The sequence below is a fragment of the Rhodospirillaceae bacterium genome (assembly GCA_028819475.1).
In the GTDB taxonomy this organism is placed as follows: domain Bacteria; phylum Pseudomonadota; class Alphaproteobacteria; order Bin65; family Bin65; genus Bin65.
Genome location: JAPPLJ010000067.1, coordinates 112,372 through 169,803, shown reverse-complemented (window position 1 = coordinate 169,803; position 57,432 = coordinate 112,372). Strand labels below are relative to the sequence as shown.

53 protein-coding genes and 1 tRNA gene (2 of these 54 cut by a window edge) are annotated in these 57,432 nt (G+C 64.6%); 27 read left to right on the top strand and 27 right to left on the bottom strand.

Annotation, left to right across the window (positions count from 1 at the left end):
• The 9 genes from topA to OXM58_20790 all read right to left on the bottom strand — a co-directional run.
• A protein-coding gene (gene topA, locus OXM58_20830; GenBank protein MDE0150810.1) for a type I DNA topoisomerase crosses the window boundary here: on the bottom strand, nt 1-1,754 show its 5' portion. Its footprint begins 895 nt before the window's first position; 1,754 of the gene's 2,649 nt are visible here — the first part of the coding sequence; it begins with the start codon at nt 1,752-1,754; its stop codon lies off the left edge, out of view.
• 105 nt (nt 1,755-1,859) lie between these two features.
• Nucleotides 1,860-2,978: a DNA-processing protein DprA gene (gene dprA, locus OXM58_20825; GenBank protein MDE0150809.1), complete on the bottom strand. Its 1,119-nt coding sequence runs from the start codon at nt 2,976-2,978 to the stop codon at nt 1,860-1,862.
• Nucleotides 2,979-3,093: 115 nt separating this feature from the next.
• Entirely contained in the window at nt 3,094-4,080 is a 987-nt protein-coding gene (locus OXM58_20820; GenBank protein ID MDE0150808.1) for an alcohol dehydrogenase catalytic domain-containing protein, read from the bottom strand.
• Entirely contained in the window at nt 4,077-4,844 is a 768-nt protein-coding gene (locus OXM58_20815) for an SDR family oxidoreductase (GenBank protein MDE0150807.1), read from the bottom strand. The genes OXM58_20820 and OXM58_20815 overlap by 4 nt, the downstream gene beginning before the upstream one ends.
• 4 nt (nt 4,845-4,848) lie before the next feature.
• Complete coding sequence (gene hisD / locus OXM58_20810) at nt 4,849-6,156, bottom strand: histidinol dehydrogenase (protein ID MDE0150806.1); 1,308 nt, start codon at nt 6,154-6,156, stop codon at nt 4,849-4,851.
• Between the two features lie 8 nt (nt 6,157-6,164).
• Entirely contained in the window at nt 6,165-7,496 is a 1,332-nt protein-coding gene (locus tag OXM58_20805; GenBank protein ID MDE0150805.1) for a TRAP transporter large permease, read from the bottom strand.
• A gap of 10 nt (nt 7,497-7,506) precedes the next feature.
• Complete coding sequence (locus OXM58_20800) at nt 7,507-8,013, bottom strand: TRAP transporter small permease (GenBank protein MDE0150804.1); 507 nt, start codon at nt 8,011-8,013, stop codon at nt 7,507-7,509.
• A gap of 106 nt (nt 8,014-8,119) precedes the next feature.
• On the bottom strand, nt 8,120-9,274 hold the full coding sequence (locus OXM58_20795) for a TRAP transporter substrate-binding protein (GenBank protein MDE0150803.1): 1,155 nt from the start codon (nt 9,272-9,274) through the stop codon (nt 8,120-8,122).
• A 26-nt stretch (nt 9,275-9,300) separates the two neighbouring features.
• On the bottom strand, nt 9,301-9,507 hold the full coding sequence (locus OXM58_20790) for a hypothetical protein (protein ID MDE0150802.1): 207 nt from the start codon (nt 9,505-9,507) through the stop codon (nt 9,301-9,303).
• Nucleotides 9,508-9,661: 154 nt separating this feature from the next.
• On the opposite strand from OXM58_20790, the gene OXM58_20785 reads away from it, so the two are divergent.
• The 3 genes from OXM58_20785 to OXM58_20775 all read left to right on the top strand — a co-directional run bounded on the left by OXM58_20785 (nt 9,662) and on the right by OXM58_20775 (nt 12,276).
• Complete coding sequence (locus OXM58_20785) at nt 9,662-10,675, top strand: LacI family DNA-binding transcriptional regulator (protein MDE0150801.1); 1,014 nt, start codon at nt 9,662-9,664, stop codon at nt 10,673-10,675.
• Nucleotides 10,676-10,807: 132 nt separating this feature from the next.
• The gene (locus tag OXM58_20780) at nt 10,808-11,089 is read left to right on the top strand and encodes a UxaA family hydrolase (GenBank protein ID MDE0150800.1); all 282 of its coding nucleotides are present in this window, start codon (nt 10,808-10,810) and stop codon (nt 11,087-11,089) included.
• 17 nt (nt 11,090-11,106) lie between these two features.
• Nucleotides 11,107-12,276: a UxaA family hydrolase gene (locus tag OXM58_20775; protein ID MDE0150799.1), complete on the top strand. Its 1,170-nt coding sequence runs from the start codon at nt 11,107-11,109 to the stop codon at nt 12,274-12,276.
• 204 nt (nt 12,277-12,480) lie between these two features.
• On the opposite strand, the gene plsY is transcribed toward OXM58_20775, so the two are convergent.
• The 5 genes from plsY to OXM58_20750 all read right to left on the bottom strand — a co-directional run bounded on the left by plsY (nt 12,481) and on the right by OXM58_20750 (nt 17,465).
• On the bottom strand, nt 12,481-13,131 hold the full coding sequence (plsY, locus tag OXM58_20770; protein ID MDE0150798.1) for a glycerol-3-phosphate 1-O-acyltransferase PlsY: 651 nt from the start codon (nt 13,129-13,131) through the stop codon (nt 12,481-12,483).
• A gap of 22 nt (nt 13,132-13,153) precedes the next feature.
• Nucleotides 13,154-14,467: a dihydroorotase gene (gene pyrC / locus OXM58_20765; GenBank protein MDE0150797.1), complete on the bottom strand. Its 1,314-nt coding sequence runs from the start codon at nt 14,465-14,467 to the stop codon at nt 13,154-13,156.
• On the bottom strand, nt 14,467-15,435 hold the full coding sequence (locus tag OXM58_20760) for an aspartate carbamoyltransferase catalytic subunit (GenBank protein ID MDE0150796.1): 969 nt from the start codon (nt 15,433-15,435) through the stop codon (nt 14,467-14,469). Before OXM58_20760 ends, pyrC begins: the two co-directional genes overlap by 1 nt.
• Before the next feature lie 75 nt (nt 15,436-15,510).
• Nucleotides 15,511-16,392: a DMT family transporter gene (locus OXM58_20755; protein ID MDE0150795.1), complete on the bottom strand. Its 882-nt coding sequence runs from the start codon at nt 16,390-16,392 to the stop codon at nt 15,511-15,513.
• A gap of 233 nt (nt 16,393-16,625) precedes the next feature.
• Entirely contained in the window at nt 16,626-17,465 is an 840-nt protein-coding gene (locus OXM58_20750; GenBank protein ID MDE0150794.1) for an alpha/beta hydrolase, read from the bottom strand.
• 688 nt (nt 17,466-18,153) lie between these two features.
• On the opposite strand from OXM58_20750, the gene OXM58_20745 reads away from it, so the two are divergent.
• The 4 genes from OXM58_20745 to crcB all read left to right on the top strand — a co-directional run bounded on the left by OXM58_20745 (nt 18,154) and on the right by crcB (nt 21,069).
• A complete protein-coding gene (locus tag OXM58_20745) occupies nt 18,154-19,392 on the top strand; it encodes an acetamidase/formamidase family protein (protein ID MDE0150793.1) in 1,239 nt (412 codons plus the stop codon).
• Between the two features lie 121 nt (nt 19,393-19,513).
• On the top strand, nt 19,514-20,026 hold the full coding sequence (locus tag OXM58_20740) for an AmiS/UreI family transporter (protein MDE0150792.1): 513 nt from the start codon (nt 19,514-19,516) through the stop codon (nt 20,024-20,026).
• 107 nt (nt 20,027-20,133) lie between these two features.
• Entirely contained in the window at nt 20,134-20,442 is a 309-nt protein-coding gene (locus OXM58_20735) for a zinc ribbon domain-containing protein (GenBank protein MDE0150791.1), read from the top strand.
• 231 nt (nt 20,443-20,673) lie between these two features.
• A complete protein-coding gene (crcB, locus tag OXM58_20730; GenBank protein MDE0150790.1) occupies nt 20,674-21,069 on the top strand; it encodes a fluoride efflux transporter CrcB in 396 nt (131 codons plus the stop codon).
• A gap of 12 nt (nt 21,070-21,081) precedes the next feature.
• On the opposite strand, the gene OXM58_20725 is transcribed toward crcB, so the two are convergent.
• Nucleotides 21,082-22,197: a DegT/DnrJ/EryC1/StrS family aminotransferase gene (locus OXM58_20725; GenBank protein MDE0150789.1), complete on the bottom strand. Its 1,116-nt coding sequence runs from the start codon at nt 22,195-22,197 to the stop codon at nt 21,082-21,084.
• 145 nt (nt 22,198-22,342) lie between these two features.
• The gene (gene hemA / locus OXM58_20720) at nt 22,343-23,554 is read right to left on the bottom strand and encodes a 5-aminolevulinate synthase (GenBank protein MDE0150788.1); all 1,212 of its coding nucleotides are present in this window, start codon (nt 23,552-23,554) and stop codon (nt 22,343-22,345) included.
• Between the two features lie 744 nt (nt 23,555-24,298).
• Between hemA and OXM58_20715 the strand changes: the two genes are divergently transcribed.
• Together OXM58_20715 and OXM58_20710 are read left to right on the top strand one after the other, a co-directional pair.
• Complete coding sequence (locus tag OXM58_20715) at nt 24,299-24,568, top strand: hypothetical protein (GenBank protein MDE0150787.1); 270 nt, start codon at nt 24,299-24,301, stop codon at nt 24,566-24,568.
• 867 nt (nt 24,569-25,435) lie between these two features.
• Complete coding sequence (locus tag OXM58_20710) at nt 25,436-26,377, top strand: AAA family ATPase (protein ID MDE0150786.1); 942 nt, start codon at nt 25,436-25,438, stop codon at nt 26,375-26,377.
• Between the two features lie 60 nt (nt 26,378-26,437).
• Here the strand turns inward: OXM58_20710 and OXM58_20705 are convergent, their stop codons facing one another.
• From OXM58_20705 to OXM58_20690, 4 genes are all read right to left on the bottom strand, one after another.
• Nucleotides 26,438-27,337, bottom strand: coding sequence for a VOC family protein (locus tag OXM58_20705; GenBank protein ID MDE0150785.1), 900 nt, complete (start codon nt 27,335-27,337; stop codon nt 26,438-26,440).
• Between the two features lie 67 nt (nt 27,338-27,404).
• The gene (locus OXM58_20700; GenBank protein ID MDE0150784.1) at nt 27,405-27,815 is read right to left on the bottom strand and encodes a Rid family hydrolase; all 411 of its coding nucleotides are present in this window, start codon (nt 27,813-27,815) and stop codon (nt 27,405-27,407) included.
• A 44-nt stretch (nt 27,816-27,859) separates the two neighbouring features.
• Nucleotides 27,860-28,930: an aromatic ring-hydroxylating dioxygenase subunit alpha gene (locus OXM58_20695; GenBank protein ID MDE0150783.1), complete on the bottom strand. Its 1,071-nt coding sequence runs from the start codon at nt 28,928-28,930 to the stop codon at nt 27,860-27,862.
• A gap of 21 nt (nt 28,931-28,951) precedes the next feature.
• The gene (locus OXM58_20690; GenBank protein ID MDE0150782.1) at nt 28,952-29,650 is read right to left on the bottom strand and encodes a hypothetical protein; all 699 of its coding nucleotides are present in this window, start codon (nt 29,648-29,650) and stop codon (nt 28,952-28,954) included.
• A 107-nt stretch (nt 29,651-29,757) separates the two neighbouring features.
• On the opposite strand from OXM58_20690, the gene OXM58_20685 reads away from it, so the two are divergent.
• Both OXM58_20685 and OXM58_20680 read left to right on the top strand, forming a co-directional pair.
• Complete coding sequence (locus tag OXM58_20685; GenBank protein ID MDE0150781.1) at nt 29,758-30,087, top strand: type II toxin-antitoxin system RelE/ParE family toxin; 330 nt, start codon at nt 29,758-29,760, stop codon at nt 30,085-30,087.
• Nucleotides 30,088-30,091: 4 nt separating this feature from the next.
• Nucleotides 30,092-30,418, top strand: coding sequence for a transcriptional regulator (locus OXM58_20680; protein ID MDE0150780.1), 327 nt, complete (start codon nt 30,092-30,094; stop codon nt 30,416-30,418).
• Between the two features lies 1 nt (nt 30,419).
• On the opposite strand, the gene OXM58_20675 is transcribed toward OXM58_20680, so the two are convergent.
• Nucleotides 30,420-32,759: a xanthine dehydrogenase family protein molybdopterin-binding subunit gene (locus tag OXM58_20675; GenBank protein MDE0150779.1), complete on the bottom strand. Its 2,340-nt coding sequence runs from the start codon at nt 32,757-32,759 to the stop codon at nt 30,420-30,422.
• 153 nt (nt 32,760-32,912) lie between these two features.
• Here OXM58_20675 and OXM58_20670 point away from each other — a divergent pair, with 153 nt between their 5' ends.
• From OXM58_20670 to OXM58_20655, 4 genes are all read left to right on the top strand, one after another.
• Entirely contained in the window at nt 32,913-34,289 is a 1,377-nt protein-coding gene (locus OXM58_20670) for a Rieske 2Fe-2S domain-containing protein (GenBank protein MDE0150778.1), read from the top strand.
• A 92-nt stretch (nt 34,290-34,381) separates the two neighbouring features.
• A complete protein-coding gene (locus tag OXM58_20665; protein MDE0150777.1) occupies nt 34,382-34,885 on the top strand; it encodes an aromatic-ring-hydroxylating dioxygenase subunit beta in 504 nt (167 codons plus the stop codon).
• 859 nt (nt 34,886-35,744) lie between these two features.
• Nucleotides 35,745-36,086, top strand: coding sequence for a helix-turn-helix domain-containing protein (locus OXM58_20660; GenBank protein MDE0150776.1), 342 nt, complete (start codon nt 35,745-35,747; stop codon nt 36,084-36,086).
• Between the two features lie 20 nt (nt 36,087-36,106).
• Entirely contained in the window at nt 36,107-36,679 is a 573-nt protein-coding gene (locus tag OXM58_20655) for an RES family NAD+ phosphorylase (protein ID MDE0150775.1), read from the top strand.
• A 206-nt stretch (nt 36,680-36,885) separates the two neighbouring features.
• Here OXM58_20655 and OXM58_20650 read toward each other — a convergent pair whose 3' ends face one another.
• From OXM58_20650 to OXM58_20640, 3 genes are all read right to left on the bottom strand, one after another.
• Nucleotides 36,886-38,583: an AIPR family protein gene (locus tag OXM58_20650; protein MDE0150774.1), complete on the bottom strand. Its 1,698-nt coding sequence runs from the start codon at nt 38,581-38,583 to the stop codon at nt 36,886-36,888.
• A 145-nt stretch (nt 38,584-38,728) separates the two neighbouring features.
• Nucleotides 38,729-40,138, bottom strand: coding sequence for a type I glutamate--ammonia ligase (gene glnA, locus OXM58_20645; GenBank protein MDE0150773.1), 1,410 nt, complete (start codon nt 40,136-40,138; stop codon nt 38,729-38,731).
• A gap of 81 nt (nt 40,139-40,219) precedes the next feature.
• Complete coding sequence (locus tag OXM58_20640; protein MDE0150772.1) at nt 40,220-40,558, bottom strand: P-II family nitrogen regulator; 339 nt, start codon at nt 40,556-40,558, stop codon at nt 40,220-40,222.
• Between the two features lie 415 nt (nt 40,559-40,973).
• On the opposite strand from OXM58_20640, the gene OXM58_20635 reads away from it, so the two are divergent.
• Complete coding sequence (locus OXM58_20635; GenBank protein ID MDE0150771.1) at nt 40,974-41,279, top strand: HigA family addiction module antitoxin; 306 nt, start codon at nt 40,974-40,976, stop codon at nt 41,277-41,279.
• Nucleotides 41,280-41,289: 10 nt separating this feature from the next.
• Here OXM58_20635 and OXM58_20630 read toward each other — a convergent pair whose 3' ends face one another.
• On the bottom strand, nt 41,290-42,465 hold the full coding sequence (locus OXM58_20630; GenBank protein ID MDE0150770.1) for a pyridoxal phosphate-dependent aminotransferase: 1,176 nt from the start codon (nt 42,463-42,465) through the stop codon (nt 41,290-41,292).
• A 102-nt stretch (nt 42,466-42,567) separates the two neighbouring features.
• Between OXM58_20630 and OXM58_20625 the strand changes: the two genes are divergently transcribed.
• From OXM58_20625 to OXM58_20610, 4 genes are all read left to right on the top strand, one after another.
• Nucleotides 42,568-43,281, top strand: a complete 714-nt coding sequence (locus OXM58_20625; protein ID MDE0150769.1) for a haloacid dehalogenase type II — start codon at nt 42,568-42,570, stop codon at nt 43,279-43,281.
• Between the two features lie 333 nt (nt 43,282-43,614).
• Complete coding sequence (locus OXM58_20620) at nt 43,615-44,775, top strand: aminotransferase (GenBank protein MDE0150768.1); 1,161 nt, start codon at nt 43,615-43,617, stop codon at nt 44,773-44,775.
• 91 nt (nt 44,776-44,866) lie between these two features.
• Entirely contained in the window at nt 44,867-45,484 is a 618-nt protein-coding gene (locus OXM58_20615; protein ID MDE0150767.1) for a hypothetical protein, read from the top strand.
• 146 nt (nt 45,485-45,630) lie between these two features.
• Nucleotides 45,631-45,707: transfer RNA gene (locus tag OXM58_20610), tRNA-His, on the top strand.
• 89 nt (nt 45,708-45,796) lie between these two features.
• On the opposite strand, the gene OXM58_20605 is transcribed toward OXM58_20610, so the two are convergent.
• Nucleotides 45,797-46,741 carry an ABC transporter substrate-binding protein gene (locus tag OXM58_20605; GenBank protein MDE0150766.1) on the bottom strand — a complete coding sequence of 315 codons (945 nt, stop codon included), beginning with the start codon at nt 46,739-46,741 and terminating at the stop codon, nt 45,797-45,799.
• A 351-nt stretch (nt 46,742-47,092) separates the two neighbouring features.
• On the opposite strand from OXM58_20605, the gene OXM58_20600 reads away from it, so the two are divergent.
• Genes OXM58_20600 through OXM58_20585 form a run of 4 tightly spaced genes read left to right on the top strand, consistent with a single transcriptional unit; the run spans nt 47,093 to nt 53,380 of the window.
• Entirely contained in the window at nt 47,093-48,127 is a 1,035-nt protein-coding gene (locus OXM58_20600) for a betaine/proline/choline family ABC transporter ATP-binding protein (protein MDE0150765.1), read from the top strand.
• The gene (locus OXM58_20595; GenBank protein ID MDE0150764.1) at nt 48,120-50,114 is read left to right on the top strand and encodes an ABC transporter permease subunit; all 1,995 of its coding nucleotides are present in this window, start codon (nt 48,120-48,122) and stop codon (nt 50,112-50,114) included. Before OXM58_20600 ends, OXM58_20595 begins: the two co-directional genes overlap by 8 nt.
• Nucleotides 50,111-52,480 (top strand): DUF1989 domain-containing protein, encoded by a 2,370-nt coding sequence (locus OXM58_20590; GenBank protein MDE0150763.1) that lies wholly within the window; start codon nt 50,111-50,113, stop codon nt 52,478-52,480. Before OXM58_20595 ends, OXM58_20590 begins: the two co-directional genes overlap by 4 nt.
• Before the next feature lie 36 nt (nt 52,481-52,516).
• Nucleotides 52,517-53,380: a carbon-nitrogen hydrolase family protein gene (locus OXM58_20585; GenBank protein MDE0150762.1), complete on the top strand. Its 864-nt coding sequence runs from the start codon at nt 52,517-52,519 to the stop codon at nt 53,378-53,380.
• A 21-nt stretch (nt 53,381-53,401) separates the two neighbouring features.
• Here the strand turns inward: OXM58_20585 and OXM58_20580 are convergent, their stop codons facing one another.
• A complete protein-coding gene (locus OXM58_20580; protein ID MDE0150761.1) occupies nt 53,402-54,142 on the bottom strand; it encodes a FadR/GntR family transcriptional regulator in 741 nt (246 codons plus the stop codon).
• 300 nt (nt 54,143-54,442) lie between these two features.
• Between OXM58_20580 and OXM58_20575 the strand changes: the two genes are divergently transcribed.
• The 3 genes from OXM58_20575 to OXM58_20565 all read left to right on the top strand — a co-directional run.
• Nucleotides 54,443-55,912: a glutamine synthetase gene (locus OXM58_20575; protein MDE0150760.1), complete on the top strand. Its 1,470-nt coding sequence runs from the start codon at nt 54,443-54,445 to the stop codon at nt 55,910-55,912.
• 83 nt (nt 55,913-55,995) lie between these two features.
• A complete protein-coding gene (locus OXM58_20570; GenBank protein MDE0150759.1) occupies nt 55,996-56,931 on the top strand; it encodes a glutamine amidotransferase in 936 nt (311 codons plus the stop codon).
• A protein-coding gene (locus OXM58_20565) for a GXGXG motif-containing protein (protein ID MDE0150758.1) crosses the window boundary here: on the top strand, nt 56,919-57,432 show its 5' portion. 329 nt of this gene lie beyond the right edge of the window; the window shows 514 of its 843 coding nt (coding positions 1-514); the start codon lies at nt 56,919-56,921; the stop codon falls past the right edge of the window. Before OXM58_20570 ends, OXM58_20565 begins: the two co-directional genes overlap by 13 nt.

Genomic DNA, 57,432 nt, shown 5'->3' with positions numbered 1-57,432 from the left:
CGGTCAAGCTCCATGGCATCGGCAATTGCTGCATTGAACGAGGTCCAGAATTCCTGAAGCAGTTTCTTCCAGTCGGCCCTGCCGTCCGAGACGGTATCGAGCTGTTCTTCAAGGCCGGCTGTGAAGCCGTATTCGACATAGCGTCCGAAGAAATTGGTCAGGAAGCTGGTAACCACGCGGCCCCGATCTTCCGGATGGAACCGGCGCTTTTCGAGCCGAACATAATTGCGATCCTGCAGCACCTTGAGGATCGAGGCATAGGTCGAAGGCCGTCCGATGCCGAGTTCTTCCAGCCGCTTGACCAGGCTCGCCTCGGTGTAGCGGGGCGGCGGCATGGTGAAATGCTGCGCCGGGCGCACGGCGGTCCGGTCCACGGCTTCGCCGTCGTTGATTTCCGGCAAAATCCTGTTGTCGTCATCCGCCGTATTCCGGCCCGGTTCGGGCTCCCGGTCGGACGGATCGTCCCGGCCCTCCCGGTAGAGCTTGAGAAAACCGTCGAACCGTATTGTCGATCCCGCGGCACGCAGCCGGATCATCCGGTTCGCGCTCGCAATATCGGCCGTTACCTGGTCGAGAACCGCGCTCTCCATCTGGGAGGCAACGGTGCGTTTCCAGATCAACTCATAGAGTTTTGCCTGTTCGGCCGTGAGGTGGCGTGCCACATCGCCCGGCCGCCGGAACAGGTCGGTCGGGCGGATCGCCTCATGGGCTTCCTGGGCGTTCTTCGCCTTCGTCCTGTAGCGACGCGGGCTCGCAGGCACATAGGAACTGCCGTAGTCATGCTCGATCAGGCGGCGGCAACCGCCGACCGCTTCGCCTGACAGCGCCGTCGAATCGGTCCGCATATAGCTGATCAATCCGACTGTCTCGCCGCCGATATCCACGCCTTCGTAAAGACGTTGTGCGGTGCGCATGGTGCTGTCGGCGCTCATGCGCAGCTTCCGGGAGGCTTCCTGCTGCAGGGTGGAGGTCGTAAAAGGCGGCGCCGGATGGCGCCGGACCTGCTTGCGCTCGACGCCGGCGCAGGCGAAAGCCGCCGCTTCGATCGCCGCGACAGCAGCCCCGGCCTGGGCCTCGCTGGCGATGGCGAGCCGGTCGAGCTTCTTGCCGTCGAGATGGGTGAGGCGGGCAGTAAAGCGGTCGCGCCGCGGCGTCAGGAAATCGGCGTCGACCGTCCAGTATTCCTGAGTCCGGAAGCGCTCGATTTCGTCTTCGCGCTCGCACACCAGACGCAGGGCGACCGACTGCACGCGCCCTGCGGAGCGCGCGCCCGGCAGTTTTCTCCAGAGCACGGGCGAGAGATGGAACCCGACGAGATAGTCGAGCGCCCGGCGCGCCAGGTACGCATCGACCAGATCCCGGTCGATGCTCCGCGGCTTCTCCATGGCCTGCCGGACGGCATCCCGCGTGATCTCGTGAAACACGACGCGCCGGATATCGAGATTCTCGATCCGGTATTTCTGACGGAGCAGTTCCAGGACATGCCAGGAAATCGCCTCGCCCTCGCGATCCGGGTCGGTTGCGAGGAACAGGCTGCCGGCCTGTCTGGCGGCGTTTGCGATTTCGTCGATCCGCTTTTTTGCACGGGCGTCGACCCGCCAGGTCATGGCGAAACCGTTGTCCGGATCGACCGAGCCCTCCTTCTCGGCAAGGTCGCGGACATGGCCATAGCTGGCGAGGACCCGCCAGTCCGCACCGAGGTATTTGTTGATGGTTTTCGCCTTGGCCGGGGATTCGACGACAACGACGTTCATGGCGGCTCGATAGTCAGTTGTCCGGCGCTGTCAGGTACGAAGCCATCGTACCGGCCGGCCCCCGCAGATGGGCCTGCCAGTGCGCAGCGTCAAGCATTTTGGAGACTATGCGGCGACCAGCGCGACACGGTTACCGGGATAGCGCTCGATCCTGCCAGCCAACTCGAGTTCAAGCAGAGCGGCCGCAACGGTCGCGGAATCGTCACCGAATTCACGCACCAGATCGTCGATCGGCGTCGGCGCCGGCGACAGATGATCGGCGAGCGAATGGCGGGCGTCCACAACGACGGCGTCGACCGCCGCGCGCGGCGCTTCTTCAGCAGTATCCGGCGGCAAGGCTGTCGGTTCTGAGGCACCCGGCGCGTCTCGCAATCCGGGTTGCAGCACCTGCAGGACATCGTCGGCGCTCTCGGTAAGGATGGCGCCGTCGCGCAGCAAGCCATTGGCGCCGGTGCAGCGCGGATCGAGCGGCGATCCGGGGACGGCGAACACGTCGCGGCCCTGTTCGCCGGCACAGCGCGCCGTGATCAGCGAACCCGATCGCGCGGCGGCTTCTACCACAAGAACCCCGCTGGCTATGCCGGAAACGATGCGGTTACGGCGCGGGAAATGGCGGCCCTGCGGCTTCGTGCCGACGGGCTGTTCGGCCAGGATGGCGCCGCGGCCGGCGATGTCCTGCATCAATTCTTCGTGCTCGGGCGGGTAGCAGACATCGATCCCGCCGGCGACGACGGCGATCGTGCCCGTCTCAAGCGAGCCGGCATGGGCGGCAGCGTCGATCCCGCGCGCCAGGCCGGACGCGACAGCGACACCGGCCTCGCCGAGCCCTTGCGCGATGGTGCGCGCGATGCGCTTGCCGTTCGACGAAGCATTGCGCGCGCCGACGATCGAGACGACCGGTGCGTTGCCCAGCGCTGCCACGCCGGCGAGCGAAATCAGCGGCGGCGCATCCTCCGTCGTCGCCAGGCGCCAGGGGTAGTCCGGTTCCTGTGCCGCAACCAGCCGGGCGCCGGCTTTCCGGGTTGCGGCGATCTCGGCCTCCGCCGCGGCAACCGACGCGATACGGACCGGCTTCGACCGGCCGCCGCGGCGGGACAGGTCGGGCAGCGCATCGAGCGCGTCCGCGGCCGAGCCGAAATGGCGCAGAAGGTGCCAGAAGGTGACGGGGCCGACATTCTCGCTCCGGATCAGCCGGAGCCAGGCGATCCGCTCTTCATCCGACATCGTCTGTCGATCTCCCTGGTCCATCGGGTTTCCGGTTAAATCAATATGTTCGTTGTATGTTCCACAAACCGCGGCACCGGTCAAGCGTTGGGCTATGGCGGCCTTCGCCGGTCCTCTAGGGAGTGAGCACGATCTTGGGAGCAGCAGCCTGGCCGGCACGGATATCGGCGAAGGCGCGCGCGCCCTCGGAAAGCGGCCGGATTTCGGCCCAATCGAGCGCACCGAGGCATCCTTCGAAGATCGCCGCCGCCGTCTCGCGGAAGTCGGCGGCATTGTAGGTGTACGTCCCGACGAATGTGATCTCTTGCAGGGTCATGCGACGGACGTCGAGCCCGCCCGCTGCCGAGCTGAGGCCTGTATGCAGGATGGCGCCGCCGGGCCGGACGGTGGCCGAGGCCAGCGCACGGGTTGCTTCGGACCCGACTGCGTCAAAAACCAGATCTGCATCCTCCGGGCCGTCCACCGCAGCCGGATCGTAGACGCGGAAATCGCCGGCGCGCCCGACCACGGACCTGCGCGCCGGGTTGGTCTCGGCGATATGTATTTCCGATACGCCGCGGGCGGCCAGCACCAGCCCGGCGCCAAGGCCGACGGCACCGCCGCCGATAACCAGGCAGCGCATTTCTTCGACCGGCCCGTCGAGGATCTGCTGCGACAGGCGCACCGCATGCCAGCCGCAGGCCAGCGGCTCGGCGAGTACGGCCTTTTCGGTCGGGACGCCATCGGGAATCGCGATGAGGTTGCCGGACGGCATGGCGAGCAGCTCGGCGAATGCCCCTTCGCGTGGCGGCATGGAGATTATCTGGCGCGTCCCGCAGAGATTGTCTCGCCCCGAACGGCAGGCCGGGCAGGCGCCGCAGGTCACCAGCGGATTGACTGCAACACGGCTGCCCGCCCCCGGCCCATCGATCACGGTGCCTGACACTTCGTGCCCGAGAATCAGCGGCGCCGGGCGTCGCTCGTCATGGCCGGCCCAGGCATGCATGTCAGAGCCGCAGATACCGACATGGGCAACCTGGATCAGCGCCTCTTCACCGGGTTCAGGATCCGGCGTTTCGCGATAGACCAGTGTTTCGGGCCCTGTGTAGACGAGAGCTTTCATTTCGCGGTGTATCCCCCGTCGACATACAGGATCTGTCCGGTGACATAGCCGGCCGAATCCGAACAGAGAAACAGGACAGGGCCGGCCAGATCGGCCAGTTCCCCGTTGCGCCCGATACAGGTCTGCGCCGCGTGCTTTGCCGCCAACGCCGGATCGCCGAACACCGGGCCGGTCAGCTCTGTCGGAAAAAAGCCGGGCGCCAGCGCGTTCGCCGTAATTCCATCGCGCGACCAGGCCTCGGCCATCGCACGCGTCAACTGGGCGACCCCGCCCTTCGACGCGCCGTAGGCGAGCCCGCCGGTAAAGGCGCGGGCGCTTTGCAGCGAAGCGATATTGACGATCCGGCCCCAGCCGCGCTCTCGCATCGCGGGAACCAGTGCCCGGGCGAGAAAAAAGGGTGCCGCCAAATTGATGTCGATGGTCGTACGCCACCCCTCCGCTGTGACGGCATCGGCTGGCTCACGGGTATTGACGCCGGCGGCGTTGACCAGAATTTCGGGCGGGCCGAAGGGCTGCGCGGTGCGCGCCGCCGCCGCTTCGATTGCCGAAGCATCGGACAGGTCGGCGGTGACGGCCGCCGTCTCGCCACCAGCCCCGGCGCGCCAGTCCTCGAGCGCCGCTCCGCGCCGGGCCAGGCCGACGACGCGCGCCCCGGCCTGAGCCAGCGTCGTGGCGATTGCCCGGCCAATACCCGAACTTGCCCCGGTAACGCAGGCGGCTCGGCCCGCGACGCTGAACAGATCGGCGCGGTATAGTTCCGACATTTCATCAGCCGGCAGCGGAAAGGTCGAACGTCTCGTCCGGAAAATACTTTTTCAGCCGGATGTCTGCCGTGCGGGCGTGGCCTTCCATCCCTTCGAGCCGGGAAATACGGGCGGTTGCCTCGGCGACAGGTTTCGCTCCGTCGCGCGTGGCCTGCTGCCAGGTCACCAACTTCATATATTTGTGCACAGAGAGGCCGCCGGTGTAGCGCGCCGCGCCGGACGTCGGCAGCACATGGTTCGGCCCGGCAGACTTGTCGCCGTACGCCACCGTCGTCTCTTCGCCGAGAAACAGCGAGCCGTAGCACTGCAGCCGACCGAGAAACCAGTCGAGGTCGGCAGCCTGGACATGCAGATGCTCGGGCGCATAGTCGTCGGCAATCCGGACGAGCGTCTCGCGGTCCGATACGACCATCACTTCCGCCATGTCCTGCCAGGCAGCTTCGGCGCTCTTCCTGTTGAGGTCGGGCAGCGTCTCTATGCAGAGCGGAACGAGCTCGAGGACCCGTTCTGCGAGCGGACGATGGGTTGTGGCGAGCCAGACCGGAGAATTGTAGCCATGCTCGGCCTGGCCGACGAGATCCCAGGCGACAATATCCGGATCGGCCGTTTCATCGGCCAGGATCAGGCTGTCGGTCGGGCCGGCGAACATGTCGATGCCGACCCGGCCGAACAGGATGCGTTTGGCCTCGGCGACATACTGGTTGCCGGGGCCGACCAGGATATCCGCCCGGGGCAGGCCGAACAGTCCGAACGCCATCGCCGCAACGCCCTGGACCCCTCCGAGCGCCAGAATTGCGTCGGCGCCGCACAGGTCGGCCGTGTAGACGATCGCGGGCGCGATCCCGATACCGGGCCGGGGCGGCGAACAGGCGGCAATATGGCCGCACCCGGCGACCTTTGCCGTGGTCACCGTCATCAGGGCTGAAGCGACGTGGCTGTAACGCCCGCCCGGCGCATAACACCCCGCCGCCTTGCACGGGATCGCCTTCTGCCCCGCGATCAGCCCGGGGGAAATTTCGATCTGCATGTCGCGGATCGTGTCTTTCTGGGCCTCGGCGAAGCGGCGGACATTGTCCCATGCAAAGCGGATGTCATCTTTCAGCTTTCGGGGCACCTGCTCCGCCGCGGCTTCGATCTCGTCGCGAGCCAGGACGATGTTGCCGTCATAGCGGTCGAATCTGGCCGCATATTGCTTCGCCGCTTCATCCCCGCCGGCCTCGATCCGGTTCAGAATGTCCAGGACCGCCGCGCGGATATCGCTTGCGTCGTCCGTGGATCTCCTGGAGGCCTTCTTGAGATACTCGACGGACATCGCGATCCTTATTTGTAGCTGTCGGGCAGCAAGGCAGTAGAAATTTCGGGCAGGTAGGCGATCAGCAATACCACAAGCAGCATGAAGAAGACGAATGGAACCGCGCGGCCCGCGATCTTGAGGATCGATTCACCCGTCAGACCCGAAACGACGAACAGGTTCAGCCCCAGCGGCGGCGTGATGAAACCGACTCCGAGAGCCGTGATCATCATCACGCAGAACTGGATTTCGTTCATGCCGATTTCTTGGGCGAGCGGCATGAGGATCGGCGCCAGAATGACAATGTTAGGCGTCGTCTCCATCACGCAGCCGGCCGCGATCAGGATGGCGATCATCAGCAGGATCAGCATGTAAGGGTTTTCGGTCAGCGAGGTGACCGCAAAGACGAACCCTTGCGGGACGCCGAGCGCAGCCATCGCCTGCGCGAGCGGCAGCGACATTGCGATGATCGGCAGGATCACACCGTTGACCTTGGCCGAACTCACAAGCATCGCGGGAAAGTCCGAAAGCTTCAGGGTACCGAGGATGAAGCCCAGGAAAATCGTAATAACGACCGCTGTGGCGCCGGCTTCGGTCGGCGTCAACCGCCCCGAGAAGATGCCCCAGAAGATGACTCCGGGAACCAGAAACGCGTACCAGCCGCTCCTCAGCGCCCGCCAGAGGTTGGCGGCCCATTCGGCTGTCGTGATGAGGTTTCCGCCCTCGTAGGCGTGACGGCGATTGACCACGATGTTCGTAACGAGGATCGATCCCAGGATCAAAATCCCCGGAATCAGCGCCGCCTGGAACAGGGTGGAAGCCGAGATCCCGAGGACCAGCCCGATCACGATGTAGGCGATCGAGGGCGGAATCAGAATGCCGGTACAGGCGCCGGCGGCGACCAGCGCACAGGCATGGGGGCGCGGATAACCCGCTTCGACCAGCCGAGCGATCGTCATGCGGCCGACCGCAGCGGCGCCTGCGGCATCCGAGCCGGATATTGCGGAGAACATGCCGCAGACCAGAACGGTGGCGGAGCCGAAGCCGCCCTTGGCCCAGCAGGTCAACGCTTCCGCCACATCGAGGAACTTGCGGCTGAGACCCGTGCGCACCAGGACATCGCCGGTCAGGATGAAGAGCGGCACCGCGGTCAGTGCGAAATGGTCGATCCCGTCGAACAGACTCTCGCCCAGCAGCGAAAGCGGCAACACGCCGGAAACGACCAGCATCGTCACGGCAGCCGCGCCGATCACGGCCCAGACCGGGACGCCCAGTGCGATCAGGATGACAAACAGGATGACCGGGCCGTAGAAATCCCAGCCGATCGCCACGCCTTCCTGCTTCATCTGGTTCCAAAGCATGGCGCGATCCTCAATCGAAGAGCCGTTCGCCCTCGTATACGGAGCGCCCGGCAGCGAAGTCTGAGATGTCGCGGAGTAGCGACTGGATTAGGCGGAAGATCATCAGCGAGAAGCCGAGGGGCACGGCGGCCAGGAACCAGACCATCGACATGCGCAGGCCGTGGCTGACCGAGCCGAACTTCCATGACACCGTCACCGTCTCGAAAGACCACCAGACCGCGAGTACGGCGATGATCATCATGACGATGTCGCCGAAAATGTAGAGGCCGGCCTTCACCCGCGGCCCGACATAGTTGAACAGGACGTCGATCCGGATATGCGCCCGGTCGCGCACCGCCGCAGCGGCGCCGATCCAGGCCAGGTAGATGAAGGCGTAGCGCACGATCTCTTCGCCCCAGATCGAGGAGTAGGCGAACAGCTCGCGGCGAACGACCTCGACCGCCATGGTTGCGACGAGCATGGTGTAGAACACCAGCAACGCCCAGCGTTCGGCGTTTCGGTTCAGGATAGCCAACATGCGCTTCCCCCTTTCCGGACCGGGTTCGGCCGATCGGGTGGCGGCTCCAATCTACGCGGGCAGGAGGCGCCGGGCGCGCCAACCGCACCCGGCGCGACGACAGCCGTCAGGCGTCGTGGACGTAGTACCGGCCCATTGTTGCGGCGGCCTCGACCAGCTTGTCGAAGGCGTCCATAGAACCGGCGAGACCGGTCTTGAAGCTGTTCCATTCGGAGCGCTGGTACCCGCCGGCTTCCTGCCAGGCTTTCAGCTGTGCCGGGCTGAGCGAATGGAACTTGACCCCGGACTTGCGCAGCTCGGCCATCGCGAAGTTGCGCGCGGCGGGGACCTTGGCGAGGTTTTGCTGGGAGGTGATCTCCGCTGCAAACTCGATCCCCTGTTTGACGTCTCCGGGCAGGCCGTTGAACCATTCGAGGTTGCACGAATAGACCTGGCTGTCCGGCACTGCCTGGGTGAAGGTGATATGGCTGAGAATGTCCTTGAAGCCGAAGACGTGAAGCGCGCCGACCGCCGGGTCGAGCGCATCCGCAACCCCCTGCTTGATCGCCGAGGGGGTTTCGCCCCAGGCCACGGGCGTCGGGTTGGCCCCGACCATGCGATAGTATTGCTGCAGCATCTTGGAGCCCGGAACCCGGAACTTGACGCCCTTGAGGTCGGCCGGCGAGATGACCGCACCGGCGCCGCCCTTGCGGACGGCAACGACCCGCGGATCGATCACGACATAGTAGAGCGGCTTGAAGCCCCTTGCCGCGACCTTGGGATGGACCGTCTTTTTCCAGTGATCCGAGTTCACGAGGTTGACGAAGCGCTGATTGGCGCCGCACAGGTAGGGCAGGTTGATGAGGTCGACGACCGGAGCGAAAGGCGCGAAATTGGACAGCGAATGCTGGGCCGCCTGGATCGTGCCGCCCTGGACCTTCTGGGCCAGCGCTCCGCCCGCGCCGAGCTGGCCGCCGGCTGCGAGCTTGACGTAAACCTTACCGTTGGTGGCGTTCTGGATGTTCTCCTTGAAGTCGAGTTGCATGATCGGATAGCTGCGATCCGCCGTCAGCACATAGGCGGTCCCGATCGTCATGATGTGTTTGGCGGCCCGCTTGCGCCGGGCTTCTTCCCGCGCCGTCTGGGCCGAGGCTTCGCTCGATCCAAGCACACCGGCCGCGGCCGCGACCGCGGCTGCGGTAAATCCGCCGGTACCGACCAGTTTGACGAAATTTCGCCGTTCGACCGATGCGATCTCGGCTTTGGTCTTTTCGTCTGTCATCTTGTTTCCTCCCTTGGGATGTTCGTCTATTGGGTGTTGCCGCTGCGTGTTTCGGCTGCCTCCAGCATCAGGACGCCGGTCACGAACAGAAGCGCGGCGGCAAAGAGGGTCAGCATCTCCGCCACGTCGCTGAACGGCGTGCCGAGGCCCGCGGCGCCCAATGCAACGCTGGCGAAGAAGACGAGAAAGCAGATCAGTGCGCCGACAAGGACTATGCGGCCTGTTCGAATCACCTGGGCGTCTCCTTACCCCGACAGCCGGCGACCGACTCGCCGTGCTGTCGACCAGTATCGAGGCAATTTGTCGCCAATGCAAGCGCTTTTATTTTGAATTGAAGCGCTTTCATTAGAATAATTCGGGATTTTTTAAAATGAAGCCGACCGGAAGATGAGATCGCGGCCCACACTTGAGGACGTTGCCGGAATGGCAGGGGTCTCGACCGCCACGGTATCGCGTGTCCTGAACGAGCCTGAACGGGTCAGCGCGAAGACCCGCAGCCGGGTCGAAGCCGCGGTAGCCCATTTCGACTACACGCCCCATTTCGGCGGCCGCGCGCTCGCCTCGAACCGGACCAACACCGTGGGCGCGGTGATTCCGACCATGGAGAATGCGATTTTCGCCCGCGGTCTCCAAGCGCTTCAGGAGGCGCTCGCCGAGGATGGGGTCACGCTGGTCGTCGCCACCTCGAACTACGATCCGGAGCGCGAGGCGCAGCAAATCCGCGCCCTTCTCGGGCGCGGAGTGGACGGCCTCGTGCTGATCGGCGAGGCGCGGGATCCGGCGCTTTACGAGACTCTTGAGCGCCGCGGCGTGCCGTTTGTCCTGGTCTGGTCATGGCGACGCGATTGTCCGTGGCCCTGCGTCGGCTTCGACAACCGGGCGGCGGCGCGCGCGATGGCGCAAAAGGTGCTCGATCTCGGCCACCGGCGGATCGCCATGATCGCCGGCGTCACCCACGGCAACGACCGGGCGGTGGCCCGGGTGGACGGCGTGCGCGATGCGCTGGCGGCGCGCGGCCTGCGGTTGGACAAAACCAACCTGATCGAGACCCCCTATCATCTCGATGCCGGCGAAAACGCAGCGCGGCAACTGCTGTCCGTGACGCCGCGTCCGACCGCAATCGTGTGCGGCAACGATGTGCTGGCCGCCGGGGCGCTCCTGGCCATCCGCTCCATGGGCCTGAGCGCGCCGGCCGATGTTTCCGTGACCGGCTTCGACGATATCGATCTGGCCTACGTGCTCGATCCGCCGCTCACTACCGTTCACGTTCCGCATCGCCGGATGGGTGCGGCGGCTGCGAGATTGCTGCTCCGGCTGCGCGCCCAGGAAGACAATGCGACCAGTGTCGTCTTCGAAACAGCGCTGGTGGAACGCGGCTCACTCGCCCCGTTGGGGAAATGACGGTCGCGAAGGACACCGACGAGCTTCCGCCGAAGGCCGTCGGAATATGGGGCGCGGCGCACTTGTGCTGCGCAAACGCCACTGTTGAGGGCGCCGGTCGAGCGGCGCAAACATCGGAAACGGAGAAGCGAAATGATCGATTTCGTCGTGCATGACGAGGGCGACAGTGTAGGAGTGGTCGTCGTCGAGGGCGTCGAGGCAGGCGCGGAACTCACCGGCTGGATCATGGACCAGGACGAAGAAATCACGTTCCGGGCGGCGAGCGATATCCCGATCGGCCACAAACTTGCGATCAAGCCGATGAAGACCGGCGACACCGTGATCAAATACGGCATCGACATCGGCCGCGTGGTGGCGGACATCGCGGTGGGCGAGCACGCCCATGTACAGAACATCAAGACCAAACGCTGGTAGGAGGACACCCGATGGCAATGGATCTGGCGAACGCGACGTTCCGGGGCTACCGCCGCGAGAACGGCCGGGTCGGCGTACGCAATCATGTGATCGTCCTTCCCGTCGACGATCTCTCGAATGCGGCGTGCGAGGCGGTTGCCAACAACATCAAGGGCGCCATGGCAATCCCGCATCCCTACGGCCGGCTTCAATTCGGGGCCGACCTGGAGTTGCACTTCCGCACTCTGATCGGCACCGGCGCGAACCCCAACGTCGCCGCAGTGGTGGTGATCGGCATCGAGGAGGGCTGGACGCAACGCGTGGTCGACGGCATCGCCAAGACCGGCAAACCGGTCACCGGCTACGGCATCGAGATGCACGGCGACCACGAGACCATCATGCGGGCGTCGAAGACCGCGCGCGAATATGTTCAGTCTGCGTCCGAGGCCGTGCGCGAGGAAGCGCCGCTTGCGGACCTTTGGGTATCAACCAAATGCGGCGAATCGGACACGACCTCGGGCTGCGGGTCCAATCCTACCGTCGGCAACGCCTTCGACAAGCTCTACCCGCTCGGCGCCACAATGGCCTTCGGCGAGACCACGGAGATCACAGGCGGTGAGCATCTGGTCGCCGAGCGTTGCCGCACCCCCGAAATCCGCGAGCGGTTCATGTATATGTTCAACCGCTATCAGGAGGTTGTTGAGCGCCACAAGACAAGCGATCTCTCCGAGTCCCAGCCCACCAAGGGAAATATTGCGGGCGGACTCACCACCATCGAAGAAAAGGCCCTCGGCAACATCCAGAAAATCGGCCGCGATTGCCTGATCGACGGTGTGCTCGACAAGGCGGAAACGCCAGATGCACCGGGACTGTGGTTCATGGACTCGTCCTCGGCCGCCGCCGAGATGGTGACCCTGTGCGCCGCGGCCGGCTTCGTCGTGCATTTCTTCCCTACCGGCCAGGGCAACATCATCGGCAATCCGATCCTGCCGAATATCAAGATCTGCGCGAACCCGCGCACCGTGCGCACCATGGGCGAGCATGTCGACGTCGACGTCTCGGGCCTGCTGCGCAGGGAAATGACTCCGGACGAGGCGGGAGACGCGCTGCTCGACATGATGATTCGCACCGCCAACGGAAGGCTGACGGCAGCAGAGGCCCTCGGCCACCGCGAGTTTGTGCTCACAAGGCTCTACGAGAGCGCCTGAGCAGGGCGGCTGCGTAGCGCGGAGAATTGCGGGGCCAGGCCACAGAGCGTCTCGCCGGCGAGAGAATTCTCAACGGCCTGGCGCTCGAAGGAGTGCCGCAGGTTCGGTGCTTCGCCTTGGGCGCCGGTCCTTCGAATTCCCGGCGCGCCGTTAGGTTTATCTTTATCCGCCGGTCCGGCTGCAGATTCGCTTCCCGCCCGGCTTTCAGGCCGTGCCGATTTTCGGCTCCTCGCCGCGCAGCAGGCGGCGAATGTTGGCGGCGTGGCGAATCCAGATAATCACCGCGAGCAGGCCGGCGACCTCGGCTATCTGATGGTACGGGATCGAGCTGCCCAGCGCCGGCGCACCGGCCCAGCCGAGGACCTTGGCCACGATGGGCGCCGCGAGGAACGCGACCAGGGCTGACAGGCTGGACAAACGGGAAATCAGGGCGGTCGCCAGCCAGGTCAGGCAGGCCAGCGCGCCGACCGGCCAGCAGCCGGCGAGAAGGATTCCGAGCGCGGTCGCAACTCCCTTGCCGCCGCGAAACTTCAACCAGACCGGAAACAGGTGGCCGAGGAACGCGCCGGCGCCGGCAGTCACCGCTATGTCAGGCCCATACAGGTTGTACGCGATCAGCAAGGCCGCGGCGCCCTTGCCGCCGTCGAGCAACACGGTAGCCAGCGCCAGACCCTTGCTGCCGGTGCGCAGAACGTTGGTCGCACCGATATTGCCCGAGCCGATCCGGCGCAGGTCACCCTTGCCCGCGAGCCGGGTCAGCGCCAGGCCGAACGGGATCGAGCCGAGCAGATAGCCGGCCGCCAGCGCCAGGAGCAGGTAAGGCCAAGCGAAGGCCCAGCTGATCGGATCCGGCATAGCGTGCGGTCCTACGGCCTGCCTACCTCATCCGGTCGTGCAGCACCCGCCCTTCGACCACGGTACGCATCGCCATGCCCTGGACCGGAAGGTTGTCCCAGGGCGCGTTCTTCGATTTGCTGAGGAAGGCGTCGGGATCGATGCGCCAGGGCCGGTCCGGATCGATCAGCGCGAGATCGGCCGGACCGCCTTTCTTCAACCGGCCTTCGCCGAGCCCGAGGATGTCGGCGGGCCTGCAGGTCAGCTTGCCCAACAATTCGGCCATGCCGAGCCGGCCCTTGTGAACCAGCGCAAGGCTAAGCGGCAACAAGGTCTCCAGCCCGGCGATACCGTCCTCTGCCTGGGCGAAGGGCACCCGCTTGCTGTCCTGGTCGTGGGGCGCGTGGTCGCTGGCGATGGCGTCGATCGTGGCGTCGGCCAGCCCTTCGACGATAGCCTCGCGGTCTTCTTCCGTGCGCAGCGGCGGCGACAGCTTGGCAAAGGTCCGGTATTCGCCGATAGCGGTTTCGTTGAGCGTGAAATATGGTGGGGCGGTATCGCAGGTCACCGGCATCTCCCGCTCCTTTGCACGCCGGATTGCCTCGACCGCTTCCTTCGTTGAAATGTGCGCGGCGTGGTAGCGCCCGCCTGTCGCTTCCACGAGCCGCAGGTCGCGTTCGATCGTCATGACTTCCGCGACCCGCGGAATGCCGCGCAGGCCGAGGCGCAGCGCCATCTCGCCGCCGTTCATCACCCCGTTCTCTGCAAGCGCGGAATCTTCGGGATGCTGGACGATGAGCAGGCCGAAGGTCCGGGCATAATTGAGCGCGCGCTGCATGACCCTGGAGTTGGCGATCGCCCGGGTGCCGTCGGTAAATGCGAGCGCACCGGTTTCCGCCAGCAGACCCATCTCCGTCAACTCGCGGCCTTGCAATCCCACGGTCGCGGCTGCGTAGCAGAAGACCTTGGTCGCCTTGACGTCGCGGGCACGCCGGGCGACGAACTCCACGCCGGCTACGTCATCGATCACCGGGTCCGTATTGGGCAGGCAGACCACGGTCGAGATGCCGCCGGCACTTGCCGCCGCGCTCGCCGTCTCGATGGTTTCCTTGTGTTCCTCGCCGGGTTCGCGCAACTGCGCGCGCATGTCGACCAGGCCGGGCGCCAGGATCAGGCCGCGGCAGTCCACCACCTCGACCGAAGGCGGAGGCGCGTCGCTGAACAGTCGCGGGCCGAAATCGGCTATCGTCCCCCCGCTTGTCACCAGCGCGCCCGGTTCATCCAGGTTGCTCGCCGGGTCGACCAGCCGGGCGTTTACATAGGCGACCGTGCCGTTGCGTTCGGCGGCGCTCGTCATCAACCGTCTTCCGGTTCGGGCAGGTTGCGGGTCAGCACCTCGAGGCAGGCCATGCGCACGGCAACGCCCATCTCGACCTGTTCCTGAATTGCGCTGCGGCCGATATCGTCGGCGACTTCGCTGTCGATTTCGACGCCCCGGTTCATCGGGCCGGGATGCAGGATCAGCGCGTCCGGCTTCGCGTTCGACAGCTTCTGCCGGTCGAGGCCGAAGAAGCGGAAATATTCCCGGATCGACGGCACAAAGCTGCCCTGCATCCGCTCGAGTTGGAGTCGCAACATCATCACGATGTCGGCGTCCTTCAGGCCGCGCGCCATATTGTGGAACACCTCGACGCCGAAGCGCTCCATCGTGCCGGGAACCAGCGTCGGAGGGCCGATGACGCGAACGCGCGCGCCCATGGTGTGCAGCAGGCAAATGTTGGAGCGCGCCACGCGGCTGTGCACGACATCGCCGCAAATCGCCACGGTCAGGCCCTGCAGCCGACCCTTGCGCCGCCGGATGGTGACGGCGTCGAGCAGGGCTTGGGTCGGATGCTCGTGGGCGCCGTCGCCGCCATTGACGACCACACACTCGACTTTTTGCGAAAGCAGATTGACTGCGCCGCTCTCCGGATGGCGGCAGACCAGCACGTCGGGGTGCATGGCATTCAGGGTAAGCGCGGTATCGAGAAGCGTTTCGCCTTTCTTGATCGAGCTGTGCTCGATCGACATGTTGACGACGTCGGCGCCGAGGCGCAGCGCCGCCAGTTGAAACGATGTGCGGGTGCGCGTCGAATTCTCGAAAAACAGATTGATTACGGTCCGGCCGCGCAGCGTCGTGCCGGGTTTGGACGCGCTACGGTTGCGCTCGGCGTAGTGATCCGACCGATCGAGCAGCAGGTTGATTTCTTCGGCCGACAGCCCTTCGATGCCCAGCAGGTTGCGGTGCCGGAAATCGAAATTCGGTTTTTTGAGCGCAACGACCATTAAAGCCTTCTTATAGGCGCGCCCGGCGGCGAAGGGCAAGGCGGCTTCGGCACGTCGCCGACGGTTATTGGCCGCTCAATCCGCAGGGGAACGCCGGGTCTCGCGCCGCCAGATATAGAGGCCGCTGCCGATGACGACGACAGCGCCGAGCAGCACCCAGACATCGGGCAGATCGCCGAACAACCACCAGCCGAAAAAGCCGGCGAACAGCAACTGGACGTAAATGAAGGGCGCGACGGTGGAGGCTTCTGCAAGCTGGAATGCCTTGATCAGCAAGAACTGGCCGGCAAAGCCGAAGAAGCCCACGAACAGCAGAATCAGCCATTCGATGCCCGTCATCGGGCTCCAGACGAATAGAGCCATCGGCGTGGTAACCGCCAGGCCGACGACGCTGGTGTAGAAGAACAGGGTGAGCGGGTGCTCGGAGAAACTGAGCAGCCGGGTCGAGACCTGGTAGCAGGCGTAGCACAGGCTGGCGAGCAGCGGCAGCAGCGCCGCCCATTGGAGGAAATCCGTCCCCGGCCGCAGGATGATCACCACGCCGAGAAATCCGACGGCAATGGCCGCGCGCCGCCGCCAGCCGACCGGCTCGTTCAGCAGCCACGGCGACATCAGCGTGACGAGCAAAGGCGCCGAGAACACAAGCGCCGTGGCTTCGGCCAGCGGCATCAGGCTGATCGCCCCGATGCCGGCCAGGGTGCCGCCAGCCAGGAACAGCGAACGCAGCACATGCATCCCGGGGCGGCCGGTCCTGACCAGGCGGACGGTCGCCGGCGTCAGGAAAAGCGGCACCGTGAGCAGGAAATGGAACAGATAGCGCCCCCACACGACCATTTCGTATGGCTGGTATTGCGTCAGGTATTTCGCGCCGGCCTCCATGACGCTCAGGCAGAATATCGCGCCGATCATCAGCAGGATGCCGAGCCGGGGCCTGGTCGTACGGGCGGGAGAGGTCAAGGCGCGGATCGCAACAAGGAGGTCTGGCCGGGCGCAGGGCCGGTATCGGCGGCGCGGCTTATTGGCAGAGCCGGAGGCTGGCGGCAACCCGTTGGCCATGCCGCCGGCGCGTTGGCGCCATGCGCCTTGCCTCTAGGCCCTTTCGGACGACGAGCCCCGTGCGGCGGCGCTGGCTTTGTTTACATTGGTGGTTCGGATGGAAGCGGTCAGGCCCTCGTGCAGCGCTGCCGCTTTCACATCGCCCGCAGCATCTCCGCAATCTCCGTTCCGTGGGTCAGGCTCATCATGTGACCGGCGCCGGGCAGGTCGATCAGCGCCGCCTCGGGAATGGACTGTGCCACGAGCTTCGACAATCGGCCGTGCAGCGGATCGGTCGCGCCGCCGCGAATGACAGTGACCGGCGCCGCTACGGATGCGAGATCGGCGCTGCGCAGGTCGAGCCGCCCTACGGCGTCCAGCCCGACGGCCAGGCGCTCGGCCAGAGCGAGCATCCTCGCCTGTGCCCTGTCTTCCAGCCCGCGCCAGTAACCCGGCCGGCCGTTGAAATAGTCGATGTACTGTTCCATCGCCTCTGCGTCCCGGCCGGCGCGTACGGTGACGATGAAGTGCCGGTTCTGTGCCTCGATTTCTCCGGCCAGAGCTGCTTCGCCGGCCTCGCGCAACAGCACATAGGGCGCAGGCTCGAGCAGCGTCAGCCGACCGACCAATTCCGGCCAGGCAAGCGCCAGCACGAGCGCGATCGTACCGCCATAGGAATGGCCGACGATATGGGCGGTGCGACCCCGGCTATTGGGCAGCTCGGCGCGGATAACTGCCGCGAACAGCGCAGCCTCGTCGCGCAGGGTCATCGGCTCCGGCCCGGCGAAGGCTTCGGTATCGCCGTAGCCGGACGGGTTTACCGCGGCGGTGCGGAAGCGATCCTGCAGCATAGAAGCGACTGGCCGCCAGATCGACGCGCCGCTGGCGCCGGGCGGCTGGAACAGGATCAATGGCGCAGAGCCGTCGTCCGGGCCGCCGGCCTCGTAGCTCACGGTGCGGCCGTCGCAATCGGCATAGTGCATGGCGGGGTGCATGGCGGGGCTTCCATCGGGTTCGGCCAGGGGAGATGCACGCTACCGTGTATCCTGACCGGTTTTGCGACGATATCCGGAATAACGACCATTGCCGTTACCAAATTCGGCAACGGCGGAGCAGCCGAAGTGGCCGGCCTTCGGGACGGTCCGGAGCATCTCCTTCCGGACTTGGGTAATGTTCCCTGTCAGATGCAAGAAAGTACACAGCGATTCCGGCTGGTATTTTTCTGCAGGAAAGAAATTGAATTTTGTTACGCGCATATCTCAGGGACAATTCAATAATTTGATATCAAACAATAATTTCAACATTCTGAAAAGTAATGTTATATTATAACAAAATGGAAAATAGGTCGATTTTTTTAGGTTCGGTCCGCATTCGATAATATCTTGTAATCTACTAGGTAATAAATCATCAAACGGGGCATAAGTTATTCGCCTCAGCGAAACGAAACCGCGAAATTTCTTGTTGCGAAATTTGTCAATTCAGATAAAGTTGAGCATATTTTATTAAATATGCCAAGATACTTGGCATCATAAGTATTTGATAATACAGCAGAAATCTATAAATTTGACGAGAGTCGGGCCAATTAAAGATTGGCTTTGCGTGACCAAAGGCGGAAGTCAACGAGAGACGAAACAAACCTGAATGCTTTGAGTGAAATTTGTCCCTAGCTAGGAGGAAACGACAATGGCAAATACTGTATTTCGCGCAGAGATGGATAAATGGCCGGAAGATCAGGCGGTAAAGACACACAACCGCTGGCATCCGGACATTCCCATCGTCGAGAACTTCAAACCGGGCGATGAGTTCCGGGTGGAGTGCTACGACTGGACCGGCGGACAGATCAAAAACGACGAATCGGCCAACGATATCCGGGATGTCGATCTGTCCAAGGTGCACTACCTGAGCGGCCCGTTCGGCTGCGAAGGCGCCGAACCCGGCGATCTCCTGGTCGTCGATATCAACGACATCGGCTGGCTCGAAGATTCGCAATGGGGCTTCACGGGCATTTTCGCGCTCGAGAATGGCGGCGGCTTCCTCGACAAGCACTTTCCGGATGCGCGCAAGGCGTGCTGGGATTTCCACGGGATCTACACCTCATCGCGCCACATTCCGGGCGTGCGGTTCCCGGGGCTGATCCATCCGGGGCTGATCGGCACACTGCCTGACGCCGATCTGCTGAAGCGGTGGAACGATCGGGAATCGGCTCTGTTCAACACCGATCCGGACCGTGTGCCGCCCCTGGCGACTCTGCCTGACGGCCTGGCCGGAACGACAACGGCGCTGATGGGCCAGATGAGCGGAGATGCCGGCAAGGCAGCCGGTCTCGAGGGTGCCCGGACGGTGCCCGGCCGCGAGCACGGCGGCAACTGCGACATCAAGAATCTGTCGCGCGGTTCGCGGTGCTACTTCCCGGTCTTCATGCCGGGCGGCGGCCTGTCGATGGGCGACATCCACTGGTCGCAGGGCGACGGTGAGATCACGTTCTGCGGGGCCATCGAGATGGCCGGCTGGATCGACATCGGGGTCGACCTCATCAAGGGCGGCGTCGAGAAGTACGGGATCACCAACCCCGTCTTCACGCCGAGCCCGGTCGAGCCGCACTACTCCGAGTACCTGATCTTCGAAGGGGTCTGCGTCGATGAGCACGACGGCTCCCAGAAGTATCTGGATGCGACGGTGGCCTATCGGCGGGCCTGCCTGAATGCGGTCGAATACCTCAAGAAGTTCGGCTATTCGGGCGAGCAAGCCTACATGATTCTCGGTACCGCTCCGGTCGAAGGCCGGGTCAGCGGAATCGTCGATATCCCGAACGCGTGCTGCACGGTTGCAGTACCGACCGAGATCTTCGATTTCGATATCCGGCCGAACAAGGCCGGCCCGAGCGTCCAGGTCAGCGGTGCAGACGCGGCATCCTGCAGCTAACTGACAGGACGAACCGGAGGCAGGGAAGCTTTTTCCTGCCTCCGGTTGACTTTTTGTCGAGCGTGTAACTACACTAAATGTAGTTGCGCTGAATGACGTGTAACAGTCGGAGGAAGCGACTATGTTGGGACTGGCACTTCTCTGGGTCGGAGCCGTTCTTTTCCTGAACGGGATCTGGCTCATGGGCCGGATCGGATCGCGCGAGATCGCGATCATCAACATTTTCACCGGCGCCGTTACCGCGCTGGTGGCGATGTATCTCGCTTTCGGCCCGGGCAACAATCTGGCGGGACAACAGGCGGCAGGGCTGACCCTGCTGTTCTCGTTTACCTACCTGTGGGTGGCCTACAACCAGTTTAATGATGTCGATGGCCGCGGACTCGGCTGGTACAGCCTGTTCGTCGCCATTACCGCGGTTCCGGTCGCGATCACGACACTGCAGGGCGCGTCGACGCTCTGGGGCTACTGGTTCGGCCTCTGCTGGGCGGCATGGGCCGTATTGTGGTTCATGTTCTTCCTGCTGCTGGCGATGCAGAAACCCATCGCCAAGGTCACAGGAGCGGTGACGTGCATACAGGGTATCGTAACGGCCTGGCTGCCGGGATACCTGCTGTTGGGCGGCTACATCGCCTGAGTTCCAAATCCTGAGGCCCATTCACGAGCCGAGGCGTGCCGTCTGTTTACCGCAGACGGCACGCCGCTTTTCCTGCTAGGGTGGCGCAAGCAGCAAAGGAGGCCGCAATGCCCCTGTACGAATATATTTGCCGGGACTGCGGGCCGTTTACCGAGATCGAAAGAATGGCCAGGGCGTCGGAGCCCATGCCCTGCCCATCCTGCGAACAACTTGCCCCGCGCGGCATCAGCGCGCCCTTTCTCGCCGATATGGATCCGAACAACCGGATTGCGCACGGGCGTAACGAAAAGAGCGCCCACGAACCTAAAGTCGGAAACGTCAAGAAACACGATCACAGTCACCACGGCCACGGCCACGGCCACGGCAAGCATCGCCACGTCCACAAGGGCTCGCGCCCCTGGATGATCGGGCACTGAGTACCGGCCGGGAACCGGGCCTGCCGTTTTCGGACAACCTCAAAGAAAAGCCGCGGATCCCGGCGTCGAAGCTTCCGATAATGCAGATCTTACCGTGCCGCCGTCCCAAGGTTGCGCCTCGACGGCACGGCATCGCTTTCGGTGCTTGCTGAAACCGGATCCGAACCCTCACCGACCCGCCAATGTGTGTTAGGACAGGACAGCGCAAGGTCAAACGGGATCGGCATTCCCATGACTTATCTCTGGATCGCGCTCGGTAGCGCCATCGGCGGCGTGGGCCGCTACTGGTGCAATTCGCTGGTGACGGCCCGGTTGGGGCCGGAATTTCCCTGGGGCACAATGCTGGTGAATGTGGTCGGCTCGTTGCTCATCGGCGTCGTCGCGGCGCTCAGCGCCTCGATCGATCGCCCCTGGCCGGGGCCGGACGCCCGTGCCTTCATCATGGTCGGCTTCTGCGGCGGCTACACGACATTTTCCGCATTCAGCCTGCAGACGCTGGAACTCCTGCACAACGGCGAATGGATCCGGGCCGGGGGCAATATCCTGCTGTCGGTCGTACTGTGTCTGGTTGCCGTCTGGCTCGGCTATCTCGCCGGCAACGGCATCAACCAGATGAGGGCAGGCTGAGCCGGTCCGGGATCAAGCGACTGCGACCCGCACCGCTTCGATAATCCGGTCGGCTATGTCGTCGCGCATATAGGCGTGCATCGGCAGGCTGAGAATCTGGCCGCACAGGGCTTCGCTGACCGGCAGGGAACCTTCGCCTTCGCCCCAGGTGCGGTAGGCCGGCTGCAGGTGCATCGGCTCCGGGTAATAAATCGCGGTAGGAATTCCGGAATCGCCAAGGCGCGTGCGCAGACTGTCCCGGTTCCCTGCCAGAACGGAATATTGCGCCCAACTGGAGAGGCAGCCCTCGAAGCGAACCGGCGTCTGGACGACATCGCCCAAGCCGGCGTCGTAACGGCCGGCCAGTCTGTTGCGCGCCGCGATTTCGCCGTCGAAGGCCGGCAGCTTGCCGAGCAGCACCGCGGCCTGCAGACTGTCGAGCCGGGCGTTGAGGCCGACCCGCTCGACCGCGTATTGAACGCTGCCCTGGCCATGCATGCGGATCGAACGCAGCAGCGCCGCCATCTCCGGATCGTCGGTGAAGACCGCGCCACCGTCGCCGTAACAACCGAGCGGCTTGGCCGGGTAGAAGCTGGTCGTCGTGACCGGTGCGAGCGTGCCGACCTTCCGATTGCCGCGCCGGGCGCCAAAACTTTGCGCGGCGTCGGCGATCAGGCTCAGGCCCTCGGCTTCGGCGATCTGGCTCAACGCTTCGTAATCTGCCGGCAGGCCGAACAGGTCGACGGCCAGGATAACCTTCGGCGTCAGGTTGCCGTCCGCCCGCACCCGGGCGATGCGGCCGATCAGATCCGCCGGATCCATGTTGAACGACTTTTCTTCAACATCGACGAAAACCGGCGCCGCGCCGAGCAGCAGGGCCACCTCGGCGGTTGCGGTGAAGGTGAAGCCCGGCACGAAAACTGCATCGCCCGGTCCCACGCCCATCGCCATCAGCGGCGCCACGAGCGCGTCGGTACCGCTTGAAACGGCGACGGCATGCTGCGCGCCGCAGAATTCGCAAAGGGCCTGTTCGAGCGCCTCGATCTCGGGCCCCATGATGAAGCGACCATGGCGAAAGACCTCTGCGATCCGGGGTGCGATCGAATTCCTGAGCGCGGCATATTGGGCCCGGATGCCGGCAAACTCCATCTCCGGCACTTCCGCCTCCGGCAGGAAGAAGGCCTGCGGGCCGGTCACCGGTTCTGTCGCAGGCAATGCCGCCCTGGATGTCACGTTATCGCTCTCCGGTTTCCGGCGGGCTGGATCGCACTTCGGCGATCGTCGCCGTCGCCGTTCACGCGGCGGACTTGAGCTCCAGCCGGCGCCACACCGCGGACAGGGACGCCGCCAGATGCTCGATGTCGGAGTCCGAGTGGAGCGGCGACGGCGTGATCCGTAGCCGCTCGGTCCCGCGCGGCACGGTCGGATAGTTGATCGGCTGGACGTAGATGCCGTAGTCGTCCAGCAGCAGGTCGGAAATCTGTTTGCAGACTACGGGATCGCCCACCATGACCGGTACGATATGGCTGGCATTGTCCATATGCCGGATGCCGTGGTCGGTCAGCTGCCTACGAACATTGGCAACTGCATTGCGATGTTTCCGGCGCTCGGCGTCGCTGCTCTTCAGATGACGCATGCTCGTTATCGCCGCTGCGGCAACGGCGGGCGGCAGTGCTGTGGTGAAGATGAAGGCCGAGGCGTAGCTGCGGACAAAATCGACAATTGCGGCCGTGGCGGCGATGTAACCGCCGACGCATCCGAAGGCCTTTGCCAGGGTGCCCTCGATGACATCGATTCGGTCGGCGACGCCTTCCCGTTCGGTGATGCCGCCGCCGCGCGGGCCGTACAGTCCGACGGCATGCACTTCGTCCAGATAAGTCAGCGCGCCATAACGCTCGGCCAGTTCGCAAAATCGGGCGACCGGCGCAATATCGCCGTCCATCGAATAAACGGATTCGAAAGCGATCAGCTTGGGTCGGTCCGGATCCGCTTCCGCGAGCAATCGCTCCAGATCGTCGGCATCGTTGTGCCTGAAAATTCGCTTTTCGGCACGCGAGTGGCGGATCCCTTCGATTATCGAGGCGTGGTTCAGCGCGTCGGAAAATACGATGCAGCCCGGCAGTTTGGCGGCTAGCGTGCTGAGCGCGGCGAGATTGGCGACATACCCGGACGTGAAGACAAGCGAGGCCTCCTTGCCGTGCAGATCGCACAATTCCTGCTCAAGCAAGACATGGAAATGATTGGTGCCCGCGATATTTCGCGTCCCGCCCGCGCCGGCACCGCAGCGGTCGACCGCGTTGTGCATGGCGCGCATGACATCGGGATGCTGGCCCATACCCAGATAGTCGTTGGAGCACCACACTGTCACTTCGCGCGCCACACCGTCCTTGCGCCGCGTCGCCCTCGGAAAATCCCCCGCATGACGCTCAATATCTGCGAACACGCGGTAACGGCCTTCCCGGCGCAAATTCTCGATCTGCTGCTGGAAAAAACGGTCGTAGTCCATGAACATTCCCATTTGGTCGCCCCAATCGCCGCTGCCGGGATGCTCGGGGCGAAGACCCGATGTTCCCCTACCGCCGATCGCCCGGGAATCCGTCACGGAAAATTGCCGCAAGGATGTTGCCTCCTCTCGCGCCGCACCCGGTCGCGGATGCCGATCGAACCGTGATGCACGGTTTCGTGTTACCGGCCTCTCCGGCTGTTTTCCCCGAGTTTCGGCGAAATATTTGCCCCGGCGCCAATGCTGTCGGTCAACAATCCCGGAACCGGCCATCCGGGCAACCCGGCCTCAGCGTGCCTGCAGCCGACATTTACCCCTTGCGCCGAAGCAGCGGTCGGTCGGAAAATTTGAGGTTCTTTTTTCAGAAATGGATAAATTCGATAAATTTAACGCGTACCATCGCGGGTAACGGAAGGCGCCGATTAAGGAGCATCTCCCGGTGATCGGCAGACTCTTGCTCAAATCCGGTTGCCCCTGCGTGGCATTGGTGTTTTTCGCTCTTTCGAATCTGTGGCTTGTTTTTTGATCGGGATTGGTCTAGGTCGGCGATTACCGGGCGGCATACTGTTGTTTCGGAAGCAGGCTGCTTGCAAAGTTGACGATGCGTCAAATCTGCTCAAAACCGAAACAAAGTATCCGACCGGTGCAGGCTATATGTTTGCAGCCGCTGCCGATTTCGAGTTGTCGGGCACTCGAAAGCGGTAGTTTCTTCGGACATTACTGTTAACTGCAAGGGATGGATCAAGGATGTCTTCGCATTCGATTGACCAGAGCGGACTGACGAAAGGGCAGCTCCGCAAACTCAATGCGCTCTGCAAATCCGTGGGCCACGAGATCGGCGAGCGCGCTTTCGTCGAGTGGCTGTCGTCGCAGTCCGCTGAAGACGGTGACAGCAATGCGGATATGATTGCGGACACGCTATGGCCACTAGTCGAGAACGGTAACCTGAAGATTCCGCGCGGCGGGTACCGGGTCAGGCGCGGCCGCGGCCGGATCATCGTCGAACCGGCCGGCTGACCGGACCGATTGACCGGGGGGCCGGCAGCCTCCGCTTCCGGGCGGTCTTCGCGCAGATCGCCGCTAACGGGCCGGCCCTCCAGCCCTCTCCAGGGCCTATTTCCCTTTTTCGACCGGGGCGCCGGGAACTCCGGAGTTTGAACGACAAACTCCGGCTCCCGGCCTGTTTCTTTCCGGCACGGCGGCCAATCGGTGGATTTTTCCTTTGCCGCGCCAGGCCGCAACCTGTTGGACCATCGGGAAGAAACGAACAGCATCATTCCGGACCCGTTGCGACTGACGGGTTTCTGTGGGCATCGAGCCTTCCCCAAATGCTGTGCGACGCTCCGGACGTTCAAAGGCCGCGCATATTGTGAAGCCTGCATTAGAAAAATCAAATCGCTCTTGACCGGCCCGAACCGAAAGAAGTTGCGCCGGCGGGCCTTCGCAATTCGGTTGCGGGAAAGGTTACTCCGGAAGTTCGAAAAAATGCCTGCGTGCGTCTCAACAGCAATGACAGCCACATTCTCTGACGGTAACGATCCGGGACTAAACATGGCCGAATTACAGTCGCAGGCGTCGCTACGCGGCGGTTTGGCGAAGGCCTGACTCGCTCGGCATGACGCGTTGAACACGGTCTGCAACTGCACCTTGGTCGAATGCGTTTCCGGACAATAATCGAGAACCGGCGAATCTCGCCCGTTCCGGGACGAACCTGAATGCGTCGATCCGGTGCGGCGACGGGGACTGGGGGGAGAGGTTTGCGCCCGGCGTATTATCCAACCGCCGCCTTACCATGGCTCCGTGACCGAAACGCCATTTCATTCGCCGGGGCTATTGGCCGACGAAGGAAATCGGAAGCGCTGAATTCAACGAAAGGGTGACGCCGTGACCGGAAACGGGGACACTCATCGAGGCATGCACCGCACGGCCTCCGCTGTTGCCCACGGCCCAACTGCCCGCGAAGCGCCGGGCGCCGGCAGGGTCGTTGTCCTCGGCAACGAGAAGGGCGGAACAGGCAAGTCGACAACGGCGATGCATTTGATCGTCGCCCTGCTGCGCGAGGGGAAATCGGTCGCGAGCGTCGATCTCGACGGCCACCAGGGCACGCTGACCCGCTACATCGAGAACCGGCGCAAGTTCGTCGAAGGCGAAGGGCGGCGCCTCCGGCTACCGGAGCATCGCCGGATCGCCGGGCGGGAAACCGCCGCGACGGGCCTGCCCGGAGCGACCGGGCAAGCAGAGGCCGATGCTCTGATCGACCGGCTGGCCGCGACCCACGACCATGTCGTGCTCGATTGCCCCGGCACGGACAATCCGCTGGCCCGCCACGCGATTTCCCGTGCCGATATCCTGATCACGCCGATCAACGACAGCTTCGTCGATCTCGATCTGCTTGCCAGGATCGGCGGCACGCCGCCGCGCGTCCTCGGTCCCAGCGTCTACAGCCAGACGGTGTGGGAAGGCCGCCAGCGCCGCGCCATGAGCGGCGGGCGGCCGATTGACTGGATCGTGTTGCGCAACCGGCTGAGCCCCCTCGAGTCGCGCAACAAGAAGAATGTCGGCGCCGTCCTGGAACAGCTCGCCGCGCGCATCGGTTTCCGCTGGCTCGACGGCTTCCACGAGCGGGTGATCTTCCGCCAGCTCTTCCTGCAGGGCCTCACTGTGCTCGACCTGCGGGAGGAAGGCGCCGGAGTCGCGCTCAACATGTCCCATGTCGCGGCACGCCATGAGATCCGCCGGTTGGCGGATGCCGTGCTGGGGCGCGATACCGTCCCGGTTGCAGCCGCAGCGCGCGCCGAAGACGCCGAACCGTCCTTGGGGTTGTAATCGGACAGTGCTGCCCAGGGGCCGCCCAGGGGCCGCCCAGGGGCCCACCGCAGCTGACAGCTACCCCGCGGTCTCGTACCGGCCGACCCTGGCGAAATCGAGGCTGGGCAGCCCGCTCCAGAAATCGAGCGATTCGGGCACCGGCGGCATCAGCCGCGGCGCGCGGGCACCGGTTTCCGCGAATTCCTCCATGCCGAAGCTGTATTCGACGGTCATGCCGTCCGGATCGAGGAAATACAGGAATATGCTGCCCGACGGCGGATGGCGGCCCGGACCGTAGACGATTTCGACTTTGTTCTTCTTCAGCCGGTTGAGCGCGCGGCCGACATCGTCGATGTCCGTCACCATGAAATTGACGTGGTGCAGCCGGTTCTCGTCGGCCCGCGCAATTCCGAGCGAGTGGTGGAACGGGTTGGGGAAACATCGCAGGAAGGCGATCATGCCGTCGACCTCGTCGGACAGCACGAAGCCGAGGTCGCGCATCAGAGAATCCCGCATCGCCGGCAGGTCCGGCGTCGAGACGACGACATGGCCGAGCCGGGCGATCCTGGCGAGGCGCGCGCCGAACGGCTCGGCCATCCGTTCCATGCCGATGAAATATTCAAGCGGGAGTCCGGTGCCGGGATGGCGGAAGCGCAGGCCGGGGCCCTGGTGCAATGCGGCGCATTCCTCCCCGTCGAGCCACGCCGGTGCGTAGCCGCAACGCTCCAGATGACGGAAGGCACGCTCCAGATCGTCTTCGGATTCGAGTTCGAAGCCGATTCGCTTCAGGCCCGGCTCCGGCGCCCGGTTCAGCAGGACGTTATGGTGATCCGGCCCGCAGCGCAACGCCGCCTGCCCGTCCGCTATCTCGGTCGCATCGAGGCCGACGATGTCGGTATAGAAGGCCAGCGTGCGCTCGAGGTCGGTGACGTTGAGCGCCACGTAGCCCAGCCGGCTGTAGCGATAGTCCGCCGTCATCCGGCTCCTCCCGAAACCTGTCCCGAACGGTGCGGCTTCGGGGCGCCAAGATCAATCCGCGGCCCGATTATCCGTCCCCCTCAAGAATAGCGATCGCCTCGATCTCGACCTTGTACTGCGGCTCGGCCAGGGCGCTGACACCGATCAGGGTCGAGGCCGGCATGCGGCCGTCGAAGAACTCCTTCCTGGCGCGACCGATCTCCGGCCGGTCGGCGATGTCGGTGAGATAGATCGTCAGCTTGGCGACGTCGGCGAGCGAGCCGCCGGCGGCCTCGACCAGCTTCTGGATTTTCTGGAAGCAGGCGCGCGCCTGCTCATAGGCCGAGCCGCCGCCGATGACGCCGCCGCTATCGTCGGACGCCACCATGCCGGCAAGGATCACCTGGTTGCCGGCCTTCAGGCAATTGGAAAAGATATTGCCCGGAAATTCCGGCGCCTCCGGCGCCGTGACCTGCTCGAACCTGACCGATGTCGGCATTTTTCCCTCCTTTTTTCGGCCCGACCTGCCGGGCCGGCGATCGTTCACTGTCCAAAGGTTTCGGCCTGTGCCCCGTCCTCCAACCCCGCCGCCAGCGCCCTCGCCTGTTGCAGCGCCTCGCGCGCCATCAGGCCGCGCACCCGAGTCAGGCCAAGGTCGTGGCTGTAGAGATGTTCGCGCGCGTCGGCGTCGGCCGCCATGGTCTCCATGACCAGCCGGTCCTGCTCCAGGACGTGCCAGTGCCGTTCCTCCAGCCGGGTCCGGTAGAGGAACTGCCAGACATCGGCCTGCCAGCCGCTCACCTTGCGGTGGCGCCAGAAGAAACAGGCGGTGGTTTCCGCGTCGATCGGCGTCATGTGGGCGACGATGCCGAAGTTGCCGCCCGGCCCGCCGGTCGCAGGGTAGGGAATCTCCAGGCAGACCGCCTGGAAATTGCGGTCGTACCATTCGCTCCAATCGAAGTTCAGGTCCTTCTGGCCGGTCTTTTCGAAGACGAAACCGCTATCGGTATCGCGGGTGCGGAATTCGGCCTGCCGGGAACCCTGCTGCATCGAATGGGCGGTGGTGTGCAGGTAGGCGCCGTGCATCGGGTCCATGTTGTTGTCGATCAGGAACCGGTAGGGGCAGCGCCATTCCGTGTAGCAGAGGATCGCGCGGTAGTCCCCGTTCGTCAGCCGCTCGGGCAGGGCGAAGTCGGCCGGCGGTGCATCGGGATCGGACCCGTACCAGGCGAAGACCGCGCCGCGATGCTCGCGCACTGGATAGCCGCGCACGGCGCGCTTGCCGACCAGGGTACAGCCGGGCTCGCCGGGTATCGCCGCCACCGTGCCGTCGCCGAGGATCTGGGCGCCGTGATAGACGCAGACCAGCCGGTCGCCGTCGTTGCGGGCGAGCGAAAGCCGCGCGCCGCGGTGCGGGCAGCGGTCGTCCTGCAGGTGGAGCGCACCGTCCCGGTCGCGCCAGGCGACCAGGTCGCGGCCCCAGCGTTTCAGGGCGACAGGGCGGTCGGCGATCCGGTCCGCAGGGCAGATGCCGTACCAGCGGTCGTACAGGCCGGTCGCCAGAATCGCCTGCGCCCGTTCGTCGACCTGCCGTTGCGGGATGCGTCGCGCCATCGAACCGCCGCCGCCCTTCCGTCACCCGGCGCCGGCCGCGCCCGACCCGGACATGCCGGATTGGGCCGGATCGCCGAGCCGCTGCATGGCGGCCGGGAAATTGGCTTCGGTCCAGGTTTCGCCGTCCGGTGTCTTCAGCCCGGCCTCGTTCAGGGCCGCCGCCACGGCCGGCAGGTCGTGGATCCCGGCGGCGAAGGCGGCCTCCAGCGCGGCGCTCAACCGGTCCTCGTATCCGGTCGGCGGCGCCTTGCCGAACTGCCGCGGCTCGATGGAGAGGCCGTTGTGCGGCAGGCGTGGATGGTCGCCGCCGCCGGCCCCGCTCGGGACCGGCGCGCCGGCTGCGGTCTCCGATGCCGTCGCCGGGGCTTCGACTGCCTCACTGCCGTCGCCCCGCGCCGCCGATTCCCGCGCGAGTCGGTCGCGCACCTTGAGGAAATCGTAGGAGACGAACATCTCGGTGCGGAACACGCCCCAGGCCGAGCGCTCCAGCTCGACATTGACCGCCTGGAGCCGGTCCGGCGGCAGGCGCAGCGTCACGATCTGGCCGAGGCCCATCGCGACGGTCCACGAGACGATCTCGACCCCCTCGGGCGGAAAGCGCCGCCACCAGTCCCGCGCGTCGAGCGTCGCCTGGAACTCGCCCAGCGTCTTCGACTGATCGTGCTTCAGGAACACGGTCAGCAGGATATCGCTGCCTTCGATGTCGCTCGGCCCGGTCATGGGGATCGGTATGAGATGCCGCTGCGCCCGACACGCCGCGCTACGTTGTGGTAGACACCTGTCATGAGACCCTGGCAACTTAGTAACATTAGCGTTACCCTATCTCAGTGATCGCAATTAGGGAATATATCGGCAGTGATGGCCATAGCCCATACGCCAGATGGTTTGTCCGGCTCGACGCTCAGGCAGCGGCCAAGGTAGCCATCGCGCTTGTCAGGCTGCAACAGGGGAATGCCTCCAACGTGAAGGGCGTCGGCGCCGGTGTCCAGGAATGCAGGATCAATTTCGGACCCGGCTATCGGATCTATTTCGGAAGGGACGGCGATACCCTGATCGTCCTGCTGGGCGGCGGCACCAAGAAGCGCCAGCGGCAGGATATCGAAACAGCGAAAATGCTTTGGCAACGCTACAAACGCGCCAGAGCGCGGGAGGATTGAAGCGATGGCATTGACGCGCGACTTCAGGGAAACGATCCGGGCGCGGACCGCGCGCGATCCCGCATTCCGCGAGGCACTGCTCAAGGAAGGCGTCGATTGCCTGCTCGCCGGCGATGTCGACACGGGCAAGGCGGTTCTGCGCGATTTCGTCAATGCTACCCTCGGCTTCCGGGAACTCGGCGAATTGATCGACAAGTCGCCCAAAAGCCTGATGCGCATGCTCGGCCCGGACGGTAACCCGCAGGCCCGGAATCTGTTCGAGATCATCGGCTGTCTCCAGGAACGCGAAGGGCTCCGCCTCACGGTCCACCCTGTCCGCGAGCCGGCTTAGCTCAAAGGCCGTAAGCGGCTTTACCCCGCCGTCCCCCGCGCAACGCCCGCAGCATCCGCTCCGGCGTAAACGGCTGCGTCGTCGCCTGCGCGCCGAACGGGCGCAGGGCGTCGTTGACGGCGCACCAGACGGCGGCGATGGCGCCGACGACGCCGGCCTCGCCGGCGCCCTTGACGCCGGTCTCCGTGCCCGGTTGCGGGGTCTCGACATGGTCGATCAGGATGGGCGGCACCCGATCGGCCCGCGGCAGGGCATAGTCCATCAGCGAACCGGTCAGCAGGTTGCCGTCGCCGTCGTAGACGCAGCGCTCCATCAGCGCTGCGCCCAGGCCCTGGACCACGCCGCCGATAATCTGGCCGTCGACCAGCGCCGGGTTGACGACCCGTCCGCAATCCTCGACCACCCAGTGGCGCAGCAGGTCGATCTCGCCGGTTTCAGGGTCGATCGCGAGATGACAGGCCTGGATGCCGTTGGCCGCATAGAAGGGCGCGGTCTTCGGCACGAAGCTGCGGGATGCGCTCAGATCCGTCGAGATTTCTGGCGGCAGCAGATGCTGGCGGTAGTGGGCGATCTTCGCGATTTCGGCGACGGTCAGCCGCGCAGCACCGGTACGGTCGCAGACCTCGCCGCCCGCCAGCGTCAGATTGGCGGCCTCCTCCTGCAAAAGGGTCCCGGCGATTTCCAGCAGGCGCCCCGCGACCGCATCCGCCGCCCGCCAGGCCGCCGTGCCGCCTATGGACAGGCCGCGCGACGCCCAGGCGCCGCCGCCGACGGGGCCGTCGCTGTCGCCGGCCGTGACTGCGACATCCTCCGGCGCCAGGCCGAGCCGTTCGGCCACCAGCTGCCCGACCCCGGTCAGCGTGCCCTGTCCCTGGTCGGTGCAGCCGACCTGCACCCGCGCCGCGCCCGAGGGCAGCATCGCCACCGTGGCGGTATCCTCGGCCGTGGCGTCAATTTCCTGCGCGCCGTAGACGCCGGCGCCCGGTGCGGTCAGCTCGACCAGCGTCGCCACGCCGATGCCCTCGATCCCGCCCGCCTTGCGCACCGCAGCCTGAGCCGCCCGCAGGGCCGGGTATTCCATCAGGGCTTCGAGCCGGTCGAGGCAGCCGTGGAAGGACAGGGCATCGGCCCGGACGCCGCCGGCGCTCGTGAAACCGCTGCCGTCGGCCGGATAGTTGCGCCGGCGCACCTCCAGCGGATCGAGGCCGAGCCGCCAGGCCGCGTCGTCGATCAGCACTTCCGACACCGCCATGGCGACCGGCTGACCGACGCCGCGATAAGCGCCGGTCGGCGCCTTGTTCTGCGCCCGCACGGCCGCCGCCACATGCGCCCGTTCCGCCGTACAGGCCGCGCCGATCAGGGCCGCGGTCAGCGAAGCCTCGCCGGCGCTGCAGCGCGGATGGACTGAGTAAGCCCCGGCGCCGTTTTCCATCGTCGCGTCGAAGGCCACGATCCTGCCGTCCTCGACGGTTTCCAGACCGGCGTCGATGGTGAATTCCCGGGCATGGACGTCCGACAGGAAGGACTCCAGCCGGTCGGCCGCCCATTTGACCGGCCGGCCGAGCAGGCGCGATGCCGCGACGACGGCAAGCTCGTCGGCATAGGCGTGCAGCTTGATGCCGAAGGCGCCGCCGACATCCGGGCAGACGACCCGGACCCTGTGCAGCGGCAGGCCGAGCTGATCGGCCCAGACCTGCTGCATCTGGTGCGGCACCTGGCCGGACTGGAACACCGTCAGCGACCCTTCCGCCGGATCGTAGTCGGCGAGCACGGCGCGGCCTTCCAGGGGCACGCCGGTCTGGCGCTCGAAGACGAAGCGCCGCCGGGCCAGGGGGGCGGGGCCGGCCTCCCCGAAACTTCGCTGCAGCATGATGTTGCTGTCCGACGCCGGGTGGGCCTTGCGGTCGCGGACCGCCGAATCGGCATAGTCGCTCGCCGGCGGCATCTCCTCGATTTCGAGCCGGACGGCTTCGGCGGCGTCGCGCGCCCGGTCGGGGCTGTCGGCAACGGCCAGCGCGACCGGTTCGCCCTGGTAGTGCACGCTGCCGTCCGCCAGCGCCGGCTGGGGCGGCGGCCGGTGTTCCGGAACCGTCGCCGAGCGCGTGACCATCGGCCGGCAGACCGGCCGCAGATCGTCCGCCGTCAGCACGGCGGCGACGCCGGGCAGGGCGCGTGCAGCAGCCGTATCCAGCGCAACGATCCGGCCGTGGGCGACCGGGCTGCGCAGGAAGACGGCGTGGAGCAGGCGCGGCGCCGCGAGATCGCCGGTGAACCGGCCGCGGCCGGCCACCAGCCGGCGGGTCTCGGTGCGCGGGAGCGTTCGGTCGGTCGTGTCGCCCATGGATGAAGCCGGATCGGGTGGCGGAGCGGCGGCACTGTAGCCGCCGGGCGCAATGTCCGCCACACCGGGCCGCCACACCGGGCCGCCTCACCGGCCGCCTTTTCGCCTCCCCGCTGGATCGGCAGGGCGGATTGGCGTATGCAGGACAGCGCCATGCCCGTTCCCCGCGACAGCAGCAGCCAATCGGGCGCGTCCCCGGCAATCGGCCCCGCCGAGATCGCGGCGCTGGTCGAGCCCGACCGCGTGCATCGCCGCGCCTATACCGACCGCGCGGTGTTCGATCTGGAAATGGCGCGCATTTTCGGGCGCGCCTGGATCTTCGTCGCCCATGCCAGCCAGATTCCCGGGCCGAACGACCTCATCCGCACGCGCCTCGGCCTGCACGACGTGCTCGCGACCCGCGACGGGGACGGCCGCGTCCATGTCGTCGGGAACCGCTGCACCCACCGCGGAACGACCCTCTGCTCGGTGGAGCGTGCCAGTGCGGCGAGCCTGGTCTGCCCCTATCACGCCTGGACCTTCGGCCTGGACGGCACGCTGCGCTCGGTGCCGCACCGCAAGAGCATGCCCGACTCGTTCGATATCGCCGATCCGCGCCTCGCCCTGTTCCGCGCGCCGCGGGTGGCGGACTACCGCAGCTTCGTCTTCGCCAGCCTGGCCGCCGACGGGCCGGGGCTGGAGGACTTCCTCGGCGACATGACGGAGGCGCTCGACAATCTGGTCGACCGGGCGCCGGACGGCGAGATTTTCCAGGACGGCGGCATCTTCCGGCTCGAATACCGCGGCAACTGGAAGCTGCACCACGAGAACGCCAACGACACGATGCATCCCGGCTTCGTCCACGAATCCTCGGTCAACGCCGCGCGGGAGGACGGGCGCGACTATGCCGAGCCGGTCTACGACGAGCACCAGGCGCACACCCAGCTCCTGTCCAACGGCTTCTCGGTGCGCGAATGGCAGTCGCTCGGCCTCCAGGGGCTGGCCAACGGCCACAGCTACATGGACGGCTTTTACAGCGAGGGCGTCCTCTCGCCGGACCGGGACGATCCGCTGTCCCGCGAATACCGGGCGGCGCTGGAAGCCGCGAAGGGGCGCGCGGCGGCCGACGCCATCCTCGGCATGGACCGCTTCAACAACCTGATCTGGCCCAACCTGAACATCAACGCGCAATACCAGCAGATCCGCATCGTCCAGCCGGTCGCGCCCGACCGGACCGTCGTCCAGGCCATGTGCTTCCGGCTCGGCGGCGCGCCCGAGGGCATGTTCCATCGCGCAGTGCGCTTCCTCACCAATCTCAGCTCGCCCGCCTCGATGATCTTCGCCGACGACGTCGAGATCTTCGAGAAGGTCCAGGCCGGCCTCGCCGACGGCAGCCGGGAATGGCTCGACCAGTCGCGCGGCCTCGACGCGCCGGTTGACGCAGGGGCTGGCGGCGGAGGGGCCGGCAACGGCCGCCTCGCCTCGCCGGGCACCAGCGAGCTGCCGATCCGCGGCCAGTTCCGCGCCTGGCTCGACCATATGACGGCCTGAGCGCCGTGGCGGACGGTCCTTCGCCCGAACCCGGCGCCCCCGAATCCGGTACGCCCGAATCCGGTACGCCCGAATCCGGTACGGCAAACGCCGTGGACCGCGCCGCCGTCGAGGCCTTCCTCTACCGCGAGGCCCGGCTGCTCGACGACGGGCGCTACGAGGACTGGCTCGCCCTGTTCGACGAGGACGGCCTCTACTGGATCCCCGGCCTGCCCGGCCAGACCGACCGCTTCGGCGCCGTCTCGATCGTCCACGAGGACCGCACGGTCCTGCGCATGCGCGTCCGGCGGCTCGGCCATCCGCGGGCCTGGTCGCTCATGCCGCTGCCGCGCAGCTCCCACCTGCTCGGCAATATCGCCGTCGCCGCGGCCGGGGACGGCACGATCGAGGCGGTCGCCTCGCTCCAGGTCGCCCTCTACCGGGCCGGCGACCGCACCCGCTACGACGGCCGCCAGACCATGCGGCTCCGGCCTGACCCCAGGCCCGGCTCCAGGGCCGACTCCAAGTCCGGCGGCGGCGACTTCAGGATCGTCCTCAAGCGGATCGACCTGATCGACTGCGACGGCGTCCAGGGCGTCATGCCCGTCCCGATCTGAGCGGCGGCCCGGCGCACCGCGCGGGGTGCGCAACTGTCATGAAATGTCATGATTCGTCATGATGCTTCGGGCTCGCACCGAACACAACGCCGTGTCGCCCCGGACCCCGATCCGGGGCCCAGAGTCGCCTGGCACGATTTTCGCGGTTGTCCCTTCGACAGGCTCAGGGCAGGCTCCTGGTCCCCGGATCGTCGCTGCGCTCCGTCCGGGGTGACAAGGAAGGGGGTGGCTCGTGTCATGAAATGTCATGATTCGTCATGTTCCGTGGCGGTATCCTCCTTCTTTTTCGCATGCGCGGCCCGGCCTCAAGATTTAGACAGACCGGTCTATTTTTCGTGTTTTTTTCGCCGCCGAGCCGCTTTTCCCGGCGCGGAATCCGCAGAAATCCGCCATTTCCGTTCCGGCACGCGCGCGAAAAAAAAGCATACTATGCATAAATTCCTAGATCGTCCGCACCGGAATGCCGCGCGGATGGGGCGGCGCGGCCGCGGCGCCGGCAAGGCGGCTCCTGGCATGTGTCAGGAAATGTCATGGTCCGTCATGTTTCTCCGTTTCCGGACAAATACCGTGCTTCAATGCGTCCCCCTCCCCTTGGGGGAGGGGGATTCGAGCGGCACCTTTGAAGAATGTTCATATAATGTTCCAGAAGCAGGAGTCAAGGCCTCCGGGGCGGTTATTCGCTGTCGGGTCCGTGCCGCCCATGCTGAACGATCCGGCGGCGCGATTGTGTATTGGGGCGATTGAGGATTGAGCCTGACTCAGATAGATTGATTTTCCGCTTTCAGATATCAATTTGGTGAAACCTAATAGTCAATTTTGGTAATCGCCATCGGGCGACGCGGGGTTGAACATGAATCGAATGGAGACGAAGCCTGTCGCGCAATTCATCGAGCGGCTGCGGCAGACCGGCGGTCTGAAGGGGACCGACATCGCGAATTTCGCCGGCGTCTCCAGGGCCACGGTGTCCCGGTGGGCGAACGGCCGGAAGTCGCCGCATCCCAGGACGCAGCTCATCATGTCGGACCTGTCCTATGTCGTGCTGCGGCTCAGCGAATATTACAACCGGGAGGAAATCCGCGCCTGGCTCTACGCCCTGCATCCGCAACTCGACGGCGCGCGCGCCATAGACCTGATCCATAGCGAGCGGGCCGAAGAGGTGGTTGCGATCCTGGATCGCCTCGACGCCGACGCCTATCTCTGAACAGGGCGCGTCCTTAGACCATGGCAGCTGGAGACGGCGTCCGGCCCGAGCACCGGATACGCGACCGGCGGCTGCTCGACGCCCTGGAGGCCGTCGGCCAGGCGCCCTATGCCGGCACCGTGTGGCGCTCGGTCCGCGAGGGCCGCGATCCGCTGGCCTGCTGGCGCTCCGGCGGCCGGTGGGACGACGGCGCGCTGGACGTGCTCTACACCTCGGAGACCCGGGAAGCGGCGATCGCCGAGCGGCGCTTCCATCTCTACCGGGGCCAGCCGATCCCGCCGTCACGGGTGCGCTACGAACTCTACGAGCTGCGGGTCTCGCTCGAAGCGGTCATGCGGTTTCCCGATATAGCAGCCCTTTCGGCCGCCGGTCTGGACACCGGCCGGTACGGGCGCCTCAGCTATCGGGAACTGCAGCGGGAATACCCGCGCTCGCAGGAGATTGCCGAAGCCTGCGCTTTCCTCGGCGCCGACGGGATACTGGTGCCGAGCGCGCGCGAACCGTCGTCATACAATCTGATCGTGTTCTGCGAACAGGAAACGCGGATCGAGAAGGAAGTCGTCGGGAACCACGGGGTAATTGACTTCGACTGAACCGTCGTCGATCCGGTCGACCGCGATCTCGCGTTCGAGGTGGCGCGAACGCACAAGATCGAAGGCGAGTTGCATGTCGAGCCGAGTCACGGGGGTTGAGCCAAACGCCGTGGACAGCCGGTGGGACATCCCGAACGAGACGGCGGATTTCCCGTTGACCAGATTGGAAAGCGTCTAGCGCTTGGTGCCGAACTTAATGTCCAATGTCACTTTAGATCAGGCAGAAAATTAAGTAAATCGTCAATTGAATCTGCCTTTTTCCTCTTAACATCCTTAAGGTAGGAAAGTCTCAACTTTCTAGCCGCATCTCGACACCAATTTGCATTTTTTAAACTAACTTTATAATCAAAATCGCCATTTTCCATCAATTCTTCAATTTCACCATCAAGATCTATTCCGACCGTTGATGACAATGATGAAACAATGCCAATAAAATCATCAAAGCATTCATTTGCAAATAAGATTTTGGGATCACGCAAGACAGATTTTCCCTTCTCGGAGGTTTTCAAAATTTCTGAAACGGCGTAGCCCAAAAAATATCTTGTTAGGCCGTACTTCGCAAACGGCTTGTTTGTCAACTCCTCTATACCAGCATGCAAGGTATCAAAATACTCAAAAAGCCAAAGCACCTTATATCCCGAAACATTTCGCTCTCCAAATATTCTAGAGTGAGAATCGTCCATCACCCTATATCGTTGATGACAGGTCCAAGGTTCGCCCAAGTCTATCGCGAGTAGCATTAATCCGGCATCTTCGTTGGAAATTACATCATATCCTTGATTTTTTTCGCCGCGCTTCACTTCATACCGATAATTCTTAAAATCAATCAGTTCAACTTCTCGTTTTAGTCGCTCTTGAATTGGATGATTTGAACGCAGGTCTCTTGCCTTAATTGCATTTTGGTTATTACTATTATAAGTGATTTTCTCCGAAAGTGTAGAATTTCCCTTAATAGCGACAATTTTTGTAAGAACTCTCAACTCATCGGATATTGAAGATCTTGCTGTATGCAACGAGGTAATGCTTTGCGCGCCATTGACAACTACATAGTCACGCACCGTAATTGCATCGTCTCCTTCAAATTCAATTTGCTCACAAAGCAAGGTGATCCCGTTGTGATATAGCGGGAAATTATTGTGTTCCCTAACGTCTTTTATGCTCTCGAGCAATCCTTTATTTATTTTCGTATTTCCCAAAGAAAATCTGACGTTCTGTTCAAAAAGTTTTCCATCAGAAATTCCATCCAAGTTCACCAAGTCTTTCGCGTACGCCAAAAAAATACGGGCGCTTACTCCGTCTTTAGATTCATGCCTGATCGTTTCCGTATCCGAAACATCGAAAGAATAACTTTTCGATATTCCGCCATTAACATTAATATCTATTTTTTGACTAGCAATCCGCTCAGCATCGTATAATTCGATATTATCCAACATTTGTAGTAAGGATTTAGCATCTTTCGATGCAAGTACATTTGTACAAAATACGCCAACAATAGAAAAATTTGAATTTACTCTTTGTAAAAGATTGTTCCGTTTTATGCAGTTCTTTAATGCGTCACTAGCATTACCTTCCAACAATTTTGCAATAGTTTCCGTTGTGGCAAACTGTTCGAGGCTGCCGGAAAACTCCTTAAGATCTTTGTCCCCTAATGTAGAGCTATCTTTTTGGCGTAGTTTAGTTTGAAAAAAGTAGATAGTTTCATTTTGTTCACTGACAAATATACCATCAATACCCTTATCTAATTGGGAGTCAACGCAAGCGTCATCAGCGTCCTGTGAATCAAGGCGAAAAATTTCCTCCAAAAACCAAAGCAAAAATCTTGCTGAGTCAGCATTGGCGCGATCGACGTAAGGCGGCAGTATATTTTGTTGAAGATTTTTCAGATGCAGGTCTTCTTTTTTCACCAGTTTACCCCTTCATTGTAAGGTGCTTTAGACATTGCATGCATTAATTAGTATTTACATGCAATGAAATAATGTTCAACTAATAATTCAATTAAATGTCCAAAGATTAGGTGCGGCGCGGGGAGTGCCCCGCGCCGCTTAAGCCCTACACGCTGTAATACATGTCGAATTCGACCGGGTGGGTGGTGTGTTCGAGGTTGTACACCTCCTCCCACTTGAGGTCCATGTAGCCGTCGATCAGGTCGTCGTTGAAGACCTCGCCCTTGAGCAGGAACTCGCGATCGGCATCGATGCTGTCCAGCGCCTCGCGCAGGGAGCCGCAGACCGTCGGGATGTCGGTCAGCTCCTCCGGCGGCAGGTCGTAGAGATCCTTGTCCATCGGATCGCCCGGATGGATCTTGTTCTGGATGCCGTCGAGGCCGGCCATCAGCATCGCCGCGAAGGTGTAGTAGGGGTTGCCGGCCGCATCCGGGAAGCGCACCTCGACGCGCTTGCCGTTGGGCGAGGCGACATACGGAATCCGGCACGACGCCGAGCGGTTGCGCGCCGAATAGGCGAGCAGGACCGGCGCCTCGAAGCCCGGGATCAGCCGCTTGTAGCTGTTCGTCGTCGCGTTCGAGAAGGCGTTGATCGCCTTGGCGTGCTTCATCACCCCGCCGATATAGTGCAGGCAGGTCTCCGACAGGTCGGCATACTGGTTGCCGGCGAACAGCGGCTTGCCGTCCTTCCACAGCGACTGGTGGACATGCATGCCCGAGCCGTTGTCGCCGACCACGGGCTTGGGCATGAAGGTTGCCGTCTTGCCCCATTTGGCGGCGATCATGTGGACGCAGTATTTGTAGATCTGCAGGGCGTCGGCCTGGGCGACCAGCGGGCCGAACCGGATGCCGAGTTCGTGCTGCGCGGGTGCCACCTCGTGATGGTGCTTCTCGGTGTCCACGCCCATCTGCTGGATCATGGTGACCATTTCCGCGCGCATGTCGGCGCCCTGGTCGACCGGCTGCACCGGGAAATAGCCGCCCTTGAGGCGCGGCCGGTGGCCGAGGTTGCCGTCTTCGTATTCGGTGCCGGAATTGTAGGGGCCTTCCTCCGAATCGATCTGGAAGAAGGTGTGGTTCATGTCGACGGCGAAGCGCACGTCGTCGAACACGAAGAACTCGGCCTCCGGGCCGAAGAAGGCGCTGTCGGCGATCCCGACCTCCGCCATGTAGCTGATCGCCTTCTTGGCGGTCGAGCGCGGGTCGCGGCCGTAGGGCTGGCCGGACGTCGGCTCCAGCACGTCGCACAACATGATCAGCGTCGATTGCGCGGTGAACGGATCCATCACCGCGGTGTCCGGGTCGGGCAGCAGCGCCATGTCGGATTCGTTGATCGCCTTCCAGCCGGCGATCGACGAGCCGTCGAACATGATGCCGTCCTCGAAGGTGTCCTCGTCGATGGTCTGCGCGGTCTGGGCGGTGTGCTGCCACTTGCCCCGCGGATCGGTAAAACGCAGATCGATGAACTGGATGTCCTCGTCGCGGATTTTCTTCAGTACGGAGTTTACGTCTGACATTTCGGTTTCCACTCTATTGGCTGATATGTCCGGTGTGGGATGGGTGCGGGATGGGTGCGAATCGCGAAGGGTCCGGTCCGGCTAGACGGCGTCGCGCCCGCGCTCGCCGGTGCGGATGCGGATGGCGTCCTCGATATCGGTGACGAAAATCTTGCCGTCGCCGATCCGGCCGGTCTGGGCATTCTGGATGATCGCCTCCAGGGCGCGCTCGAGCATGTCGTCGTGCAGCACGACCTCGATCTTCACCTTGGGCAGGAAGTCGACGATATATTCGGCGCCGCGATACAGCTCGGTATGGCCCTTCTGGCGCCCGAACCCCTTGGCCTCGACCACGGTCAGGCCCTGGATGCCCAGATCGGTCAGGGCCTCCTTCACCTCGTCGAGCTTGAACGGCTTGATGATCGCCTCGAGTTTCTTCATGGAATCGTCTTCACGGGAGCGTCTTCACGGGATCTCTTCGGGGCGGGTCCGGCGCAATTTCGGTTTGCCGCACAATCGGCATCCGGCCCGAAACGAGTCCGGGCAGCGGCGCGCGCGGCATACACACCCGATAAGCATCATTCGTGCCAACGGCAATGCGGCAAGTGAACCCCGGAAAGCCCTTCATTCCGGGTCGTTTCCGCATACCGCATCGGCGGGCAAAGGCAAAGTGCCTAATTTCGCGGCAGCGTGCTGCGCGATCGGGCAGCAAGCCATCCCGCCATCCGGTCGATCGCCCGGTCGATGTTGGGGGCGCTGTTGCGGCGCGTGGCGCGTGGTATTCCGCTTCGAGAGAGGCGAAGCCGTGGACGTCGACCTGATCGATTACCACTGACGAACGGGAGAGCGCAGAGTCATGAACGGCGGCGACGACGAGCGGGTCGGCCCCATGCTGAACCCGCCGCATCTGGGCGAACTGATCCGCGAAGGTCTCGAGGAAACGGGCTGGAACGTTACCGAGACGGCGGCCCGCCTGAATTGCGACCGCGGGACCCTGTCGCGGGTGTTGAACGGCAAAGCCGGCCTGTCGGCAACGATGGCGCTGGCTCTGGAAGACATCGGCTGGGGAACGGCCGAGCACTGGATGCGCATGCAGGCGAGCTACGAACTGGCGCAGGTGCGCAGGAAGCGCGTCGGTACGGCGAGCGCCGCCGTCGCGTAGGTCCGACCGTTCAGGCAGCGAGCCACGCCGCCATCCGGTCGATCGCCCGTTCGATGTTGGCGGCGCTGTTGGCGCAGGAGAAGCGCAGGAAGCCCTCGCCGAAGGCGCCGAAGCTGGTGCCGGCGATGGCGGCGACGCCGATCTCCTCGAGCATGCCGTCCTGCATGGCGCGGGCGTCGCGGCCCGTGCCCTCGATGTTGGGGAAGGCATAGAAGGCGCCGGCCGGCGTCCGGCAGCGCACGCCGGGCAGGGCGTTGAGGCGGTCGGCGATCAGGGTGCGGCGGCGCTCGAAGGCGGCGCGCATGGTCTCGACGGCGTCCTGCGGGCCTTCGAGCGCGACGATCCCGGCATACTGCGCGCTGGCGTTGACGCAGGAATGGCAGTTGATCGACAGGCGCTCCGCCGTATCGACCCAGGCCTGCGGCCAGACGCTGTAGCCGAGGCGCCAGCCGGTCATGGCGTAGGTCTTGGACCAGCCGTCGAGCAGGATGGTGCGGTCGCGCAGATGCTCGTAGGCGAGCAGGGTGGTGTGGGCTTCGCCGTCGAACAGCAGCCGGGAATAGATCTCGTCGCTCAGGATCGCGACATGGGGGAAACGCTCCAGACCGGCGGCGAGCGCGTCGATCTCGGCCTTCGGCGTCACGCCGCCGGTCGGGTTGGCCGGGCTGTTCAGGATGATGAGCCGTGTCCGCTCCGTGATCCGGTCGAGCACGCTGTCGGCGCTGAAGGCGAAGTCCCGTTCCTCGGCCAGTTCGATCGGCACCGGCGTCGCGCCCGAAAAGCGGATGACCGATTCGTAGATCGGAAAGCCGGGATTGGGATAGAGGATCTCGGCGCCCGGCTCGCCGAACATCATCAGCGCGAAGAACATGGTCGGCTTGCCGCCCGGCATGATGAGCACGGTCGCGGGATCGATCGCGACCCCGCGGTGGCGCAGGATGTCCGCCGCCACGGCCTCGCGCAGGCCCGGCACCCCGGCCGCCGGCGTGTAGCCGTGATGGCCGTCGGCGAGCGCCTTGCGCCCGGCCTCGACGATATGGTCCGGCGTTGCGAAATCCGGCTGGCCGATGCCGAGGTTGATGATGTCGCGCCCTTCGGCGGCCAGCGCGGTGGCGCGGGCCAGGACCTCGAAGGCGGATTCGGTGCCGAGCCGCCCGGTGCGGGCGGCAAGCTGCGGTGCGGTCATGGCAAGTCCCCGATACGCCGGGCCCCGACGCGCTGGCGCGGGACGGCGCTGCTGCGTTACACCGGATACGGATAACCGACCGGGGCGGGGAGGGCAAAGGCCATGCTGGCGGTGAAGGCGCTGACCTTCGACGTGTTCGGCACGGTGGTCGACTGGCGGGGCAGCGTGGCGCGCGAGGCGGCGGCGGCGCTCGGGCCGAAGGGCTTCGACCTGGACTGGAACGGTTTTGCGCTGGCCTGGCGCGCGCGCTACCAGCCGGCGATGGAGCGGGTGCGCAGCGGCGGCCGCGGCTTCGTCAAGCTCGACGTGCTGCACCGAGAAAACCTGCTGGAAGTGCTGGAGGAATTCGGCGTCGCCGGCCTTTCCGAGGCGGAGACCGACGACCTCAACCGGGCTTGGCACCGGCTCGATCCGTGGCCGGACGTATTGCCCGGCATGGCCCGCCTGCGCGCGAAATACCCGCTGGCGGCGCTCTCGAACGGCAACGTCGCGCTGATCGTGAACATGGCGCGCCGGGCCGGCATCCGGTGGGACGCGATTCTCGGCGCCGAGGTCGCGCGCGCCTACAAGCCGATGGCGCGGGCCTATCTCTCGGCGGCCGAGATGCTCGGCCTTGCGCCGGCGGACGTCGCGCTGGTCGCAGCCCACAACGACGATCTGAAGGCTGCTGCGGCCGCCGGCCTGCGCACGGTCTTCATACCCCGCCGCACCGAGATGGCGGACGAAGGCCAGACGAAAGACCTGGAGGCCTGGGACGGCGCCGACCTGGCGGCGGAGGATTTCGAAGACCTGGCGGACCGGCTGGGCTGTCCCTGAAGGACCGTTCTGCAACCGGCCAGCCTGCGCACTTCCCCTTTCCGTCATCCCGACAGGGCGCCTCCCTATCCCGTCATTCCGACCGAGCGCCTTCCCTAACCGTCATTGCGACCGAGCGCCTCCTTTTCCCGTCATTCCGACCGAGCGAAGCGAGTGGAGGAATCTCGACTCGGTCCCGCCAACAAGAACCCCGAGGCCTGCGCCGGGATTCCTCCGCTCCGCCCCGGCCGGGGGCCGGGGCTCCGGTCGGAATGACGGGAGGGCGTATCGAGGCCCCTGCGACGCGGCGGACCCATTGATTTGCGGGGGCGGTTGCGGGCAAACAGGGGCGCGATGAAACCCGCGAATTCCATCCTCAGCGGCTACGGTACGACCGTGTTCGAGGTCATGTCGGCGCTGGCCAACGAGCACAATGCGGTCAATCTCGGCCAGGGCTTCCCGGACGGCAACGGGCCGGACGACGTCCGCGCCATGGCGCACACCGCGCTCGACGACCGCCCGAACCAGTATCCGCCGATGTTCGGGGTGCCGGAGCTGCGCCAGGCGGTCGCGAAGCACAACCGGCGCTTCTACGGCCTCGACATCGACTGGCAGACCGAGACCCTGGTGACCAGCGGCGCGACCGAGGCCCTGGCGGCGGCGCATTTTGGCCTGATCGAGCCGGGCGACGAGGTCGTTCTGATCGAACCGCTCTACGATTGCTACCTGCCGATCATCCGCCGCGCCGGCGCCGTGCCGCGGCTGGTCCGCATCGAGCCGCCGGACTGGTCGCTGCCGGAGGCCGAATTGCGCGCCGCCTTCTCCGATCTCACCAAGCTGGTGCTGATCAACACGCCGATGAACCCGGCCGCGAAGGTGTTCACCCGCGAAGAACTCGATTTCATCGCCGGCCTGTGCCTGGAGCACGACGCCTATTGCGTCGCCGACGAGGTTTACGAGCATCTGGTGTTCGACGGCCGGCCCCACGTCACCATGATGGGCCTGCCCGGGATGCGCGAACGCACGGTGCGCATCGGCAGCGCGGGCAAGACCTTTGCGCTCACCGGCTGGAAGGTCGGCTACATCACGGCGCCGCCGGACCTGATGACGCCGATCGCCAAGACGCACCAGTATCTGACCTTCACGACGCCGCCCAACCTGCAGCGCGCCACGGCCTACGGGCTGGAGAAGGACGCGGGCTATTTCACCGGGCTGGCGCGCGGCCTGCAGCGCAGCCGCGACCGGTTCCGGGCCGGGCTGGAGGCGATCGGCTTCGAGACCGTCGAGTGCCACGGCACCTACTTCATCGCCGTCGATATCCGCTCGGTCGGCTTCAACGGCGACGACGTCGATTTCTGCCGGACGCTGACGACCGAGGCCGGCGTCGCCGCGGTGCCGGTGAGCGCCTTCTACCAGAACGATCCGCCCCGCCATTTCGCCCGCTTCTCCTTCTGCAAGGAGGACGCGACGCTGGACGAGGCGCTGAAACGGATGCGCGCTTGGCTGGGGCGGTGAGGCGCGGCTTGCGGGCATTGCAAATCCGCGCGGAAACACGACATCCGTCCCCGGACGAAACCGATCTGGAACCCGAGCGGGGGAGACCGGCTTGATCGCGACGCAACGTATTACCCGCTTCCTGCTGCTGCCTTTCGCACTCTCCTGCTGCCTGGCCTGCCATTTGGCGACCGGCCCGGCCTGGGCCGCGGAGATGCGGAAGTCGCCCTATGCCGGGCAGCAGTCGCGCCCGATCAAGGGCCTGTCGGCCGACGACCTCGCCGAACTGAGGCGCGGCGGCGGCTGGGGACTTGCCAGGGCGGCCGAACTCAACGGCATGCCCGGCCCCGCCCATCTGCTGGAACTGAGAGACAGGATTCCGCTTACTGCGGACCAGGTGGTGGCCGTCACCGCCGTCTTCGAGCGGATGCGGGCCGCCGCGGTCGCCGGCGGACAACGTCTGATCGCCGGGGAGCAGGCGCTTGAGGCGGCGTTCGCCAGCGGCAAGGTATCCGAACAGGAACTGCGCACTCTGCTCTCCGAGATCGGCCGGGCCCGGACGGCGCTCCGTCATACGCATCTCGCGGCGCACCTGGAGACTTTACCCTTGCTGACCGGGGCGCAGATCGCGCGTTACAATCTGCTACGTGGATATTCGGGCGATCCCTGCGCCAGCCCGCCCAAAGGGCACGACCCCGCGCTGTGGCGCAAACACAACGGCTGCAAATAGGGCTGGTTGGAGCCGAACGAGGGCGTAGCGAACGGCGGGCTTCCGCGTCCGGCGTTCCGGCCTATATCCGTTGCCTGCCTTGACCCTCGGGAGAGCGGTGCGTACAACGCCGGGCCTGCCCCGGATCGCGTGCGGGGCTTCCTGCGGCGGATGTAGCTCAGTTGGTTAGAGCACCTGGTTGTGGTCCAGGGGGTCGCGGGTTCAAATCCCGTCATTCGCCCCATTTTTCGCGCCTTTTCGCGTTGCGACAGAAAACGGCCCGCCGTCGCCGGCGGGCCGTTTCGGATTCTGTGCCTTGGGTTCGGCGCAGGTCTACATCGTGGCTGCGGTCACCCAGGGCTTCCATTTCTTCTCGTTGTCTTTCATCCACTTCTCGGCGGCGGCTTCCGCCTCCATCTTGTCGACGTCGACCAGCTTGGCCATGACGGCGATGTCGAGGTTCGAGAAGCTCATCTTCTGCAGGACCTTGTATGCCTTCGGCCACTTCTTCGCGAAGCCCTTCCAGACGCCGATTTTCAGATAGCCGTCCTTCGGGTTGCCGCAGTCATAGGATTTGTTCGGGTTCAGGCCCCATTTGGGATCCTTGAAGCACTTCTCGTGGTAGGCCGGGAACTCCACGAACTTGCCCTTGTACAGGGCTTCGATGAAGTTCGGCGTCCAGTTGAACAGCACGATCGGCGCATTGCGCTTGCTGGCGGATTTCAGCTCCGCCCACAGCGCCGCGGCCGAGCCCGCGTTCACCACCTTGAAGTTCATACCCAGGCCGTCGACGCGCTCCTGGTCGTTCTTCAGCCAGTCGACCGGGCCGGCGAGGAAGCGGCCTTTCGGCTTCGTCGCGGCGGTCGCGAACATGGCGGCGCACTTGTTCAGCGCCTTCCAGTCCGGGAGGCCGGGGCAGGCCTTCTCGACATACTCCGGATACCACCACTCCTCGCGGGTCTTGGCTTCGTGGGTCGCCGCCGTGACTACGCAGCCCTTGTTGAGCTGCTTCTCGTAGCTGACGCCGAACGCGCCCTGCCACACCTCGTGGACCAGGTGGATATCGCCTTCGCACATCGAGGTATAGACGACCTGGCTGTCCGCGGAGACGTAGTCGACCTTGTTGCCGACCATCTCCAGCAGCTTGCCGACGATACGGGCGCCCACAAGCTGGCTCGACCAGTTGTGGAGCGGAATCTTGATCGTATCGGCAGCCGCAGTCTGGGCCCCGACGACCAGCAAAGCGGCAGCACCGGCCGCCATCGCGATTCTGCGCATGTACTCCTCCTCAAATTTGCAGCGCCGAACCAATTCGAACCAATTGGGTCTACTCCGGCGCAAGTACCCAACATCATTCACCTTCATTTGTCGCTGTCAATCGTTTATGTGTAGTTTTCAATCATTTATGTGGTAAATTTTGGCGTATATTGGTTTGAAATGGTCTAAAATGGTAGGGGATTCCGGATGTATTCAACGGTCGTATTGGCGTATTCGATAGTTCGTCGCCGCATTCGGCCGGACCGAAGGTGCCGCGTCCATTGCAGCGGGTCTATACTCGGTCGCGCGGAATGTGGCAGACCGGTTGCCCGGTAGCTTCCGCCCGGTAACTTCTGTGGGGAGTGCAAGAATTTGGACGCCAAGATCGCCTGCCGGAACGTCTGGAAACTGTATGGCAAGGATCCGGAAGGCTTTCTCGCCGCCCATAACGGCGAACCCCCGGACGACGCCATCGCGGGCGACGGCTACATTCCGGCGGTGCGTCATGCGAGCCTGGAGGTCTTTCCCGGCGAGATCCTGGTCATCATGGGGCTCAGCGGCTCCGGCAAGTCGACGCTGGTCCGCTGCCTGTCGCGCCTGATCGAGCCGACCGCCGGCGAGGTCCTGTTCGACGGTCAGGACCTGCTGAAGATACCGCCGAAAGAGCTGATCGAAATCCGCCGTCACAAGATGGGCATGGTGTTCCAGCATTTCGCCCTGCTGCCGCACCGCACCGTCCTCCAGAATGTCGCCTTCCCCCTGGAGGTGCAGGGTATCGACCGCGGGACCCGGGAGAAGCGGGCGCTCGACGTTATCGAACTGGTCGGGCTGAAAGGGCGGGACGGCTATTATCCGCGCGAACTCTCCGGCGGCCAGCAGCAGCGCGTCGGCATCGCGCGATCCCTGGCGGTCGAACCCGACGTCTGGTTTCTCGACGAGCCCTTTTCCGCCCTCGATCCGCTGATCCGGCGCGAAATGCAGGACGAATTCCTGCGCCTCCAGACCATGCTGCAGAAGACGATCGCCTTCATCACCCACGATTTTGACGAGGCGATCCGCCTCGCCGACCGGATCGCGATCATGAACGAGGGCCGGATCGTGCAGATCGGCTCGCCGGAAGAGCTGGTGACGCGGCCGGCCAACGACTATGTCGCCAACTTCACGCGCGACGTCGCCCGCGAGAAGCTGCTGACCGTTGCCTCGGTCATGGAGGCGTCGCCGGAAAGCGCGGCCCTGTCGGACACGACCGTTCGGCCGACCGACAAGGTGGCCGACGTAGCGCGCCTGATTATCGACAGCGAGCTGCCCTTGCGGGTGGCGGACGACGACGGCCGCACCATCGGCGCGGTAAGCCGGGCCCATGTGCTGGACGTGCTCTTCTCCGTGGAGGCCGACGCCCATGGCTGACGCGGCGGTCCTGGGCGGCGCCGTTCCGGTCCGCCGCTGGGTGGCGGGTTCCGGGCAATCCGGCCTTCGGGTCGCCGTCCTGCTGCTGGCGCCGTTCGTTTTCGTCCTCGCGGTCTCGCCCTGGCTGCCCGACTGGCTGCGCATGATCCCGAAGGACTGGTCGGCGCCGTTCGTCGGCTGGATCAACGCGGTGGTGGAGGTCCTGCGCGCGGAAGAGATTTTCGGCCTTTTCACCTTCCGCGACATCACCCGGGCGATCGCCGACCTGATCGACTATCCGCTCGATTTCGTCGAGGCCGTCCTGGTCGCCGGTTTCTCCGATTCGGTTCCGGGCCTGCCCTGGATCGCGGTCACCGGCCTGGCGATCGTGCTCGGCTGGTACCTGCAGGGCCGCCAGCTCGGCATCATCGCCGGCGTCTGCTTCGCCTACATGGCGATCTTCGGCAAATGGGAACTGTCGATGGTCACCCTGTCGGTGGTGCTGGTCGCCGCGCCCATTGCCGGCGCGATCGGGGTGGCGCTGGGAATCGTCGCCTACAAGCGGCGCTGGTTCGAGACGCTGCTGTGGCCGATCCTCAACGTCATGCAGGCGCTGCCGCATTTCTCCTACATGATCCCGGTCGCCATCTTCATCGGCATCGGCCACAAGGCCGGCACGATCGCGACCATCATTTTCGCCTTCCCCGTGATGGCGCGGCTCACCATCCTCGGCCTGAAGGGCGTTTCGCCGGAGGTGCGCGAGGCCGGGATCATGGCCGGCTGCACGAATCGTCAGATGCTGTGGAAGGTCGAACTGCCGGCGGCGCGGCCGACGCTCATGGTCGGCGTCAACCAGATCATCATGCTGTGCCTGGCGATGGTCGTCCTGGCGTCATTCGTCGGCGCCAAGGGGCTGGGCCACGACCTGCTGAACCGGCTGCGCTCGCTGTGGATCGGCCAGGCGCTGGAGATCGGGGTCGTGATCGTCTTCATGGCGATCATCCTCGACCGGCTCAGCCAGGCCTGGGCGCGGAAGGAGCCGGAACATCTGCGCGAAGGGCCGTTTCACATCCGGCATCCCTTCCTGACCGCCGGTATCGCCGTCGTTGTCGGTTCCTACATCCTGGCGGCGTTCATTCCGGCGCTGCAACTGTGGCCGAAGTCGCTGTCGGTCACGACCGCGCCGATGTGGGACGCGATGATCGACGCCATCGTCGTCTACGCCTTCGACTATCTGGAGCTGATCAAGGACACGCTCCTGGTCCATGTCCTGATCCCGATGCGCGACCTCTATCTCCTGCTGCCCTGGTCGGCCCTGCTCGTGTTCGTCGTCACCTTCGGCTGGTATTACGGCGGCTGGCAGGTCGCAGCCATCCAGGCGCTGTTCGCGCTCTATCTGGCCTTCGCCGGTTTCTGGGAGCGGACCCTGATCACCGCCTACATGGTGAGCTTCGCGGTGATCGTCTGCGTCATCATCGGCTCGCTGGTCGGGGTCTGGGCCGCCGCCGGGCCACGGCGCACGAAGGTCGTGGAACTCATCCTGGACACCTTCCAGACCTTCCCGTCCTTCATCTACCTGATCCCGGCGATCATGCTGTTCAACGTGAACGACTTCGCCGCCATCATGGCGATCGTGATCTATGCCACGATCCCGACGACCCGCCTGACGATCTTCGGCCTGCGGACCGTGCCGCACGATATCGTCGAGGCGGCGATCACGTCGGGCTGCACGCCGCGCCAGGTGTTGTGGAAGGTGCGTATGCCGCTGGCCTTCCCGGCCATCATGCTGGGCATAAATCAGACGATCATGTACGCGCTCTTCATGGTCGTCATCGCGGCGTTCATCGGCACGACCGATCTGGGACAGGAAATTTTCCGCTCGAAGGCCGAAAACGATGCCGGCAAGTCGCTGGTCGTCGGCCTGTGCGTCGCCTTCATGGGCCTGATCGCGGACCAGCTGATCAATTCCTGGGCCCGGGAACGCAAGAAAGTGTTGGGGTTGGAATGACCATCCAGTCGGTTGAACCGCCGCTGGCGCAGCAGCCTTCCAGGGCCGGCGCGGTGTTGATTCCCGGCGTACCCACGCTGGGTATCGGGGTCGAACGCTACGTCGCCCGCGGCGGCGCGACGACCGTCTTTTCCCTCGAACCCGGCGACGGCCTCACGGTGCGCGACCGGGAAGGCCGGCAGGCCGCGGAGATCGCGGCCTTCGCGCCGGACGGCTCGGCCGATACCGAGGCGCTGGGCGCCGCGGCGGCCGGGTCCGCCGAAGGCCTCAAGGCGATCCTCGGCGCCGGCACGGAACCGGCCCGGTCGCTGGCGGGCAGCCTGCAGCGGCGCGGGCTGGAAATCGCGGCGGCGCGCTCGATCGGGGTTCTCGGCGGCGACTCGCGTCCGGGCGACGAGGCGTCCTTCACGGCCGAACGGCCGCTGGTCTGTTTCGTGGCTGCGCCGGGCGGCCCGATGCGCGTCGACCGGCAGGATGCGCCGACGCCGCTCGAGATATTCGTCACCCGCGCCAACCCGGTCGCGCCAGACGAGCATCCGGTGCCCGAGCCGCTCGCCGATCCGCGCATCGACCGGCGCGTCGCCGCCCGGACCGCCGAGGCCTACGAGGTCAAGGCCGGGGAGTTCATCCAGATCATCGACGTACAGGGCCGGGAATGTTCGGACTTCCAGGCCTTCACCGTCGCCGGCCTCGACAAGAGGCAGGAGTTCTGCCTCGACGCGACGGCGACCCGCACCTTCATGGGAAACGCCTATCCGGCGCCGGGCCTGCTGTCGAAATGCTACGACGTGAATTCGCAGCCGATGGTCGAGGTGATTCGCGACACCTGCGGCCGGCACGACAGCTTCCTCTACGCCTGCACGGCGAAATACTACGACGACATGGGCTATCCCGGCCATGTCAACTGCACGGACAATTTCAACGGCGCCCTGGCGCCGTTCGGGATTGCGCCGCGGCGCGGCTGGATGGCGCTGAACTTCTTCTTCAACACCGGGTTCGAGGCCGACCAGGCCGTCTTCGACAATCCCTGGTCGCGGCCGGGCGATTATGTGCTGTTACAGGCGCTGACCGACCTTGTCTGCGTCTCGTCCGCCTGCCCGGACGACATCGACGGCGCCAACGGCTGGAACCCGACCGACATCCATGTGCGGGTCTACCCGCGCGAGAACGTGTTTTCCAAAGCGGTGGCCATTCGCATGACTCCCGACGCCGACCCCAAGCTGACGCAGGAAACCGGCTTCCACAGCCGGTTCGCCGAGCACACGCGCAACTTCACCGAATATAACGGCTACTGGCTGGCCAACAGTTTCACCAACCGCGGCGCACTGGACGAATACTGGGCGTGCCGCGAGTGCGCCGTCATCATGGACCTGTCGCCCCTGCGCAAGTTTGAGGTGCTGGGGCCGGACGCCGAGCAGCTGATGCAATGGACGCTGACCCGGAACATAAGGCGGCTGGCGACCGGCCAGGTGGTCTATTCCGCCATGTGCTACGAGAGCGGCGGCATGATCGACGACGGCACCGCCTTCCGTCTCGGCGACGACAATTTCCGCTGGGTCGGCGGCTGCGACTATGGCGGCGAGTGGATGCGCGAGCAGGCCGCGAAGCTGGGCCTGAACGCCTGGGTCCGGTCGTCGACCGACCAGCTCCACAACGTCGCCGTCCAGGGGCCGAAGAGCCGGGATATCCTCAAGGAAGTCGTATGGACGCCGCCGGTCCAGCCGTCGATCGGGGAGATGGGCTGGTTCCGCTTCGCGATCGGCCGGATCGGCGGTCCCGACGGAATCCCCATCGTCGTTTCCCGTACGGGCTATACCGGCGAGCTGGGCTTCGAGGTGTGGTGCCATCCGCGCGACGCCGGCGGGGTGTGGGACGCCGTTTGGGAGGCCGGCGAGCCGCACGGCCTGTCGCCCTTCGGCCTGGAGGCGCTGGACATGGTGCGCATCGAAGCCGGGCTGATCTTCGCCGGCTACGAATTCGACGACCAGACCGATCCCTTCGAGGCCGGCATCGGCTTCACCGTGGCGCTCAAGACCAAGAACGAGGATTTCATGGGCCGCGAGGCCCTGGTCCGGCGCAAGGACGCGCCCCGGCACAAGCTGGTCGGCCTGGAGCTGGGCGGGCAGGAGGCGGCCGGCCACGGCGATTGCGTCCATATCGGCCGGGCCCAGGTCGGCACGATCACCAGCGGCATGCGCTCGCCCGTCCTGCGCAAGAATATCGCCCTGTGCCGGATGGACGTGACCGCGTCGGAGGAGGGCACGGAAGTCGAGGTCGGCAAGCTCGACGGCCACCAGAAGCGCATCCCGGCAAGGGTCGTGCCGTTCCCGTTCTACGATCCGGACAAGTCCCGGGTGCGGGCCTGAATCGAACCGCCGCCGGCCGTTCGGAAGGAGCTTTCGATGCCGAAGAAATTCGTCGCCGCCTGCGTCCAGAACAACGCCACGCCGGATGTCGATTTCAATATCGAGACGGCGCTGCGGCTGGCGGAGCGGGCGGCCGATGCCGGCGCCGGCCTGATCTGCACGCCGGAATATTTCTCCGGCCTGCGCACCGAGAACGGATTCTTCCACCCGGCTGCCTTCGCCGAGGCCGAGCATCCGGTATTGCCGGCCTTTGCCGCGGCGGCGCGGGAATGGAAGGTCTGGTTCCTGCTCGGCTCGCTCGGCGTGCTCGCCCGGGATGGCCGGATTTTTAACCGGGCCTACGTCCTCGACAGCGAGGGCGCCATCGCCGCGCGCTACGACAAGATTCACATGTTCGACGTGGTGCTCGATTCCGGCCCCTACGTCGAATCGGCGACGATCGCGCCGGGCGACCGCTCGGTGGTGGCGCAGACGCCCTGGGGCGGCCTCGGCCTGTCGATCTGTTACGACCTGCGCTTCGCGCCGCTCTACAGGCAGCTTGCGCACAACGGCGCAACCATGCTGGCGGCGCCGGCGGCGTTCACGAAGGTGACGGGCGAGGCGCACTGGCATGTGCTGAACCGGGCCCGGGCCATCGAACACGGCTGCTACATGATCTCGCCCTGCCAGTATGGCGGGATCGAGGGCGGCGGCGCCTGTTTCGGCCATTCGCTGATTGTCGATCCCTGGGGCGCGGTGCTCGCCGACGGCGGCGACGGCGAGGGCATCGTCATGGCCGAAATCGACCCGGAAAGGGTGGCGGAGGCGCGCGCGAAGATTCCGGCCCTGGACCACGACCGGCCGATAACGCCGGAAGCGCCGCCCCTGTCTGAATCTCCTGCCGCCGTCGCGGCGGAGTGAGCGCGGGCGTCGGGGGCTGCTCTAAACCGCCGCGGCGCCCATGAGGTCCTGGCGCGCCTTTTCCAGATGGTCGTTGATCTGCTTGACGGCGTCGGCGATGTCCCGGCGGCGGATCGCCTCGAACAGCGCGCGGTGCTGGCGATTGTATTCGTCGATTTCCTCCGGCGACAGGATCTTGTTCTTCATCGCGTCCCACTGGTCGTGGCCCCGGACGGCGTTGATCTGCTGGTAGAGATGCAGCATCAGCGGGTTCTTGGAACTTCTGGCGAGCCATTCGTGGAACATGCTGTCGTGCCGGGAAAAGGCCTCCTTGTCGTGCCGGCACTGCTCGAGGTCGTTCAGAATCGCTTCGAGCATCTTGATTTCGTTGGCCGTCGCATGGAGCACCGCCAGGCGGATCATGTGCGGCTCGACGGCCAGGCGCGCCTCGATCAGTTCGAGCGGGCTGACCCGGCTGACGATGTCATGCGCCGCGCCGATCGAGATGTCGTCGTACTTCACGAAGGTACCGCTGCCGACCCGCCGCTCGATCAGGCCCTCGCTTTCCAGATTGAACAGGACCTTGCGGATCGTGCTGCGCGCCGTGTCGAAGCGCTCCGCCAGTTCCCGCTCGGCCGGCAACTGGTCGCCGTGCACGTAAATGCCGCTGCGAATCGCCTCGCGCAGCTGGGCCGTGATCTGCCCGACATGGCGTCCGCCCTCGCCAAGGCGCGAGACCGCGGCCGGCCTGGTCTCCTTTGCTTCAGCGCCAGTGGAATCCACAGCGGCACCCTCCGAAAATTCCCGGCATTTTGCCGTTCTGCCCTAATTGGTCGATATTGGCAAAATTGGTTTGCAATTGGTCATTTGACAGTGCAAAGTAGCGACAGTTCAGTCAAGCTGGATCGCGAGAAACACGCCGACTGCAGAACCTGTTTGGCGCGGATATCCTGATTTTTCACCGCTGGATATCGAGCGCGGGATCGGTCGGTCCGGTTCAGTTTAATGGTTCGTATTGGTCACGTCAATTGCCAGGACGGCGTGACGGGGCGCAGCAATGGCGCTGCGGAAGGGGATGGCGACATGATGGATATCGAAGCCTTTGTGCAAGAGGACGGCCGCGACGAGCTGGTCAAACAGGTGCGCAGCAAGATCGACGAGCTGGGAATCCAGTATCTCTACATGCAGTTCGTGTCGATCACCGGCCGGATCTGCGGCAAGGGCATCCCGGCGGATCATTGGGAACTGGTCGCCGAACGCGGCTTCCAGCTGGTCTACGGCGCGACCGTCAACCTGTTCCTGAACCGGCACGGCGAATATCTCGGCTACGGGCCGCACGAGAAGGAACTGGTCGGCATTCCGGAGCCGGAAACCTTCTGCCAGCTGCCCTGGGACAAGCGCGTCGCCCGGGTCTGGTGCACCCTGTTCCGCAACCGCGAGGAGCGCGAGCAGCCGGGCGCGTTCCTGACGTCCGACTGCCGCGGCAACCTGCGCCGCATCCACGAGCAGTTCCGGAAGGATCACGACGGCCTGCACCTGCGCCACGGCACCGAGCCGGAAATGATGTGGTTGAAGCGGGGCGAGGACGGCAAGCCCGACGGCGGCTTCTCCAACCCCTATTGCTACCACATCGACCAGTTCGAGAGCCTGCGCCCGGTCTTCCTGCGGGTGATCGAATATTCCCGCGCCATGGGGCTGGACATGATCCAGGGCGATCACGAGGACGCGCCGGGCCAGCTCGAACTGAACTTCACCTTCGACGATGCGCTCAGGACCGCCGACCGGCTGACGACCTATCGCCAGATCTGCGCCCAGGTCGCCCGGGAGAACAACCTGATCGCCTGCTTCATGTCGAAACCCTTCATGGGCGTGTCGGCCTCGGGCTGCCACCACAACATCTCGCTGTGGCGCGGCGGCCAGGAGGAGTTCAACCGGCTCGGCAACGATCCGCTGCCCGGCATGGAAGGCAACTACATGTATCTGAAGGGCGGCGAAAACACCTTCATGCCGGATACCGACGATCCGCAGCTGCCCGGCAAGGTCGGCCTGCAGGTGGTCGGCGGGATCGTCAAGCATCTCGGCGCATTGACCGCCATCGGCGCGTCGACGGTGAATTCCTACCGCCGGCTGTGGGACACCGGCTTCTGGGCGCCGGTTTTCGCCGACTGGGGTTACCAGAACCGCACGACCGGCCTGCGCATTTCCGCGCCGGGCCGCTTCGAGTACCGCTCGGTGGATTCGATGGTGAACCCGCACCTGATGGCCGGCGCCATCCTCAAGGCGGCCGACGATGGCATCCGCAACGACATCGATCCGGGCCCGCCGGAAGACCGCAACATCTACGAGGCGATGGAAGCCGGCAAGCTGGTCAAGAAGCTGCCGATGACCCTCGGCGATTCGCTCGACGCGCTCGCCAACGACGAGGTCATCAAATCCTCGATGCCCGGCGAGATGTACCGCCTGTACGAGGAATACAAGCGGGACGAGTGGGAGCGGTTCCTGCACACCACCACCGAGTGGGACATGGAAACCTATCTGGATTGCCTGCCCTAGGCAGCGTCCGGCGGGAGGCCGCGGTTTCCCGCACAGGACAATTCGAATACTGACAGGCCGAATACTGACAGGAGAAAGATGCCATGTGTGGCATTGCCGGACTGATCTACCGCGACGGCGCCCGCAACATCGGCGCGGAAATGACCGCCATGCTGCAGGCGCTGAAGCACCGCGGCCCGGATTCGACCGGATTCGCCATGTATGGCGCGCCCGGCCCGAGCGAATACATCATGCGCTTCAAGGTCGCCGAAAAGGAGGACCTCGGCGGCGGGACGAAAATCCACCGGGCGATCGTGGAGCGCAAGGCGGCGGTCGATGCGGTGCTCAAGGATCTGGGCGTCAGCGTCCTGGAACTGGACGAGCCGACGGAATATTCCCTGCGCTACCGGATTTCCTATGGCGGGGACCTGAAAACCCTCGCCGACCACATCGAGGAGGTCGAGGGTGCGGAAATCCTGTCGATCGGCAACGCGCTGGAGCTGATCAAGGATCTGGGCGATGCCGCCGACGTGTCCGGCGCCTACAGCCTGGGCGGATTCACGGGCACCCACGGCATCGGCCACACGCGCATGGCGACGGAATCCGATGTCGATATCCGCTCGGCCCATCCCTACTGGGCCTATCCGTACAACGACATCGCCGTCGTCCATAACGGCCAGATCACCAACTACTGGCTGATGCGCCGGCAACTGGAGCGCGAAGGGCAGCGTTTCGTCAGCGACTGCGATTCGGAACTGCTCGCGGTCTATACGGCGGTCAATCTCGAAAAGGGCGTGACGCTGGAAGAGTCCCTGCGCAGATCGATCGACGAGATCGACGGCGTATTCACCTACCTGATCACGACCGGCAGCGAGCTGGGCATGGCCAAGGACACGATGGCCGCCAAGCCGATGGTCCTCTACGAGGCGGACGACCTTGTTGCCCTGGCGTCGGAAGAGGTCGCGATCCGGGCGATCATCCCCCACGAGATCGATACGACCGATCCCTACGACGAGGAGGTCCGGGTATGGCAGGCGTAGGCGAGTCCGTCTCGACCCAGATGGGCATGCATACCGAGCCCCTGACGGGCCGGGACATCAAGACCAAGTTCACGCTCGAGAACGAAGGCGGTTTCGGTTACGACTTTGCCCGGGATGTCGATTTCAACCGGCGCGCCGAGATCGATTGCGCCGATCTGGAACCGACGGCGATCAACAGCAAGATCCGCGAACTGATGGATTCCGGCCACGGCAGCATCGTGGTGCGGAATCCGGGCGCCAGGCACTCGCTGATCGTCGGCATCCTGAACCGCATGAACATCATCGTCGACGGCAGCCTGGGCTATTTCGGCTGCGGCCTGCTCGACGGCCCGACGGTGCGGATTTCAGGCCGCGTCGGCTGGTCGTTCGGCGAGAACATGATGGCCGGCGTCTGCGTGGTCGAAAAGAATGCCGGCTCGACCTTCGGCGCCGCACTGCGCGGCGGCGACCTGGTGTGCAAGGGCTCGGTCGGCTCGCGCACCGGGATCGACCAGAAGGGCG

Bases quoted from the DNA above. Each gene is read 5' to 3' on its own strand.
- OXM58_20815 (MDE0150807.1), bottom strand. From the start codon at position 4,844: ATGTCGGAACTATACCGCGCCGATCTGTTCAGCGTCGCGGGCCGAGCC.
- OXM58_20640 (MDE0150772.1), bottom strand. From the start codon at position 40,558: ATGAAGAAACTCGAGGCGATCATCAAGCCGTTCAAGCTCGACGAGGTG.
- OXM58_20745 (MDE0150793.1), top strand. From the start codon at position 18,154: ATGGCAAATACTGTATTTCGCGCAGAGATGGATAAATGGCCGGAAGAT.
- OXM58_20820 (MDE0150808.1), bottom strand. From the start codon at position 4,080: ATGAAAGCTCTCGTCTACACAGGGCCCGAAACACTGGTCTATCGCGAA.
- OXM58_20795 (MDE0150803.1), bottom strand. From the start codon at position 9,274: ATGACAGACGAAAAGACCAAAGCCGAGATCGCATCGGTCGAACGGCGA.
- OXM58_20735 (MDE0150791.1), top strand. From the start codon at position 20,134: ATGCCCCTGTACGAATATATTTGCCGGGACTGCGGGCCGTTTACCGAG.
- OXM58_20715 (MDE0150787.1), top strand. From the start codon at position 24,299: ATGTCTTCGCATTCGATTGACCAGAGCGGACTGACGAAAGGGCAGCTC.
- OXM58_20695 (MDE0150783.1), bottom strand. From the start codon at position 28,930: ATGGCGCGACGCATCCCGCAACGGCAGGTCGACGAACGGGCGCAGGCG.
- crcB (MDE0150790.1), top strand. From the start codon at position 20,674: ATGACTTATCTCTGGATCGCGCTCGGTAGCGCCATCGGCGGCGTGGGC.
- OXM58_20740 (MDE0150792.1), top strand. From the start codon at position 19,514: ATGTTGGGACTGGCACTTCTCTGGGTCGGAGCCGTTCTTTTCCTGAAC.
- OXM58_20700 (MDE0150784.1), bottom strand. From the start codon at position 27,815: ATGCCGACATCGGTCAGGTTCGAGCAGGTCACGGCGCCGGAGGCGCCG.
- OXM58_20595 (MDE0150764.1), top strand. From the start codon at position 48,120: ATGGCTGACGCGGCGGTCCTGGGCGGCGCCGTTCCGGTCCGCCGCTGG.
- glnA (MDE0150773.1), bottom strand. From the start codon at position 40,138: ATGTCAGACGTAAACTCCGTACTGAAGAAAATCCGCGACGAGGACATC.
- OXM58_20800 (MDE0150804.1), bottom strand. From the start codon at position 8,013: ATGTTGGCTATCCTGAACCGAAACGCCGAACGCTGGGCGTTGCTGGTG.
- OXM58_20760 (MDE0150796.1), bottom strand. From the start codon at position 15,435: ATGGTCGTTGCGCTCAAAAAACCGAATTTCGATTTCCGGCACCGCAAC.
- OXM58_20635 (MDE0150771.1), top strand. From the start codon at position 40,974: ATGAACGGCGGCGACGACGAGCGGGTCGGCCCCATGCTGAACCCGCCG.
- plsY (MDE0150798.1), bottom strand. From the start codon at position 13,131: ATGCCGGATCCGATCAGCTGGGCCTTCGCTTGGCCTTACCTGCTCCTG.
- pyrC (MDE0150797.1), bottom strand. From the start codon at position 14,467: ATGACGAGCGCCGCCGAACGCAACGGCACGGTCGCCTATGTAAACGCC.
- OXM58_20675 (MDE0150779.1), bottom strand. From the start codon at position 32,759: ATGGGCGACACGACCGACCGAACGCTCCCGCGCACCGAGACCCGCCGG.
- OXM58_20590 (MDE0150763.1), top strand. From the start codon at position 50,111: ATGACCATCCAGTCGGTTGAACCGCCGCTGGCGCAGCAGCCTTCCAGG.
- OXM58_20775 (MDE0150799.1), top strand. From the start codon at position 11,107: ATGGATCTGGCGAACGCGACGTTCCGGGGCTACCGCCGCGAGAACGGC.
- dprA (MDE0150809.1), bottom strand. From the start codon at position 2,978: ATGTCGGATGAAGAGCGGATCGCCTGGCTCCGGCTGATCCGGAGCGAG.
- OXM58_20655 (MDE0150775.1), top strand. From the start codon at position 36,107: ATGGCAGCTGGAGACGGCGTCCGGCCCGAGCACCGGATACGCGACCGG.
- OXM58_20805 (MDE0150805.1), bottom strand. From the start codon at position 7,496: ATGCTTTGGAACCAGATGAAGCAGGAAGGCGTGGCGATCGGCTGGGAT.
- OXM58_20585 (MDE0150762.1), top strand. From the start codon at position 52,517: ATGCCGAAGAAATTCGTCGCCGCCTGCGTCCAGAACAACGCCACGCCG.
- OXM58_20785 (MDE0150801.1), top strand. From the start codon at position 9,662: ATGAGATCGCGGCCCACACTTGAGGACGTTGCCGGAATGGCAGGGGTC.
- OXM58_20680 (MDE0150780.1), top strand. From the start codon at position 30,092: ATGGCATTGACGCGCGACTTCAGGGAAACGATCCGGGCGCGGACCGCG.
- OXM58_20575 (MDE0150760.1), top strand. From the start codon at position 54,443: ATGATGGATATCGAAGCCTTTGTGCAAGAGGACGGCCGCGACGAGCTG.
- OXM58_20660 (MDE0150776.1), top strand. From the start codon at position 35,745: ATGGAGACGAAGCCTGTCGCGCAATTCATCGAGCGGCTGCGGCAGACC.
- OXM58_20750 (MDE0150794.1), bottom strand. From the start codon at position 17,465: ATGCACCCCGCCATGCACTATGCCGATTGCGACGGCCGCACCGTGAGC.
- OXM58_20620 (MDE0150768.1), top strand. From the start codon at position 43,615: ATGAAACCCGCGAATTCCATCCTCAGCGGCTACGGTACGACCGTGTTC.
- OXM58_20670 (MDE0150778.1), top strand. From the start codon at position 32,913: ATGCCCGTTCCCCGCGACAGCAGCAGCCAATCGGGCGCGTCCCCGGCA.
- OXM58_20725 (MDE0150789.1), bottom strand. From the start codon at position 22,197: ATGGAGTTTGCCGGCATCCGGGCCCAATATGCCGCGCTCAGGAATTCG.
- OXM58_20605 (MDE0150766.1), bottom strand. From the start codon at position 46,741: ATGCGCAGAATCGCGATGGCGGCCGGTGCTGCCGCTTTGCTGGTCGTC.
- hisD (MDE0150806.1), bottom strand. From the start codon at position 6,156: ATGTCCGTCGAGTATCTCAAGAAGGCCTCCAGGAGATCCACGGACGAC.
- OXM58_20705 (MDE0150785.1), bottom strand. From the start codon at position 27,337: ATGACGGCGGACTATCGCTACAGCCGGCTGGGCTACGTGGCGCTCAAC.
- OXM58_20570 (MDE0150759.1), top strand. From the start codon at position 55,996: ATGTGTGGCATTGCCGGACTGATCTACCGCGACGGCGCCCGCAACATC.
- hemA (MDE0150788.1), bottom strand. From the start codon at position 23,554: ATGGACTACGACCGTTTTTTCCAGCAGCAGATCGAGAATTTGCGCCGG.
- OXM58_20690 (MDE0150782.1), bottom strand. From the start codon at position 29,650: ATGACCGGGCCGAGCGACATCGAAGGCAGCGATATCCTGCTGACCGTG.
- OXM58_20630 (MDE0150770.1), bottom strand. From the start codon at position 42,465: ATGACCGCACCGCAGCTTGCCGCCCGCACCGGGCGGCTCGGCACCGAA.
- OXM58_20780 (MDE0150800.1), top strand. From the start codon at position 10,808: ATGATCGATTTCGTCGTGCATGACGAGGGCGACAGTGTAGGAGTGGTC.
- OXM58_20625 (MDE0150769.1), top strand. From the start codon at position 42,568: ATGCTGGCGGTGAAGGCGCTGACCTTCGACGTGTTCGGCACGGTGGTC.